Below are 57671 nucleotides of genomic sequence, written 5' to 3'. Positions count from 1 at the left end.
CAACAGCGGGGTTATGTAGAGTAAGAGGGAAAAATCTGATGCATGAATTAGCTATTACGCAAAGTATGATCACCATTGTCAACGAGACCGTTAAGGGTAAAGACGTGATCGTGCGCGAAATTCGCATAGAAATTGGTCAGCATACTTGCATAGAAAAACACACCCTAGAGGGTTGTTTTGAAGTCTGCACAGAAAACACGCCTCTTAAAGGTGTACAGCTGACATTCATTGACGTTCCGGCAAGCTGGAAATGCAGCGAGTGTCACTACACGTTTGAAAAACGCATCGGGGATACATGTCCACGATGTTCAAATATAAATCTCACAATGGTTACCGGCCGAGAATTACAAGTAAAAAGTCTCGAAGTGGAACCTGTTAATAAGGATGATTCTTATGGAAACTAAAGAGTACGCATTAGTTGTTGATGCTGAAAAATGCAAAGGCTGTAAAAAATGTGAAATCGCATGTGTAGAAGCACACACGAACCTCACCCGTAAGGAAATCATTAAGAACAAAGCTACTCACTTAAGCCGCATCAAAGTGTGCAAAATTGAGAAAGCTAAAGTTCCTGTACAGTGCCATCAGTGCCACAATGCACCATGTGCACGTGTTTGTCCTACGGCAGCGCTCGTTCGTGAACCTGGCATGGTTCGAGTTCGCCAGCAGCTCTGCGTTGGTTGTAAAATGTGTGTAATGGTTTGTCCGTTCGGCGCTATTAACGTTGCTCATAACGAACCAATCATCGGTGACGCTGTTCCAACATCCCGCAAGGTTGCTATTAAATGTGACCAGTGCTCCGAATGGCGCGCAAAGAATGGCGAAGAACTCACTGCATGTGCTAGCGCATGTAAGTTTGGCGCAATCAAGTTCGTGGAAATCCACGAATATCAGGCTCAGAAAGCTGAAGAAGCTGCACGCTGCTGCATCGCTGCTACCAGCGGAGAAGCTCAGCCTGTTAACTAGCAACTAGCTAGTACCGTAAATGTAAGAAAAGGGCGTACCCAATTGGGTACGCCCTTTTTTATACACAAATTTTTAATCCTACAGCATACGATTCAGCACTAACTAGCAGCCTTGCAACCATCCCCAAAACCACCTACGAATCGCCCCCTAATCGAGAGCAAGGACTACCAACACGTTCCCCTGTAACAACTTGGCAACTCATAATAAAAGTTTTGGATGGGGGTCTGGGGGAAACTTTTTTCAAAAAGTTTCAGCCCAGCCGTCGGAGACAAAAAAGCGTCGCAGACCTGCCAGAGGCAAACACAAAACCCGCTCAAAACAACCGCATGAACTGCAAGATATTAACTAGCTTTAACAGATCGGAATTCTGGCTGCTTTACGATAATCACTGATGCAGCTTCCTCTTTAAAAGAAGATTCACAGTTATCGCAGTCATCACACTTCATGCCGGCATTCTTGTCAGCGGTTGCGACAAAGGTTCCGTCCATTTTAGCGTGTAAAATTTCTATGGCTTTGCGTGCGACATCTGCTGTGAGGCGTGCGCAGCGTTCTGAACATTCTTTGGATTTAATTGGAAACCCTGATGCATATGCCCAGCGAGCTTTGGATGCAGTACATAATACTGACCCACTGATGCTGCTTGGAATGTCTACATCCAGCTTGCAGTTTGTTTTCGGACGATAGACTGGCAGCGCAGTTGTGTCGTGCCAGTGGAAGAGTTCGCGTACGAGTTCGTTATGCTCTTTCTTCTCGTAAAATAGACCGTAGGCGAACGCTGCACCGACGAGTGCACCGCAGGTAGATTTCCATCCACCTATGCCGGAGCGCCCTGCTTTCATAGCGTGAAACGGGAAGTCTTTGTATGGTGCTCCGTGCTTTTCAGCCATTTGCCCGATGATGCTATAGAACGCAGCGTAACAACAGCCGTATCCCCCGATACAACCATCATATGCCATGCGTTCTGCTTTTTCCGGATCAACAGGGTGCGGCTGCCATGCCGGACTATCTGGAAACGTGGTTTCCAGTGTAATCTTTGCCTTGCGGCCAACAATCGTAACGCCCCCTGTCGGTGCTACGACTTCCTGCATTGTATTCTCTGATGAAAGTGTCATCATCTCTCCTACCTAATTTTCGAGTGCTATCTTTGACACCAATTTGTGCCCGTCAAGAGCAGCCTAAGTCAAGCGCAACCCGTGAACTGTTTTCATTAGGCAAAAAAAAAGTGCCTTTCGGCACTTTTTACTTTCCGCAGCGTCTGCAGCCAGTACAAATGGTTCCACAACCAACTTCAGCGAATGTTGCGTCTACCAAAGCGTTCTCTAATTTTTTCCAAGCACTTTTAATGTATTTCATCTCGTTTCCCTCCGTTGAGAAAGTAACTATGCCTGACCGTCTTCGAAGTAAAATTCAAACTTTTTAGCTTTTCCATGAAAAAAATTCATGAAACCCTTTTTACTCTTGGTATCAAAGGATTAGAGCCAACTCCCCCTTCACGATCATCTTGAAACTTTCTTCAAAAAACCTTTTGCATACACAATTTTTCTCTGTACTTCTCATTTTCTACTTTAGTAGTTCTATACTTGGACACAAAAAAACCTGTAGAAACTGTTCTACAGGTGACAAGTATGCAATGTATGTTTGCAAGATGAGTAAGAGCAGAAAAAATATCAATAGTGAAACTTTTCACGTTCTCCAGATTTGCTGTTCAGACAAAATAAGAAAAGCGCCTCGTGGCGCTTTTTCTACTTTCTGCAACGGTTACAGCCAGTACAAACGGTACAACATCCAACTTCCGCAAAAGTCGCGTCTACCAAAGCATTCTCTAATCGTCTCCAGGCACTCTTAATGTATTTCATTTTCTTTTCCTCCGTTGAACTACAATTATGCCTCGTCAAACGGAAAGTAAAATTCAAAGAATTCATCCATTCCATAACTTTTTTTTATGATATTTTAAAACCCTTGGTATTAAAGGGCTTACAGCCATCAAAAAAAGCCTTTTTAGAAATAGTCATACTTTTTTTGACAAAAGTAATACTCACAATCGTCAACGTCCCCCCTCATGCAACAAAAAAATCCCACAGAATGATCTGTAGGAAACTTCATACGAGGGTACACACTTTGGCCAACTGTCATTGTCGAGTGAAGGAGATGGTTCCTTCTGCGAAAAACTTATACCCCATAAATGCAGAAAAGCGCCTTAAGGCGCTTTTTCTACTTTCTGCAGCGTTTGTTGCAGCAAGTACAATAGGTTCCGCAACCAACTTCAGCGAATGTTGCGTCTACCAAAGCATTTTCTAATTTCTTCCAAGCAGTCATAATGTATTTCATGTCGTTTCCCTCCGTTGATGAATATCTATGCTCGAGGGCTTTCAAAGTAAAATTCAAAGAATTCACCTTTTTCATGAATTTTTTTTATGTTTACCAAATACTGTTCTGTATCAACGAATTAGAGATAAAAATACTCTGAGAACTGGCATAATTTATGTGTATTCTTTTAAAAAAGAATCTTGCAAGAGCAAAACAGCTTCAACGGCACCCAGAAATTCCAAAAAAAAATCCCACAGATTGATCTGTAGGAAACTTCATACGAGGGTACACAATTTGGCCAACTGTCATTGTCGAGTGAAGGAGATGGTTCCTTCTGCGAAAAACTTATACCCCATAAACGCAGAAAAGCGCCTTAAGGCGCTTTTTCTACTTTCTGCAGCGTTTGTTGCAGCAAGTACAATAGGTTCCGCAACCAACTTCAGCGAATGTTGCGTCTACCAAAGCATTTTCTAATTTCTTCCAAGCAGTCATAATGTATTTCATGTCGTTTTCCTCCGTTGATGAATATCTATGCTTGAGGGCTTTCAAAGTAAAATTCAAAGAATTCACCTTTTTCATGAATTTTTTTTATGTTTACCGAATAGTGTTCTGTTTCAACATGTTAGAGACAAAAACATTCAATAAACTGGCATAACCTGTGTGTATTCCTTTAAAAAAGGAATCTTGCAAGAGCAAAACAACTTCAACGGCACCCAGAAATTCCAAAAAAAAAGCCCACAGAATGATCTGTAGGAAACTTCATATGAGGGCACACAATTTGGACAACTGCCGCTGACGAGTGAAGGAGATTGTTTCTTCTACGAAAAAACTTATACCCCATAAACGCAGAAAAGCGCCTTAAGGCGCTTTTTCTACTTTCTGCAGCGTTTGTTGCAGCAAGTACAATAGGTTCCGCAACCAACTTCAGCGAATGTTGCGTCTACCAAAGCATTTTCTAATTTCTTCCAAGCAGTCATAATGTATTTCATGTCGTTTCCCTCCGTTGATGAATATCTATGCTCGAGGGCTTCCGAAGTAAAATTCAAAGAATTCACCTTTTTCATGAAAAATTTTTATAGAATAATTTTATTCAATAAAAACAGCCCTGAGAACCATGAAAACAAACTCACTCTCCATTTTTAATGACAAAAAAAAGCTGCGCACATATTGCACAGCCTTTTAATACATTACATACGGGCTTGCCTAACGGCAATATGAAGCACCCGTCGAACGTCCTACGAAATATTAGCTATTCATCCACAGTACAATATGCTCATGGCTGTGGAGAGTGCTTGCGATAATAGCATTTCCTTCTTCACTTGGATGAATACCATCAGACAAATTATTCAAGTACGGTTCATGCTGTGACAGCTTCGTAAATATATCTACATACGAAATGTCATAATCTGCGCACATATCAAAATACGCAGCAGATAACTCACCAATACGAGCGCAATGCTCCAGATTCACAACAGGAAACGGGCTCACCATAACGATATTCTTTTTACCGTAGGTTTCTACTGCATCAACAAGGATGGTTCGTGCGTTTTCGACAGACTCTTCAATAGAAAGATTTTGCTGACCGGCAGGTGTAGCCATATCAACGACACCAAATGTGAACAAAAGACGAGGCTTACTTTCTGCAATAAGTCTGGCTTCAACTTCAGCCTTCCATCTCTTGGCGATAGCCAAACTGGAATGCTTTCGTGCCCCCATATTGTAAAAGGTAGCAGGAGGCACCGGAACGCCGGATACCAAGCTTAACTGACCAATCCACCCACGCAATGACGGATCGTTCACACCGAGAGTTAGGGAATCGCCAAAAAAGAAAAATGTTTTCATACTCTCTCCTGTTCCAATCCTACTTCGAAAAAATTAAAGTCGTGCTCACGTAACAGCCTATCAGCACGTATTACCATAGGCGTACAGAGAAGCTTTTCCCCTGTAGACTGCTATTATTGGAAAAAGCCAATAGTATGTATGCACCATATCCAGATGGTGGGCACGGCTATAACGCAGTGGGGACTATCCGATAGTGTACTTAACGCTATTCCCGATCAAATGTCTAGGTACTGGATTTCAATATCAATTTTTTTCTATCTTCTGTAGTCGCACTACATTTGTTTTATACAAAACATTGGGATTCACACCTTGATTCAAGAGTAACACAGTGGAACACGCCAGTGCTACTCAAGATGTAAAAAAACATCACCTGCAACTATATCTGTACTTTTTTTTGCATGCTTTCTGCGATGCAAATCCTACTCTATAAGAAGGTATTTAACTTTTAATAAGCATCGCACCTTAGCTTTAAAATAGGATTTAATTTTTTACGGAACATCATCAAATATTCTTGGAATTCAAATGGGTTCCTACATCGCTCCCCCCTTGACAGCGCACCACAAAATACTTACCAAATTCATCGGGATTACATCCCGCCAAATACTTTTTCAGGACACCAAAAATGACCGAACCAACAGAAGAACATATCAAACGTGTACGCAACTATGTTGCAAAATATTGCACAAAAACAGGGCTTACCACCCACTCCATGGCTGAAGTTACCGATGCGGTAGTAACTGGCCTTGCAAGCAACATTGAAACACTGGGTAAACCTCTCTGTCCGTGCCGTTTTTATCCGGACAAAACAGAAGAAATTAAATCCCGCACATGGCTGTGCCCATGTGAAGACATGAAAAAATACAAATACTGCCACTGTATGCTCTTCGTTAACGAAGACGGTATGCCAGTGACAGAACACCTTCCGGAAGGTCACGAAGGTCTTGCTACCTACGGTGTGACCAAAGACCCTGCACCGGAAAAATACAACGCGCCAAAATAAATTTTTCTTTTGTATGATTTCAAAAATCCTCGGTAGCCATTTAGCTGCCGAGGATTTTCATTTTAATCACATAAGTTCTTATCGCACGTGCCTTTTCAAGTTTCGTCCCCATTTTGAAACGAGTACAATATTCTAAAAATATTCATTAATTTTTTAGCGATTCAAATACCAAAAAAAAGAGGCTCCCATCACAACGATGGAAGCCTGCAAACCATATGATTAGCGGCAGACGATGCTGCCGTAAAATCTACGCTCCTTTTGCAACAAGGTTGCCCGCGTTGCAAGGAACTTTTACCTAAAACTTGCCGCATCCATATTAAGACGCGCTAAAATTTTCTGAAGTGCCACTCGGGACAAGCCGGAAACTCGTGCAGCTTCTGAAATATTGCCCGTGGTACTTTTGAGCAGGTCTGACACATACGCTTGTGTAAAATCATCAATAACCTTGTTCTTCGCATCCTTGTACTGTGTAATACCTGCGGCACCACTCTCAGTTGTAACAACAGCAGTCAGTGTTCCGTTATCAACAAGACGCACCACGCTCATATCTACGGAATCACCGGAACAGAAAACTGTCAGGCGGCGCACATAGTTCTGCAACTCACGCACGTTCCCCTGCCACTGCTTGGTAGAAAGATACGTGAGCACTTCCGGCGCGATACTTTTTTCAGGCAATCCCATTTCTTTACAGGACTGACGCAAGAAGTGATGTGTCAGCAACGGAATATCCGTCACACGATCACGCAAAGGCGGGATGGTAATGGTAAGAACGTTCAGGCGGTAATACAAATCTTCTCGAAATGCCTTGTCCTGAATCCGCTTTTCCAATTCCTGATTTGTTGAAGCAACCACGCGAACATTAACCTGCTCGTTAGAATTTGCCCCCACAGGACGCACTTCACCTTCCTGCAAAACACGAAGCAGCTTTGTTTGCACCTGAAAGGATATATCGCCGATTTCATCCAGATGCAGAGTTCCACCATCAGTTGTGGCAAAAAGCCCCTTATGATCCTTATCTGCGCCTGTAAAGGCACCCTTCACGTGACCAAAAAGCTCACTTTCAAGCAACTGCTCCGGAATAGCCGGACAATTCACGCTTAAAAAATTCTTCTCAATACGAGTACTCAACTGATGGATCATCCGTGCAACCATTTCTTTACCGGTGCCGGATTCACCACGAACAAGAACTGTGTAGTCTGAATGCGCTACAGCCTGAATAGAAAGCTTGAGCTGCTGCATGGCCTGCGATTCGCCGATAAGCTCACCGGAGGCGCTGAAAGAACGTACCTGTTCTTTCAACTGTCTGTTCTCATTCATGAGTGTCGCGCGTTCCTGACTTTTTGCCACAACCCTGAATAATTCAGCAGGCTCAACCGGCTTAGTCAAAAAGTCATACGCACCATGCTTCACAGCCTGAACAGCAGTTTCAATAGTTCCATGCGCAGTAAGCATCACCATTGAAAGATCAGGACGCTGCTCCAGTGCGAGCGGAAGCAGCTCCATACCGGTCATTCCCGGCATAAGCATATCTGTGAGCATAATATCTACGTGCGTAGAGTTCAGAGTCTCTAGAGCCGCTTCACCCGTATGAGCAAGCAGCACCTCAAGATCAGGAAATTTGCGTACAATAAGACGCTGTAACCCACGTGCGAAATCCTGCTCGTCATCAACGAGCAAAATGGTCTGTTTTACAATAGCTTGTTCCACGACTATTCCCCAAGGTTGCATGAAGTAGCAACCGGAAGCTGAACAACAAATTGTGCCCCGCCAAGATTTGTGCTTGAAGTAGCTTCAACCTTACCGCCAAGGTCAGTGACCATGCCATACACAATGGCTAGCCCTAATCCTGTACCGGAACCGGGTCCCTTTGTTGTAAAGAATGGATCAAAAATTCTATGCATGTTTTCCGGTGAAATACCTTCACCGTTATCTTCAATACTCATCACAACGACATCATCATTCAAAACGACACTCAAATGAATGTGTCCCTTGTTCTCTTCCACAGCATCAAGTGCGTTCAGCACGAGGTTTGAAAGAACCTGTTCCAACTCCTGCTCACCGATTGCGGCGAAAGCGTTCTCAGTTGAAACTGATGCAGTGAGTTCTACTTTCTTTGCGGCTGCCTGAACAGAAAAAACCTCTGTAATATTCTGTACAACAAACGCTGTATCCGAGGTGCCCTTATGGCTCACTTTCGGACGGGCAAAATCGAGCAAATCACGCAAAATACGCTGGGCATGTCGAGTATGACGAAGAATGATGTCGATATCCTGATTCTGCTGTGCACCATCTGCATCATCTTTCAGCAGCTCTGCGTAGCAAAGAATAACTCCCAGCGGGTTGTTAATCTCATGCGCAAGGCCTGCCGCAAGCTTACCGATAGTCGCCAGCTTTTCATGCTGCTGCATCTGGGCAAGCATACGCTTTTCACGCGTGGTCTCGCGCACATGTACAACAACACGATCAGGACGAGTGTTCCCCTGAATGACAGGGTAAATGCCCATTGCAAACGTACGACTGTCATCCACAACTACTTCATCTACAAACGGAACCTTGCGGGAAAGTGCAAGCTGCATAGAGCAGCCGTCCGTAGCATTGTAATCGGACAACATAGAAAGAATATTACCGCTGACATCACGACCAGCACTAAATTCTGCCGAAAGATTACACGCAGCCTGATTCGCCGTAAGGACGTTACAGGAAGCATCCATTAATACGAGAGGGTCTGTAATACCTTCAACAATAGTTTGCAGAGTCTGCATCTGACGCATCATGTTATCCAGCGCCACAAGGTTTTCCCCTGCTGCACCAAGCTGCCTGCCGAGAGCACGCATCAAGCCATGATCTTGTCGTGACACATATTGAGGATCATCCCAATACAGAATCAACACACCTTCTGCGTTGCCTGCACTGGATTCTACAGAAATAATGATACGGTTATCTTCAAACTTAATGCCGCTTTCAGTAATGACATGCAGCCAGTCTTCAGGAAGCTTTTGTGCTTCCGCACCACTAGGCCATGAGTAGCTATTATTTGAAGCAAAAGTACAAATATAGGTAACAGTTGTTGCGTAGAATCGATTGCCGATTTCCGGCATGGAAAGATTCAGTAACTCACCACGGGAACGACTCTTCTGCATGAGAGACAGCATGGTAATGAACAGCGCAACGTCAGCACGACGCTCCAATGCTTCATGCGTCAGTTCCTGTGTACGCTCATCAACCATTGCACGCAGGTTTTCTGCGTACTCCTTCAACTGAGCACGAGCAGAGAACAAGTGATTGTTTAATTCAAGCAGCCCTGATTCAAGCTCTTCAATCTCATCCTTCTCTGCCATACTGTCGAGTAATTCAGTGCCGCCAGTCTCTTCGAGATTCGTACGGAACACTGAGGAAATTCGTTTAATATTATCCACAACCAGCACTTTAAACAGCACGTTTGTAGTGGAGAAAAACACAATCGCGCCCACAACAAAGAAAGCAAAGTAGCCGATAATTGTCTTTTGCAACTGGCCAAGACTTGCCATGACATTAATGCCCACCAAGTCTACACCGCCGATGGAATCTACTTCTTTATTGAAGCCGCGTTCACCGTACTGCTGAACAACTTCCACTGGGGCGTCATTAATATCGCCATGGCAACGCATACAGCTTTCAACATAGGTCACCGGACGCGCCATCACATAATACCGCTGCCCTGCTATATCCTTATAGCCCTTCCAAAGCGCATCCTTTGGATGCTCACGGAAATATTCCACAAAGCCACGTTCCAGCGTGTTTGCTTCAAACTCCGGATTACGGGAATTAATAGCAACACGGCGGTACAAATAGCCCTCTTCCCCTTTAAAACGCTCCATGACACTACGAGAAATATACGAAGAGCTCATAGCCTCAATAATGAACGTACCGGGGATCATTTCATACATCTTAGGGCGCAGCACTTTTCGCACGTAGTTCTGCACAGCATCCACCTGTGTAAACGTCAGAGTCGCTTTAGCCTCAACTTCATCCTCCAATACTGTTCGCATATGGATATAGAAACCGATGGCAAATATTACCCCGAGAACAAGCGATGCCACAGCAAGTCCACTTAAGAACTGCTTTTGCAAAGAATATGGTTTACGAAAAAGCATACAGATGTGTGTCTCCAGACTATGACGCTGAAATTGAGCAGTACAGCGTCTTTTTATCCCGCATAGCAACGCATACAGGCATGTGCGAATGGGCACCGTAGCGCAGAATGTATAGGGCTACAACTCAATATAACGCCAATTTCTGCCCATTCCGCTAACCTGTTAAAAATACATAAAGACCCCGTAGAGTGTGCACTACGGGGTCTCAGACAAAAAATAAGCCAAGTAAAAAAACTCTATTTTACAACTACAGTCATCGAGCGGGGCATGTGCTCGAATGTTGAACGGGCGCCTAAATCGGCTTCGCCACAAACTTCGATATCTGTGTAGAAAAACTCACCTGTTTCAATGCCGCTATCATCTATGAATTTTGCCATGGTGGTAAAACTCTCAGAGCTTGCGGTAATAGCTGGGCAAATAACATATGTGAATGACCAGAAAATGGCGAGACCGGCAATAAACTTGGTCCATCTGTAAGCTGCGCTTGTCTTATTAATTGTCATGTTCCCATTCCTTATGCGGTGTAATTGCACCGGAGAGGGTGAAAATTTGTTTTGCTTAAAAGCGGGAGAGGCTTATTGCCTCTCCCACCAAGTATGCATTTAGATCTTAGCTGTAATCTCAGGGAATACCACGTAGAACATGAGGTATGCCATTGTGAGTGTCAGCATAAGGTTGAGTGACTGACCGCAAACGTACAGGATAAGTGGTTTGCCGCCTTTAAAGTAGCCTGCAAGTTCGCGGAAGTTGGTAGCAAGACCAATTGCTGCGAAGCTGAGGCAGAAGAACCAACCGCGGAAGATTTTAGAGAAGCCGCGGATTACACCGTGGTCAACCATTGCAAAACCTGCGTCGGAACCAAGGCTGGTGTAGATGGTTGAGAAGATAACTGAAGCGATAACAAAACCGATTACGAATTTAGGGAAGCGGTGCCAGATTTCCATCCAGCTTACTTTCTTGCCTGCTTCGCATTCAACTTTAGTGCACCAGAATACCGCTACACCAAATGCTGTTACACCGATCAGTACGTTCTGAATCATTTTAATTGTAGCAGCAACGAACATAGCTTTCTCAGAAAGGAATGCGCCAGCAGCAGCTACAGCACCAGTTGCGTCAATGGTACCACCCATCCATGCACCACCGAGAACGTGTGGCATTGCAGTAGCTTTAATAACTGCAGGCATCACGATCATCATAATGGAAGTAAACACGAGGGAAAGACCAATTGAAAGTGTAAGTTCTTCTTTTTTCGCACGACAAGCAGCAGCGGTAGCAATCGCAGCGGATGTACCACATACGGACATGTCAGCAGAAATTACCATGTTAAGAGACTTAGACGGCATCTTAATTACTTTCTGACCAAAGATAAATGTAGAGATCAGAACAACAGGGGTAACAACCCAAGCTACGAAGATACCTGGAACACCAATCGCGATAACTTTACTGAAGAGAACTTCAGCACCGAGAAGTACGAGACCGGTTTTAATAAAGTATTCAACCTGAAGAGCAGGTTTAATCCACTTAGGTGTACCGATGGTGTTTGCTATAAGCATACCGATAGCGATAGCCCAAGCAGCGTAACCGATACCGTAATGTTTCATAGTAGACTGATAGCCCATGAGGTACGCAATTACGCCGACAGCGAATACTGCGAAGAAACCTTTGAGGAATCCGCCTGCATCTTTACCCATAACTTTGATACCCGCGGCGAACAATACTGCCATAGCAAGGCAAAGTCCGAGCAGAGACGGGAACAAGTTGTAAGGCTTATGTTTAATTTTCTTTTTAGCTTTTTTGGAAGCCTGACGAGCTTTACGCCATGAAGCAATTTTAGAAATTGCTTCGTCGTTGAAAGAAGCATTTGCAAAGGAAGCCTGTGCAGCAATTTCCTGCGCAGCAAGAGCAGCCATTTTAGTAGCTTTAGTGTTAGCTGCGGCAGCATCGTACTTAGGCTTGTATTTTGCGTTCAAAGCATCAGCACCGGCCTGATCCATGTAGAAAGCGTCAAGCGGGTTGGAAGTCCATTTCTTAGGCTTGCTAGTCCAAGATTTGATGCTTTTACCAACAGAAGAGCTGGTAGCTTTAAGCTTACCTTTGCTGTCCTGAGCATCATAGTAAGCAACGGTCTTAAACGGTGCGTACTCTGCCTGCTCCTGCATTACGGAGTTTGCGGTTGCAATCTTCTTATCAAGACCTTCCGGTGCGTTACCGAAGTAGATAAAGCTACCGATGAGCAGAATAAGAGCACCAAGCCAAATCGCCCAGTAATCTTCTTTAAGCCACAGATCGGAGATACTTGATTTCCCCTCATCAACCACGATATTTTTTTCTTCAGCCATTATGCATTTCCTCCTTTGCAAGTTGGCACGACAGTCATCATAAACACCCCACGAATAAAACCCGTAGGTTTGGTAGACAACTAGCAAAGAGGATGCCATTTTTTTCACAATTAAATTATATCAATATTTCAAACGATTAGAGATCAAGCATGACAAAACACACCATTTAAACCTTAAATATGCATACCTGAGTTTACATGCTTAAAACAAATCTTTTTTACGAAACAGAAAGACAATGCTTAAATTTTAGCTAGTTACGTTATGCTAACAAAACTTTGCACCATAACATGAGTGTTTTTTCCCAAAGTATGCGTAGTTTACACTTGTACTGAAATGCACAAAAACCGACAGTGTTTCACGACAACTGATCCTTATACATAGACAGATGTATATTTTCCCACTATCAGCAAACAAGTAATCACTCACAAATACAACTTTAACCATTCGACTTTATCAGGCGGAATACAATGACTCCTAAACGTAAAATACTTTCTATCGCTCTTGCCGGCATTGTCGCAGTAGCCCTCATCGGCTCATTTATACTCATCAAAAAAAATAAAGAACTTGCAGTTGAAATGCTTGAAGATTTGAACAAACAAGATCTTGAAGTAACTTGCAGCAAAATAGATGCTGGGCTTTTATCCATTAACTATAGTGACCTTGTGATACGTGAAAAAGGTTCAACTAACACAAAACAAACTGTCACTATTAAAGACATCACCCTGTCTAAATCCCCTTCCCTTACTACGCTTCTTTCTATGGATATAAATCAGGGTAAAACGAGCTTTACCTGCACCAGCATGAAGCTCCCGCTCGTTGCTCCTTCAGCCGCAAGATATGGATCTGATTATCTGGAGCTAAACATTGCCGGCAGTTCAACTCTTGAGGGTACAAATGCAGATAGCGTTGCTACCATTCAAGTACCTGAACTTGGCAGCGTGACTTCGAACCTTTCGCTCGAATTCAGCCCAGAGTTCTATCAACTGATGGTTGAAAAGAAAGAAATTGATCAGGGAGCACTTGCACGTGGCATCGGTCTGAAATCAATCAAACTTACATTCAAAAATGATGGCGGTGTTGCCAAATTCTTAGCTGCTAATAATGTGAAAGAAGAAACAATTCCAACTATTGAAAAAGAATTAAAAAAAGTTCCTGCTGTCGATTATCAGGCAGACTTACAGAGCTTTATTTCAGGTTCTAAACAGCTTTCAGCATCATACAGCACACCGGATGGCAAAAGCATGCCGATTCAGGCTCTCTTCATGAGTCTGTTAATGCAGTCTCCATCAAGCGAAAATACAATTAAGATTACGACCTTCTAAAAAAAAGAGCTGCCAATATGGCAGCTCTTTTTTTATTCTTTATGCGTCCTACGAAAGTGAAAGCTAAAAAGATTATTTCATTTTCGGAGGATCTATTGCTTCCGGAGAGAAATTGAATTCAACTTTAGAAGCATTAATATTGTTCTTATGGAACACCTTAATAATTTTTGATCGTATCTCGTGCCCAAGCTCCCATGCAGCAGGTGGATTGTCAGCCCATGCAACTACCCAGCATTTGAAGCTTCGCTCTTCCATACCGATTACCCAAAAACGTGGATCTTCGTAATCTGCAAAATGATTACAGTTCACCACTTCACGCTTAACAAGCCGTTCCACATGATCCAGATTACAGTCATACGAGACAACAAATTCAATGTTTACCCACTGGAACAAATCCGTTTTCGTATAGTTGATCACCTTCTGTGAGAGCATCATACTGTTAGGAAAAATTACCCGCTTCCAGTTCCAAAGCTTTAGCACCGTGTGAATCGTAGTAATATCTTCGATCGTGCCGTAATGCCCGTCCACAATGACTGTGTCATTCACCCGAAAAGGCTGTGAGAAGGAAATGACTATTCCCGCGATGGTATTTTCAATAAGCGGGCGAGCCATAATACCTACAACCACACCGATGGATGCAGCAAAAATAGATATATATGTTGCCGGGATATTTCCAATATACGGAAAAATTAAAGCGATAACCCAAAGAATAATCAAGGAAAACAAAGAAATGCGGCGAATAATGGTGAAACGATTTTCAATCGATTCCAGCGCCTTCTTACGTGCCCGCCTGTTGGGACGGTCTTGAGGTGAGTCTGTGTTTTTTGCTAAAAACTTGTCCTGAGCAGAAATTCGCTGCTGCCGCTGTGACTCAGTATTATCAATTTTCTTTTTTGCCCACAAAAGGGTTAGCACTCCGAAAAGTGCTGTCAACATTGTCGCTAAGGGGAGCCCCTGTAAATATAAGAGTATCTCTTTAACCATAAGATCATATTAGCGTTACAGAACAACATGCGCAACTTCTTTCCTTGTAGTACATAGCCATTGACCTCTTAGCCACTCTCCACTATTTTTCATTACATATGCGACGCAATATTTTAGTAGTAGATAAAGACAACGGCTCCCTTGCAGCTCTTCCAGAAATTCTGAAAGTTGCAGGCTATGACGTGATTCATGTTCATAACCACCATGAAACACGTGCAACTCTTGCAAAAGATCACTTTGCGGTAGTCATTGCCGGATTGGAAGATCACCACGCACAAAAACAAAACTTGCTGAAATCCATCAAAGTAAACACGCCCGAAACAGAAGTCATTCTGGTTTCCCGTTCCGCACGTGTTGATGCAGCAGTGCGTGCAATGCAAATGGGTGCGTTCCACTTTTTATCCCTGCCGGAAAATCCAGCTGACCTTCTAGTTATCATCGAGAAGGCAATGGAAAAAAGCCTCCTGCAATCAGAAGTAAACGAACTTCGTCAGATTCTGAAAAAACAGCAGACAATGCCGACACTCATCGGCAAAAGTGCTCCTATGCAGGAGCTTAAAAAAGAGATTGCCCGCATCGCTCCACTCGACTGTACTGTCCTTATCCAAGGAGAAACCGGTACAGGTAAAGAGATGGTCGCAAAAATGATCCATAAGCTTAGCTCACGCGGTCAAAAGCGCTTTTATGCCATCAACGCCGGTGTGTTTAGTGCAGAACTGCTTGCTAACGAACTTTTCGGGCACGAAAAAGGTGCCTTCACCGGCGCGCAATCTACCAAAGAAGGCATATTCGAAGCTGCAAACAACGGCACGCTTCTTCTTGATGAGATTGGTGAGATGCCTTTTAATATGCAGGTTCAGCTTTTGCGTGTTCTTCAAGAACGCACAATCACCCGAGTTGGTGGAACATCAGACATATCTATTAACGTTCGGGTTATCGCTGCAACGCACCGTGATCTCGAAAAATTGGTGGAAACAGACCGATTCAGACAGGATCTCTTCTACCGCCTGAACGTCTTTACCCTGCGCCTTCCAGCACTGCGCGAACGCCCTGACGATATTCCGCTGTTCTGCAACTTCTTCATGGAAAAATACTGCACAACTTTCGGTAAAGAAGTCACAGGACTTTCAGAAGATGCCATGCTCGCACTCATGCGTCACTCCTATCCAGGAAACGTACGGGAGCTGGAAAACATCATTGAGCGCGCAGTTGTGCTTTGCGACAGCGGAACGATTCATTTAAATCACCTTCCTCAAGAATTTTCTACAGGCAGTAAAAAACGTAGAAAAGCTCACATCGGCAATACCCAGAGAACCCTTGCAGACGTTGAACAAGAGCACATTACACAGGTGCTGAACAGCGTCGAAGGTAACAAGGCAACAGCGGCTAAAATTCTTGGAATTGACCGCGCAACACTCTGGCGTAAATTAAAAAAGTATTCTTTGTAAAATCAATCAATTACTTTCTTATCCTGCCCGTTGCACTTTGCAACACGTTGCATTATGCAACAAACACCCGCATTCCCCTAAATGACAGTGGTTTTCAATTCACTAAATTCAAAGCGTTGCATAGTGCAACGCTTTTATTTTTTAACTATTCTATTATCAAATATTTTAAACACTGTTAATTCAAATGTTTATAGATTTGATTCGTTTTGGCACGGCATTTGGATATAGTAAAGTGAACAGTAACTAGGCTCAGTTGGACCTCCTCCAATTTGTCTATACAGAAACGTAAATCGTCGGCAACCGAGATACGTTGATCCACACATAGTGCTCCTCTCACTAAGTTTCAGTGTCGCACGGAGGACCCACCTCCTCTTCCACCACCATCCATCATTCGGCACTGGAACAGAAAAGGCTTCATGACGTCAGCGCGTCATGGAGCCTTTTTTGATTTCCAAATACGATTTATGCGTATATAACCGTGCCACCACAACACTTTTCCCATTCCCTGTAGAATCTTGTGCCCATAGCGCGCACAAGACAAACTGGAGGCTTCATGTTTTCTGCTGCTACTTATGTTGAGCGACGAAAAACCCTTTGCGCTCGTCTTACAGAGCGTGGTGAAAAAGGCCTGATACTGTTCCCGGGACACTCAGCTTCCCCAATGAACTACACAGACAACGCGTATCCTTTCCGTCAGGATTCTTCTTTCCTCTATTTTTTCGGGCATGATCATGAAGGACTCACCGGTGTCATAGACCTTGATGCCGGAGAATCATGGTACTTTGATCAGGGCTTCTCCATGGACGACATCATATGGTCCGGTGCTCAAGCAACTCCAGAAGAGCTTGCAGCCCGCTGCGGAGCGGAAAAGTTCGGTGCAGAAAATACGCTCAGCCATATGGTTACTGACGCGAAAAAGAAACAACGTACTATTCACATTCTACCAGTATACCGTTCAGATACGCGAATGCGACTTGTTCAGCTCTTTGACTGTGGCGTGATGGAAGTTAATTCTTTCATATCCACCCCGCTTATTGAAGAAGTTGTGGCGCTTCGTTCCATCAAGTCCATTGAAGAAGTAATGGAAATAGAGCAGGCACTGGAAACTTCATACGCAATGTACGCAAATGCACTTTCTGCTGCGCGTCCCGGAGCTTCTGAGCGTCAGATAGCCTCTCTCCTTCACTCCACACTTGCACTTGCAGGCTCTTCAGCGTCCTTCACTCCAATATGCACCGGACGCGGACAAATTCTTCATAACCACGAATACAGTCATATGCTCCATTCCGGTGATCTGTTGCTGATCGATTCTGGTGCCGAGTCTCCAAATCATTATGCATCAGACATCACAAGAACTTTCCCTGTAGCCGGAACATTTACCGAGCAACAGCGCTCAGTATACTCCATAGTGCTTGCAGCACAGGAAGCAGCTATTTCCAAGTGTGCACCTGATGTACCATTCATCGATTGTCACCTCACCGCCGCCACAACAATCGCATCCGGCCTGCGTGATCTAGGAATCCTCAAAGGAAGCGTTGAAGACATTGTAGATGCAGGCGCTCATGCACTCTTCTTCCCGCATGGTCTCGGACACATGCTTGGACTGGACGTACACGACATGGAAGGACTCGGGGAAGACTTTGTCGGCTACGACGAAACCATCACCCGCTCCGAACAATTCGGACTGCGCGGTCTACGTCTTGCGCGTAAACTTCAACGTGGATTTGTTGTGACAGTCGAACCAGGTTGCTACTTTATTCCAGCGCTCATGGATCAATGGGAAGCCGAAGGCACCTGCAAAGGTTTCATCAATTTTGAAACTGCAAGACAATTCAGCGAATTCGGCGGGATTCGTATCGAAGACGATATTTATATCTCCCGTGACGGTCACCGAGTACTCGGACAGCAGATTCCTAAAACAATAGCAGGAATTGAAGGCAGAATGCACGCCTGTTCACAGCGGACATACTAAAGCAGACTTCGACTATCATAGTCGCACACACAAAACATGCGCTAAACTCTTCTCCAAATAACAATAGGATTGCGTCAGCATGCTGACCCGTCGATACCTTTAGGAGAATACTGCATGAGTAAGTCTGACAAAGATGCCCGTCGTCAAAAGGTCATTGAAGTATTGAATAAAGCGCGGAGTATGGAACTGCACGCCATCACCCAATACATGAACCAGCATTACGGGTTGGATGACATGGATTACGGAGAACTGGCAAAACAAGTTAAGCTGATTGCGCTTGATGAAATGCGACATGCAGAAATGTTTGCAGAACGCATAAAAGAACTCGGCGGTGAGCCTACAGCAGAGCTATGCTGCCCAGTAGAACGCAAGCAGGCCGTGGAACGTATCTTCCCGTATGATGCAAATCAGGAAGATGACACCATAGAGCAATACAACCAGTTCCTTATGGTCTGTAGAGAAAACGGCGACAGCGGGAGCCAAAAGATATTTGAGACCATCATCGAAGAAGAACAAATGCATTACAACTACTTCGATTCTATCTCAAGCCACATCCAAAAGCTCGGCGACGTGTTCCTAAGCAAAATTGCCGGTACGCCTGCCTCGACAGGACTGGTTGACCAAGGTTTTGCTGTCGGCGGTGGCGAATAGCTTTTTTAGCCTTCGACGACGCTTAGATTGGGTGCCTTTGGCAAGTCTGCGACGCTTTCTTGTCTACGACGTTTGCCTCCGGCGGCTTAAGAACCTCTTGCAAGAGGTTCTTAAGAATCTCCAGAAACCTTTATTATGCGATGAACGCCCGTTGATAGATTTCTCACGCGGCTTTATCCCACTACCTTTCATACAATAAATAAGGGCTGTTCTACATTACGTAGAACAGCCCTTTTTCATATCATTGTGGAAAGTTAGCGGACATCGCGGCTTCCAACATTATAGAAACGTGGTATGCATCGCGTATAATCGGGGTCAAGGGGCAAGCCCCTTGCGGGTGCAGGGCTGCGCCCTTGCCCGTCGGAGACCCGCCGGAGGCAAATCTTTCGTCGAAGACAACCTGTTACGACATCTCAAAAACTGGCTAGCGACTCTCAATCACAGCATAAGCGCTGTGGTTGTGAATAGACTCAAAGCTTTCAACTTCAACTCTGTACCAGTCAATTTTTTCATGTTCGCTGAGTTGTTTTGCAACAGCACGCACAACGTCTTCCACGAAAGTCGGGTTGGCGAAGGCATCTTCTGTCACAAATTTTTCATCTTCACGCTTGAGCAGTGAATAAACCGGTGAAGAACCTGAGTTATTCGCGATTTCGATAAATTCTTCAATCCACGCAAACCCGTTCATGCTAATCTGGAGACGAATTTCCGCACGCTGACTATGCGCGCCTTCATCTGAGATTGCTTTGGAGCATGGACACACTGTCATAACCGGCACGCATACTTCGAGCATACAGCTCATTTCGTTTTCTTCCAGTGCGCCTGTAAGAGTCACTTCGTAATCCATACGACTCTTACGTTTGGTTGCCGGTGAAGCCAGTGTCATAAAATATGGGAACGTAAAAGAGATAAATGCATTGCGCGCAGTAAGACGTTCCTGAATATGCGCGAGCAAGTCTTTGAGACTATTATAGTCCAGTTTTTCGCCGAAGCCTTCTAATGCTTCTACGAAACGGCTCATGTGTGTGCCTTTGAAAGCTGCTGGTAGATCAACCCCAACTTCCACTTGTGCTACGGTATGCTGTGCCTCGTTTTCACGATCACGCACAGAAAGAGGAATCCGTAAATTTTTCACACCTACACTATCGATAGGAATTGCCACTTCAGATGAGCTCATCTGGATGTCTTGTAGCTGCTTAGGCAATGTCTTGTCCTGTTGTAGTTAAGTTTAATTTACCGTGCTTAACTCCCTTAGTGGAAGTAAGCCGTTGAGCTAATGCACGAATCTTAGCCCCGCTTCCTTTAAGAACAAGAACTTCCAGACAATTGTCATGATCAAGGTGCACATGCATTGAGGTAATAATCATGTCATGCGCATCATGCTGAATTTCTGTAAGACGCTGTGCCAGATCGCTTTTATGATGATCGTACACAAGCGTAAGTGTTCCTGCTAATTCTTTATCGTCCTGTTCCCATTCCTGCTGCACGAGAGTATTACGAATCAAATCGCGAATCGCTTCAGAACGGGTCTGATAACAGCGCTCTTCACATAGATCGTCAAACTTTTCTAACAGTTCAGAATCGAGGGATACGCCGAAGCGGATTGTACGTCCCATATATCCTCCAGATATCCAAAAATTCTAGCGGGACAGTTCCCAAAGATTAACAGTAACTTTCGATGGCTGCTCGTAGATTGCCGACGTCTTTTCAGTAAGCAACTTGCGGGATTTCCATCCCCTTTTATCAAGCTGCGCTTTAAATTCCTTGTACACGTTTCTATTGGGTTCTGCCACCCATGCACGGCCACCCGGCACAAGGCAATGATCCAAAAATTCGAGTACCGGCTCTACAAAACGAGTTTCGTACATAATGTCGCCGCCCCACATTACGTCCACCGACTGCGGACGAACTGCAGGAAAACGCCAGTCCATTAACGTCCACACTGGCTGCGGAACATTATTCAGTGCTGCATTCTTTCTGGCAAAACGCAGTGCTTCAAATTCATAATCCATGGCGATAACCTGTGCACCCAGCCATGATGCAACAATCGCAGTTAAACCAAGGCCGCAGCCGATATCCAGACAACATTTACCTGCAATTTCATCTTTATGTGCAAACAAATGCTCGCCAAGAACCAAACTGGAAGGCCATAGCTCTACCCAGTATGGTAAGCGTTCGTCGTCGTCGAGATCATCTTCCACCATGGATTCCCACAGTGTTTCAAGATCAGCGGCTCTATCCAGCGTCCAAGTTCTTCCGCAGAGCGGAACTTCGAGGCGCGGTGTATATTCAGAAAGTTGAGTCATTAATCGAAACTACCATTGAGTTTTGCAGAAAAACGTTCAATAGCGCACCTTGTTTCATCCGTCTACAAAGACAACTGCTCCAAAATGCGGATATATGCAATTTTAGCCAACCTAGTCACACTTGTGACCTTTTCATATCCCAGCTACTATACGTTTCAGGCCATTATACGATAAAAGACCGCACAACACTCACTGCATGTTTTTACTCATGCAACGAATAGTAGGATATATATGCAACCATCGCCACTTACAGGATTACACAGACAAGTTTGGATTGCGTTACTTGCAGCACTGATAGCTGTAGGGGCACTTATTCAAATTCCAATTGGACCGGTACCGGTAACCTTGCAGACATTTTTTATTGTTCTGGCAGGTTTTATTCTTGGACCAGTCAGCGGCGCAGCAGCTGTGCTGCTCTATATTCTTGCAGGCGCCATCGGGCTTCCAATCTTTGCTGGTGGCAAAGCAGGGTTTGCAATTCTGTTCGGCCCTACCGGCGGCTACCTTCTAGGCTTTGTGGGCACAGCCTACATTGCAGGACTGGGAAAGCATAGCAAAAACAACATCATGCCTCTCGTTTGGGGACTACTCGGACTGGCATGCGTCTATCTTGTTGGTTTCCTGAGATTAAAATTTGCTCTGGATATTTCTTTTGCCAAAGCTGCTGCCATAGGCATCGCACCATTCATATGGGGTGACCTTGTTAAAGTTGCTGCCGCAGTAATCGGACTCCGCTTCTTGCGTAAACAAGGATTACTGCCAGAATGATCACAGCAGAAAACCTTACGTTTACTTACCGCGGAAATCCAGCGCCCGCACTCAACGATCTTTCCTTTACTATCCCTAAAGGAGAGCTTGTTTGTCTGTGCGGCACAAACGGAAGCGGTAAATCGACACTCTTTTCCCTGCTGGCAGGTCTTCAAACTCCGTCTACCGGAGAACTCAGCGTTGGAGCCATCAGCGCAAGAGGAAACGAGCAACAGCTGAGGAAACAAAGTGCACTCGTTTTGCAAGATGCTGATTTGCAGATTATCGGAGCAACAGTCGCAGAAGATATGATGCTGGCGTTTCCCGCAAACGATACTGAAGCAGAAACAACCTGCCGCGCTATGGCTGAACGTTTCTCACTGCTTGATCATTGGGACTCTCCCGTCCATGCGCTTTCTTACGGACAAAAGAGAAAGCTCTGCCTTGCCGTATCCTTGCTTTCAACTCCATCAATTTTACTCTTGGACGAGCCGTTCTCAGGACTGGATTATCCAGCCATGCTTGAAATGCGCTCCATTATGAAAGCCAACAAAGAACTGGGGCTCACCCAGATAGTTTCCGTGCATGACCTTGAACCTGTCATCGACCTTGCAGACTCTATGGTCGTCCTGCATCTCGGAGAACTCAAAGGAACCGGTGCCCCCGAACATCTTTTAGGATCACTGCTGGAATACGGCATCCGTCCTCCATACTCATGGCTTCGCAAACACACTATTTCTCCTTGGGGATAACGGAGCATAGCCTCTGACGATCAAAAGAGGACTCTGATTTTTAACTCTTATTCATAAAGAGCATAAAGCAATCCTGACTTCCTTATCCATTTGAGCTAGTCATAACTACGAGAAATAGCTGAAGACTCTCCCCTCACGTTCTTTTACAGTATCCATTCATTGCCACCACACACAGCACATATTCGGTAGGCGTGAACAGTAAAAGGACAAAGCACGATAATTAGCACAGAGGGAAGGATGCGACACTATGAAAAATCGGAACCAATGCCAAAGTGAAGGCTCCCCAAAGAAGGGATACGGACCTACGAGTTTTTGGATTCAGTCACCCGAAGCGGTATTTGACCACCTGCCTATTCACGAAGGTATGACTTTTCTTGATGCAGGCTGCGGTGCAGGAGAATATTCACTGCATGCAGCACGGCTTTTAGGAGACCAAGGACATGTCATCGCATTAGACTCTGTAAGGCTCTCCGTTGAGACGTTGGCAAACTACCCCCGCGAAAAGGGAATGGCCAACATAACAGGGCACACATGCGACATAACAAAGTCATTACCTCTTGATGCGCAAAGTGTAGACCTTATCCTGCTGAGCACTGTACTTCACATCAAAGCCGTACGGGATAATGCTCAAAATATGTTTAATGAATTTAGAAAAGTGTTGCGACCGGACGGCATGTTGGCAGTGCTTGAATGCAAAAAAGAAGAAGCGAATTTCGGTCCGCCTCTGCATTCACGCTTATCTGCTGATGATGTAGAGGCATTAGCAGCTCCATGCGGCTTCAAAAAAGAATCCGAACTGCTCCTGACGCATACTTACGTGGCGTGCTTTCGACCATTGTAGTTACAGAGAATTATCCTGACAGAACGTTAAAAAAGGGCTGCTGTACATATTGTACAGCAGCCCTTTTTTTAAAACGAATTATGACATCCTAACCAGAAAGAATCTCATCGGAGACGTGCATCCGCACGCTACGAATCTCTCTATCCGCTAAAATGAATCTTCGAAAATTGCGATAACTTCAGCTTCGGAAGTTTCCACAGGGGTGCACGTAAAGAGTACGCCCATAGTTTCCATGGCATTCTTTGCCATCTTCGCACAATCTTCTTTCTTTACTCCGTAATCAGCCAAGGACAGATTGCCCATGCCGATTTTTTTAATAAGCGCATCAAGTGCATCAATAAAAGCATAAGGACGTTTTTCTTCAGGCAATGCGTCAACATCAACATCCATAAAATATGCGAGATCAATCATACGTTCGGGCATATGTGGGGTGAGATGTTTGAAGTACGCTCTAGAAAGCATGAGCAAACCAGCACCATGCGGAACTGCCGGATAGTATGCAGAAAGAGCATGCTCCATAGAATGCAAAGACATGCAAGATGACAGAGACTGACATACGCCTGCAGCGGTAGATGCCCATGAAACCATTGTTCTTGCTTCAATATTCTGCCCTTCTTCCACAATTTCAGGGAGGAAGGTATTAAGAAGCTGTACAGCCTGCTGAGAAAGTAGGTCACTTGTTGGCTGACGCTGTGCGGAAAGATATGTTTCTACTGAATGGAAAAATGCATCCATTCCGGTAAATGCTGTTACTTTTGGTGGAACAGTAAGCGTAAACCAAGGATCAATGATGGACAGGGTCGGGTATGTTGAATCATTACCCCAGCCAATTTTTTCATTAGTTGCGCTGTTGGTGATAACAGTCCAAGGATCAGCTTCTGTACCAGTACCTGCTGTGGTTGGAATAGCTACGATTGGCAACGCAGGATTTGCAGGAGTCTTTTTACCGCCGGTACCAGCCTGCATGTAGTCCCAGTAATTGCCTTCGTTATTTGCCATGAGTGCAATAGATTTTGCAGAGTCAATGGAGCTACCGCCACCAAGACCTATCACGAAATCACATTCATGCTGACGTGCTAATGCTGCACCTTCAGTAACATGGTCAAGAATCGGATTTTCCTGAATCTTGTTGTACACCACGCTCTCAATATCGTTATGGCTCAGCATATTCTGCACAAATGTCAGATAACTGTGGCGAATCATAGACCCACCGGAGCTGATTACAATGAAAGCTTTTTTACCCGGAACATTTGCCGGATCAGAAAGCTCTTTCAATTTACCGCTACCGAAAATCAATTTGGTCGGCATGTGGAACATAAAGTCGATCATATTCTAACTCCTTGCAGTGTTGCGCGTGTTTGCAAATATTTTTCAACGACAATCTTTGTCGCCTATTTTTTTTACTATGCACCACGTGCAACACTCTAGTCTTGCACGTAATACCGATCATCACCTAAATAAATTTCTAGAACCTGCATTCTTACTCATACCTAAACGGGTCAAGGGGGATCCCCCTGGTGGATGCAAGGCAAAGCCTGCCCGCCGGAGGCAGCAAGCTCTGCTCAAAAAGTCACTAAAAATTAAAAAGCGATGGAAACATTTCCCATCGCTTAGTCATATTATTTAGCTTCAAGGAAAGCAGAAAATGCTTTCACGGTCGCATATAAATCAGCTTTACTTGCCAGTTCGAATGGGCTGTGCATTGCCAACAGCCCCGGCCCGAAATCGACAATGTTCATACCGTACATGGCAAGATACATAGCAACGGTACCACCGCCACCATGGTCAACTTTACCAAGTTCAGCCATCTGCCAAGGCACACCGGCTGTGTTCATTACGCCGCGCAACCAGCCAAGATATTCCGGATGCGCATCGTTTGCTTCATACTTACCACGGTGTCCGGTAAACTTGCAGAAACATGGGCCATAGCCCAATGTTGCTGAGTTCAACTTCTCATGCACTTCCTGATAATCAGGGTCTAAGGCGCCGTGTACATCAGAAGAAAGCGCACGGGTCGCAAGCATTACCTGACGAAAACGAACCTTTGGTTCCCATGCTTCAATAAGATCTTCAATGCAGTATTCTAAGAAACGAGACTTGGCACCAGTGGAGCCTTCTGAACCAATTTCTTCTTTATCCCACAGGACAATAACCTGTGTGTAATCAGAAGCTTCTGTTTCAAGCATCGCTTCGATCGCAGTAAAGCAGCAAATACGATCATCCTGACCATAGCCGCCGATGATTGCTTCATCCAGACCCACCATACGTGCAGGGCCAGCCGGAACGGCTTGCAATTCAGAAGAGTACAAATCTTCTTCATTAATACCGTATTTCTCATGCAGGATATTAAGAACACGCTGTTTAATTTTATCTTTCGGCGCATCTTTGCTTTCTTCGTCTTCTACTTCTACAGGACGGTGCGCAAGAATGATGTTCATTTTTTCAGCATCAAAAGCTTCAGCAAGAACCTTCTTGGACTGATCTTGAGCAAGGTGCGGAAGAAGGTCAGCAATGGTGAATACAGGATCAGAGGCATCTTCACCGATATTCACAATAACTTTTTCACCATTTTCTTTCACAACAACACCGTGCAGTGCGAGAGGACGGGAAAGCCACTGGTACTTACGAATGCCACCATAATAGTGAGTTTTTGCCTGAGCTACACCGCAAGTTTCATACAGTGGATGCTGTTTAAAATCGATACGCGGGGTATCTGCATGAGCACCCACAAGGTGCATACCTTCAGCCAAAGATTTGTTACCCCTGCGAGCCACAAACAATGTTTTATCCTGAAGAATTGTGTAGTACTTTCTAGAAAAGACATCAGTTGAAAATCCTGCATCTTCAAGGCGCTTCACAGCATATGCAATGGTTTCACGCTCAGTTTTGCAGGTGGAAAGAAATTCGACATAACGTGCTGCAAGGGAATCCATTGCGGCAATATCGCTGTCACTATTGTAAACTTCCCAGCAGCTTTTTGGCTCGTGGGTTAATTTAGTAGAGCTCATATAAATCTCCAATACACTTAGCAGTGCTTCATTTATTGAGAAACAGCCTGTAGGGCTTGCTGCAACGCTTCGATTACCAAAGCAAATTCTTTATCAGTTAATGTACGCGTGTCTAAACAGAAAGCCTGCTGTTCGATTCTACCAACAAGTGGTGGGTTTGTATCGAGCAAAGCTTTTTTAAATACTGTCTCAGAAACAGCGGACGGCTTAATTGCAACAAGCGCAGTCGGTAAATCACGTTCAGGGAAAGAACCACCGCCAACGCGGGAATTTCCATCCACTACGCTTACGGCAACCTGTTCACCACAGGCTTTTTTGATTCGGTTTGCAAGACGGCGCGCACGCTGTTTCAGCTTTGGCTGCTCTGCAAACATCATAGAAAGAGTCGGAATATCTGCGCGAGCAAGTTCCGGCTCACGGTACAACCGCAAAGTAGCCTCTAAAGCGGCAAGGGTCATTTTATCAATACGCAACGCACGGTTCATCGGGTTACGTTTGATCATGTCGATATATTTCTTTTTACCGACGATGATACCCGCCTGAGGGCCGCCGAGAACCTTGTCACCCGAGAAGGTAACAACGTCCGCACCTGCGCCCACTACCTGCTGCACCGTTGGTTCTTCACCAATGCGCAGGGAGGAAAAATCTGTAAAGCTACCGCTACCAAGATCTTCGATCACTGGCAGTTCGTGTTTTTTGCCAAGGGCAACCATCTCTTCCAGTGTCACTTCTTTATGGAAGCCGACAATACGGTAATTTGATGTATGCACTCGAAGCAACGCGCCTGTTTCTTCAGTAATTGCCTGCTCGTAATCTTTAACATGCGTACGGTTTGTGGCACCAACTTCACGTAAAGTTGCACCACTTTTTTCCATAACTTCCGGAATACGGAAACTGCCGCCAATCTCCACGAGCTGACCACGAGAAACAGGGACTTCTTTGCCCTTACACAATGTATCAAGAACAATAAGCACTGCCGCAGCGTTGTTGTTTACAACAAGACCGGCTTCAGCACCGGACACTTTACAAAGCAATTCTTCCACATGGCTATAGCGGCTTCCGCGTTCACCAGTGGCAAGATCAAATTCAAGATTGGAGTAATGCGCGCAAGCTTCGGTAACGGCTGCCACAGCGGTATCAGCTAAGAGAGAACGCCCGAGGTTTGTATGCACAACAACGCCTGTGCCGTTAAGCACTCGTCTAAAATGAGGACGGGACAGCGCACGGATATGTGCCTGCATACGCGGCAATATTGTATCCAGAGCAAGCTGTTCCGACTCTGTAATAAGCCCTGCGCGAATCTCTTCACGGCATACATCAAGAAAGCCGTTCACATGCTCGCGAACAATCGAGCGAGGAATATGGGAAAACTCGCCCGACACGGTAAGGGCATCGAGGACTTTATCAACAGATGGTAAGGCGCGGAAAAGAATAGACACACACGGCTCCTTAGCGCTGTAAAAGTTCTGGGTGCAGGGCAAAAAATTCTGCAAGTAAATATAATGAACCGCACAACAGTACTGGTTTATCCCCTGCTATTTCTTTACTGCGGCTTAGAGCATCCTCTAGAGAATCGCACACAACTGCCCGCTCATCAAAATGCGTTGCAAGACGAGCTGCCGGTTCTGCTCTTTGCATATCAGTAAACTGAGGCAAAAGAATCGTATCCGCTGTGAGCGCCTGAACTTTAGGTACAAGCGTCTGGATATCTTTATTTTCCATACAGCCAAAAATAACTACTGCGGGCTTTACTCCGGTATCTTCCAAAGCGGCCGAAAGAACATCAAATGCCGGTTCGTTATGAGCACCATCAAGATACATTTCAGGAAGAGTATCCGTTGCTAAAATATGCTGGAAGCGCCCTGCTATCCATGCATCTGCAACACCAAGCTCCTTAACGTCATCCCAATCCATAATATCAGCAGGAGTCCATCCGTATATACCGACAAGCTTGCTGAATGCTGCAAGAGCAAGCAAAGCGTTGTCTTTCTGATGCGCACCGACAAGACCGAATCGCCCTGTTTCCGGTAACGTTACAGAGCCTTCAGCAGTCAAAAAGTTTGCTCCAACCTTCTGTGCTTCATCTTTCAGCACAGCCATAACGTCTTTGGTCTGCACATGGGTAACAGCAGGCATATCCTTACGCATTGCCCCTGCTTTATCACGAGCAATCTCTTCTATGGAAGCGCCTAGTACGTCTACATGGTCAAGTCCGATTGGAGTATACACAACAAGATCGCGTTCAATAGCTGAAGTCGCATCGTGTGTTCCGCCAAGTCCGGCTTCAAAAATAGCAAGATCAACGTCGTAATCAGAAAACATGAATACAGCCATTACGGTAAGGAGCTCAAAATACGTAAGCTCTTTGCCTCCACATTCCATAACATCGTTCGCCACATCGCACCATTCTTCTTCATCCAGCATTTCGCCGTTAATAAGAATTCGCTCACGTGGAGTAACAAAGTGTGGAGACGTGTACAGCCCGACAGTCAGTCCGGTTGCTTGCCCAAATGCAGAAAGAAAAGAACTGGTGCTCCCTTTTCCGTTTGTGCCTACAACTTGAACCGCCGGATAATCAGGCCGTTTCAGTTCCGCTTCTTCTAAAACAGCATCAATCCTGCTGTGCGCCAGATCCATGTGGAACAGGCCAAGCTTCAATAAATGCGCTTCAAAGTCTTCATACGTTGCAAAAAAATTTCGTTCTGTTTCGCTCATGCAGTCGCCCTAGAATATGATTGCTTACAGGTCAATGCTTTTACAGCATCCGCTTACGTTCAAAGTTACAATCTGTGGAAGTACAATTTGTACACCGAGTATTTTGCAGTAACTTTCAATACTCTGCAAAGCAATTTTGCACTGCAATTATCATCCACTAGCAATCATTTTCCGTCTAGGATTTCATATTGCTCCTCAAAACAGCAAATGAGAGTTTATTTGCTCGAAAAAGCAACAAATTATACCTAAGGGCTTGACCTGCCATCCCCGTTCAGATAAACACTCCCCTCAACGAGCGCCAGTAGCTCAGTTGGATAGAGCAACGGCCTTCTAAGCCGTTGGCCGAGAGTTCGAATCTTTCCTGGCGCACCACTTGAATTCAAGGGTTTAACGGTTTTTCCGTTAAACCCTTTTTTCGTCAGTGGTAAGTAACTGGTAAGTAATTTGCACAAAACACAATACTCACCACGAGTTTCGTAGACACCCTTAATTATATATTCGTGACTTCTGAACGAAACGATGAATGACCACCGCTGATCCTGCTACATTTTTTTGATTAACTACCTACCCACTTTTCTGCCGTATGGTCACGTCCCAATAGTAAAAAATCTATAGATTCCCCCTAGACGTATCGAGAAAACCTATTTTTTCCTGCGTTATAACTATGATATAGCCAGTGCTCTTTGTTTTGTTCTCTTAACAGGATGCACTTATGAACACCCCTTCTTTGTCTTCAGCATGTTCCCTGCAGACCTGCGGCGCGCCGAATACGGCGATTTGTGCCCCCCATCCACTGCAACGTGATGAACCTGCTCAACTCCCGTTTCACCCATGCTTTAATGAAAAAGCACATGGTCGGATTGCCCGTATCCATGTGCCTATTGCTCCACGCTGTAATTTGGCGTGCGGTTACTGTGAACGTGTAATTTCTCCCTCTTCAGAACTCACAGGGCCGGGGTCTGCTTCTGAAGTGCTCGATCCTGAACAGGGTATCGAAAGAACAATGAAATTCCTTCAGCAATACGGTGACAACTCAATTGTCGGAATCGCCGGTCCCGGAGATCCGCTTGCAAATCCAGAAACAATCACATTTCTGGAGCAAATGCAGATACAAGCACCGCACATTGCGACCTGCTTATGCACTAACGGATTAGCACTTCCCCAATACGCAGAAAAACTTATCGACCTCAACATCAACACGCTTACTGTCACCGTAAACGGAGTTACACCGTCTGTAATTGCACAAATGCAGCCACGGGTATTTGACTCCGGCAAATGGCTCACAGGCGAAGAAGCCGGTCATCTTCTGATTTCACGCCAGATGGAAGGGCTGCGAAAAGTTGCTGGGAGCATGACTCTTAAGATCAACATGGTCATCGCTCCTGAAATTAACATGAGTGAAGTAGAAGCTGTTATGCAACTTGCCGTGGACCATAACGTGCAGGTCTTTAACCCGATGCCTCTAATTCCACGCCATGCCTTGAGCTCTACACGAAAACCCACACGCGACGAAATCAAACACATTTACTCACTATGTCCCCCTTCGCTTTCACTCTTCACAAAATGCAAACAATGCCGTGCTGATGCAGCAGGAATTCACGGCAAGGAGCACTCCAAATGTCCGACGATCAGCTAAAAGTAAATCGCCGAAAATTTTTAGCCGCTGGCGGCACAGCACTGGCGGCAACCATGGTACCAAGCCTAACAGGCGCCGCTGAAGCAGAAGCAACAACCACTATATATGAAGGACAGTCACTACAGGTCTGGTCATGTGGTGGTCTGGCAGAAGCCTTTATGCCTGCAAATGCCATGTACGAACAGCAAAGCAATGCTGCCATTAGCTACACAGGCGCATTCGCAGGAGCTTTAGGAAAATCGCTTCTTGGCAGTGCCCAAACAGAAGTATTTGCACCACGTGTTCTCGGGCTTGCAAAAAAACTTAAAGCGCAAGGCAAAATGCTCGCCTTCCAACCGCTATGTTTTACCAAGTACGTCCTCATCACGCCTAAAGGAAATCCGGCAGGCATTGAATCAATTCAAGATTTAAAACGGAATGGCATTAAAACGCTCTGCTCGCCAGACTCTTCCCCTCCAGGGGGTAAGGCTGCCATGGGTGTTCTCAAAAAAAGCGGCGTATTGCCGGAAGCAAAATCAAAATCTATCTACATGGGTTCTTGCGTTCAGCATGATGTTGCAGACATAGCCGCTGGCAAAGCAGATGCTGCTGTTGTTGAGCTTCGCATCACCCGCCTTCCACGCTACAAAGATGCATTTGATTTTATTGAAATTCCAGAAAAATTCTTTCCTGCTCCACCTCTCCCATTCACTATCGGGGTTATGAAATGGGCTAAAGATCCTGACTTCGCGCATGATTTTGTATCATTCATTACATCCGAAGCAGGACAAGCACACTTTGCAGCTGCCGGATTCATCCCTGCTCTTTCTGAAGAAGGCGAAAGACTGACGGCAAAATACGGAGTGATCGATGCCTAATTTGCGATTATCAACACTCATCCGTCTATGGCCTCGAAGAGTAATACAAGCCGTATCTTTCTTTATGCTTGCAGAGTTCTCCTACTATGGAATCTTTCGATGTCCTTTTGCAGTACCATACGTAAGCTGTGCAAACTGTCCTGTCGTACAGTGCCCGGGTAAAAAGCTCTGGTACATTGTGCTTGTTGGTATTGCAGTTTCAGCATTATTCTTTGGCAGGGCATTCTGTGGATACGCTTGTCCTGTGGGAACCATTTCCGAACTGTTCAGCTCTGTAGCCATTGCAAAACGGAAAATTTCTCCGGCTATCAAGTCCATTGCTCAAAAGGGGAAATACATTGCCGCAATCGGCGCTGCGTATCTCTTCTTTGCAATGCAGAACCCGCGCTGGGCTGTTCCGATTCGCACTGGTGAATTCATCAACTCAACAATGCTTACATTCGAACATGCAAACTGGCTGTGGCTTTCCCGAACCATCATCGTCGTTGTCGCCATCGCACTCGGTCTTGTTATCCCATACTTCTTTTGCAGATTTGTGTGCCCTACAGGTGGTGTTCTGGAATTTTTCAGCCGCTTCTCGTTATTCAAATATACAATGGCACCTACGTGCTTTGACTGTGACAAGTGCTCCCGCACTTGCAAACAGGATACGCGCCCTGCGGAAGCTAACTGTACAAACTGTGGAGCCTGCAAGGATGTATGTCCTGTCGATGCCATCTCCGTAACTACTCCTTTCACTAAAAAGTAACTGTCTGCCTCATAAAATACATAAAAAGGCTCTTGCGATACTTCGCAAGAGCCTTTTTATGTATTTTCATTAAAGAACTCTTCACCATAAGCAGTTACAGATTTCTTTGCAGATAATCATGAAAACACCATGGAAGATTTTGAGAAATTTACAAACATGAACAAGAGTATCTCTGTCATATTCTTCCGATATGTTATTAAGCAGCCTTTAAATTTCATTTGCACGAGCCAACTAGCGAAGCAAGCATTTAATATTATAAGAAACATTCCAGTTTTTTGGGTTCGCTATAAAGCGTATTGAGTCTTATTGAGGCATCTTTTACTGGACCAGTCTTGATAGTTCTGGCGTTTTGAGGACAGTTTTTAATACATGCACAGCATGTGATGCATTTTACCTGATCAATAATGGCGCTATGTAGTAAATCGATAGCGCCCACAGGACATACGTCTACACAACCACCACACTGTGTGCATGAGTTAGTCACTTCAATAAAATCCACATCCCATAGCTTCGTTACTCCCCCATAAGGATAATTTCCGGGTACAGACACACTAGATATGTGTGAAATTGATGAAATCGATTGTAGCTTTTCATGTATGTTCTGCCCGAAGACTTCAGCACAATTTAAGTCGTCTTCATTGGGCCGCCCCAGTGCTACAGGTGTCTCGGAATTTGAAAACGAGTGTTCGCCAACGAATGCTGCACCAGCAACGGGGATACAGCCACAGTCCTGTAGGATATCCTTTAATTCAAGTAGTGCATTCTCATATTCGCGATTACCATAGACAACAACACAGACCGCGGGAGTTTTATTTGCATTCATCACCCGTAACCATTCAGTTAACAATGCCGGAACCCTCCCCATATACACGGGAACCGCAACTACAAGCAATTCACTTTCTGAAGTCAGTAACGGCTGTATTCTCGCCTCTGGCTTGGTTATATCAATTTGTTCCGTAGAGCTTGAATTAAGACCACGCGCAATGCCATGAACAACCGCCTTAGTTGTTCCAGTAGGTGAAAAATATACTAATTTTACAGATTCGATTTTCATTTCACTTGCTCCATCAATCACCTGTGAATTTCACATGTAATACATCTAATATACAATGTTATTAACAACTGTTTTTGACCAGTGCCTCACACAAATATCTTTTTGCAATTTCGTTACGGTACGTAACGTAATTAAACTTGCCAACAAATGTCAACCATGGCAAAAGATTCTTCTGAGAAGTACCGAGGAGGAAACATAATGAAAGCAAAAATAGGACGCCCCAGAAGCGAGAAGTCGAAGGAAGCTGTAATAAAAGCGACCCATGAGTTGTTACATGAACAAGGTGGAGCCGGATTAACCATCGAAGCTATCGCAAGACGCGCCAACGTCGGCAAACCGACTGTCTATCGCTGGTGGCCCACTTTGGCGGACATAGTGCTGGAAGCCGTCCTCCTTCAAGCTGCTACAAAGATAATGGTTATTCATTTTGAATCGTTGCAAAAAACGCTTAGTCAATTCCTAAAACAATCGATGAAAACCATCACTGATGGAGACGGTGCACATCTTCGCTTCCTTATGGCGCATGCGCAAAAGAATGAAGATTTTCGCAAGAGATTCAGGGAAAATTTTACTGCACAACGACGCACGGTCTTAAACTCTATTTTTCTACAAGCAATGGAGCGTGGACAGATTAGCCCCGAACAGAATCTGGAAATGTTGATTGATATTGTTTTTGGCACAATGTGGTATCGCCTGCTCATAGGTCACGCTCCAATGGACGAGTCCTTTGCAGATGAGTTGACCGAGGTCATCATCAAGTTAGTTCAGGTGAGCCCAGCGTAATCAGATACGACATAGTTGGTTTGATTCACCCAGTTCAAGCATACCATGAACAACAATTGGACCATAAAAGGTACGGGGGTTCATGAACACCCGGAAGATGCTCGACCCCACAATCACTAAATTTGTCAAACCTATTTAACAACCTCGTATTCTTCAAAGGCGTTGACCGAGAATTCAAATTCTTCATTGCGCACCATTGAATGAACAAGGACTGACGAGCAAGCCCGTACCCATCAATATATAATTACAGCAAGTTAGGTTGCAACAAAGCCCTGTCACTATCTGTGACAAGGCTTTGTTGCAACTTTACTGTGTGACCTTATCGATTGACCTTGATTCCAACTTTCAAGATACTACCGATCTCCTGTATATCGTATGCATAATAAGAGTCTACTTCGACTACATTTTACTTACTCGTATTATTGGAGTTACTGACAAATGCGCTGCTACAGCTTTTACTTCCTCACCGCTGCTACTAACAAATTTGAAATTAGTATGTTTTAAGCGGATTTTCCATCTAAGGATATTGTTATGAAACGTATTGTCACTCTTCTTCTTGTTGCAACATTAACGCTCCCACTTATGGGATGCAAAGAAGATGGTCCTGCAGAAAAAGCAGGCAAGAAAATCGATCAGGCTGTTAACGACGCCAAAGAAAAAGCCAATAAGCTTTTTGAGTAAGTTACGGACACGGGCGGGAGTATCCCTCAGCACAACGTTTTTATGGATACAATATTGATCCCGCTCCCGTAGATCGTATTACAATTTTCAAACCCAACTCAATTTCAGCTCAATAAAAAATTCCCTCGCATATTTTTCTACGAGGGAATTTTTTATTTATCTTGATAAGTACAGCCAAGGTAAAGACTCTTATGCCTCATCAATACCGTGCTGCTTCATTTTACGGAACAGCGTACGTCTATCGACCTGCAAAGTTCGAGCGGTATGCGACCGATGCCATTCATTCGCTTTCAAAATATCCATAATATACTGACGTTCAAAACGTGACATTGCGGTATCAAGCGGCTCCTGAAGCACCTGCATTCCAACTCTGTTGCTTCCAGTAATAATACGTTCCCCGCCCAATGAAAGGGTTCCGAGGTTTAAATACTGGTGCAAAGCGTTCTGCATTTCCCTAATATTACCAGGCCAATCATAGGTCATGAATGCATTGAGAACTTCGGTTGTAATCTGCGGTCGACCATCCAATTCCGGCAACACTCTAAGAAAGTGATCGATAAGCAACGGAATATCTTCTTTGCGGTCGCGCAACGGCGGAATGTAGATAGGCACAACATGAATACGGTAATAAAAGTCGCTTCGCATTTGCCCTTGCTGAACCAACTCCATCAGATCTCGGTTTGTTGCCGCTACAATGCGTGGACGAGTATGCACAAGTTCAGTGCCCCCCACTGGGGTAAAACCGCCACCTTCAATAGCACGCAGCAATTTAATTTGTCCGATAAGGCTAATTTCACCCAGTTCATCAAGGAAAAGAGTCCCGTTATCTGCCTGCTCCAAATACCCTTTACGGCTTCCTACCGCACCGGTAAATGCACCCTTTTTATGTCCAAAAAATTCACTTTCAAAAAGTTGTTCAGGGATAGCACCGCAGTTCACAGGAACATAATTACGATTAAATCGGGAACTGTTGTCATGAACAGCACGGGACACAAGCTCTTTACCTGTGCCAGACTCGCCATACACGATCACGTTGTCGTCGGTTGCTCCTGCTTTCAGAATCATTTCATAAATGTTCTGCATCGGTTCAGAGTTACCAACAATGTTGCCAAAGTAATGCGCTTTCATTTTACTTTTAAGCTGACGGTTTTCTTCGCAGATACCAAGTTCCTGCATTTTACTTTCAGTAACGTCAGAAATAAAACCTTCAATGGCAAACGGAGTTCCATCGTCATCATAGAGCCCTACTGCCTGTTCACGAACCCATCGAGCATCTCCCGATTTAGGTTGAATCCGATAAACGTGCTCGAATCGCAAACGGGCAGCCAAAGCAGCCTGCAAACGTTCTGTAAGTTCTATTCTGTCATCTTCTGCGACAACAGAGATAAACGGCTCCATGCCATCTTCTGTGAAATGCGTGTGGGGAAAGCCCGTAATTTCATGAGTGCCAACGCTCATAAATTGCATGGTACGCAACTTATCCACGTCACTCCGGTAGGCAATTCCCGGTAAGTTATCCATAAGAGTATTCAGCTGGCGGCGGTTTTCACTCAACTCCTGCTTTACGAGTACGTTCTTTTCTTCAAGACGTTCCCGCATACCCTTTAGAAGCAAATGTGTATGAACCCTTGCAACCACTTCTGCCTGATGAAACGGCTTGGTTACATAGTCGACACCCCCGACGCTGAACGCGCGGGTTTTATATTCCGGGTCCTGCATACTGGAAATAAATATCACCGGAATGCTGCGCGTCGCTTCCTGCTGTTGTAGTTCCCCACAAACGGCAAAGCCATCCATGTCTGGCAATACAATATCCAACAGAATAAGATCCGGTCGCTGCACAACAGCATGTTCCAGCGCTTTTTCACCGGTTTTAGCCACAACCAGCGCATATTTTTCTTGAAGGTTATCTACAAGAATGCGCAGGTTTACCGGATTGTCATCAACAACAAGAATTAACGGTTTTTTTCTCACAGTGTTTCTCATCCTTCCTATGCATTTCTAAAAGTAGAAACCGACTCACATGCAAGCAAATGGCTTCGTGCTTTTTCATAGTCATACTGGAAAACTAATGATTCCAAAGCAGCAGAATCCGCCTGAGGTAGGAACGCAACAGCTTGCGGCAATAATTCTTCAATTTTAACAGGATCGGCAGCCTTCAGAGCAACCGCAAGACTTTTTGCAATGGCAATATCAGAAGCGGTAAGCGGTTTTCCTGCTGTATCAACAACAGGCACCGGCACAAATACATTTTTAGCAGCCACTTCTTCAAGCAAAGGTGTTAATTCCCGATCAAGTGAAAGAATAAGATCATCCATTCCAAGCGGTGTGCTTTGCCCATTTACAACACGTTCCGCACGCATTTCAATTTGCTTAGCTATCGTGCCGCTCTGTGCTGCCCCAATGTTGGAAGCCGCACCAGAAATGGTATGCGCAATCTTCATTACATGCTCATACTCATGGTTAACACGAGCTATACGCAAGGTCTCAATAGCCTCGGCGTGTTCCTGAGCAAACAGCTTCAGCAGGCGATCAAAAGAATCCTGAGTTACCCCCAAGCGCTTTGCCACCTCTGTACAAATGCCATACGGCACAGACAATGTCTGATTGTCCCCTGAGTAATCTTGCACAGATGCTTCCACTTCGCCCTCCGCGTTCAACGCATTTGCAATAGTTGAGTACAGTGACTCTTTGCCAAACGGTTTAGACAAATAATATTCCATTCCTGCTTCCTCAGCTCGCTGCCTGCTTCCCTTAATCGCATGTGCTGTTAACGCAATCATAGGCGGTGCAGCGGGGCCAAGTTCTTTAGTAATCAGCGTTGCTGCTTCATAGCCGTCCATTTCTGGCATCTGGATATCCATGAGCACAACGTCATATGTGATCTTACGTACCGCTTCTACAGCTTCACGCCCGTTTGTTACAAACGTAAGCAGTCCACCTGTCGGTTCCAGAAGCATTGTGACAATTTCACGGTTTGTCTGAGTATCTTCGGCAATAAGAATTCGCTTCCCTTCAAACCGGTCTTCATCAGGCATTCCAAGTGAACTCATTTCGGCATCAGCAAGCACCGCGTCTTCTGCTCCAAGTATAGTACACAGAGAGCTCAGCAACATACGCATGGTCAGAATATCTGTAACCAAATGTACATGTTCTGGGAGTTTAGAACTTCCGAGCACAAGCTTGCCGTGCTTTGCAGCCATGAGCAGAACAGGAATAGGTTCATCATTATCAGTGAAGTGGAATAACCGTTCCGGACGCTCAGCCAATGGAATATTGTGACCGATACAAATAACGTCCGGCTTCACAACACCTGACTCTAGCTTCAACACGGCATCGTCCACACCATAGGCAATAGAAGACATCATATCGATAGCATTAAAGTGAGAGCGGATAACACTCCCGGACTGTTCCGACTTTGTAACCACTAGAGCAACAATATTTGCCAGCTCTTCTGGTAATTCCCATTTGTCACAGCAAGATGCTTCCAGTTCAAACGGAATAGAGAAAGCGAACAAACTACCAACGCCCTGTTCTGATTCTGCCCAAATTTCGCCGCCCATATGTTCAACCAACTGCTTACAGATACTCAAACCAAGGCCAGTACCGCCGTAACTGCGTAATTCAGGCGCACTTAATTGCTGGAATGGAATAAACAATTGTTCCATGGAACCGGACGGAACACCGATGCCGGAATCCTGCGCAAAGCACTGCAATAAAATATTGTTTTCACTGATCTGGTGATAGCGGAATGACAAAGAAATCGTACCGCCCGGAGGAGTAAACTTCAGCGCGTTACTTGTGAGGTTCAACATCACCTGTTGCAGCTTACCCGAATCACCACACAATTTTGTTGGTACACTGGATGGAAGATCAACAATAAATTCAAGATCTTTTGCCGCAGCTCTGCCCAGAACAAGGTTACATACTCGTTGAATAGTACTGTCGAGATGGAACGGCATATTTTCTACAGCAACGTGACCTGCTTCAATCTTGGAAAAGTCCAGAAGTTCGTTAATAATATCGAGCAACGTAAAAGAGGAATCCAAAATATTTCTCAAATACTTTCGGACAGGCGGTGATGCTTCAAGCATACGAACCTGTTCTGCAAACGAGATAATGCCATGCAAAGGCGTTCTGATTTCATGACTGATACTTGCGAGGAACTGACTTTTTGCCTGTGTCGCCGCATCAGCAGCTTCTTTTGAACGCTGCAATTCCTTGTTCATGTCTCTCAGATCACGAGTACGTTCTTCGACTCGGGATTCAAGTTCAAGGTTGGCTTTGCTCAACATTTTTTCATATTGAACACGGGTTGTTACGTTACGAACAGAACCAACAAACTCCGCGGGATTGCCCTCTGTATCAAAAAGCATTTTGCCGGTGACAGAACAGTGCATTGCGTACTCGCCAGTACCGAAGACAAAAGCAAAGTCTTCTAACTTTCCGCGCTTACGCAGTTCCTTTTTTAGAACCTGAACAACTTCGGGATCTAAAAAGTCGTAAATAGAAGCTTTCTGTGCTTCTTCTGGAGTCCACCCGAAAACCTGCTGAATAGAAGGACTTACTTCACGAATACGTCCGTCAGGAAGTGCCTGAAAGTATACGTCCTGAATGTTTTCGAAAATTCTTCGATAACGCACTTCACTGTTTCGCAACGCAGCCTCAACAGAGTCACGTTTAATCAGCTCAGCATTCAGTTCGCTTGTTTTTTTATCTACGAGTTTTTTAAGAGAAAGGTTCCACAGCACAATAATGCACGTAGCACCTATGAGGAATGTGAAGCACATTAAAATGAGAACAATAGCGCGCGTGGAAACAGGATCAACCTCTTCCATGCGAACCCATTTACCAACAATGGCACTATGTTCTTCTGAAGTAATATTATGCAGCGCCTTGTTCAAAATGCTCTGCAATATTGGCAAGTCCTTGTTGATGCCAATAGACAAGCTTGCGGTTAACCCCACAACGCCGCCTACCTGCAAATCAAGTACGCCACTCTTTTTAATCTGATGTGTGATGCTGAATTGGTAATCTACAAGAGCATCTGACTGTCCGAACGCTACACGCTGCAAGCCCTCTTCACTATTATCCACCACATCAATGATGATATCCTTATAATAGTCCTCAAGGTAATCATGCCATGCATAACGGCGGACAACGGCAACGCGCTTACCGCTTAAGTCATCAAGAGTAAGGTCTTTCCAGTCACCCTTTCGCACAACAATAATGCCGGGCATTTTAATAAATGGTGCACTGAAGTTAAGAAAATCATCACGACTGGGAGTCCGCATCAGCGCTGCGATCATATCAAGCTGACCATCGCGCATGTTCTGCATTACCTGCGTCCATTCGCCCACAGCAGAAATTTCAAACTTCAACCCTGTAAGCTTTTCGAGAATACGCAGGTAATCACTTGTCATACCGACATGCTGGCCTTCGTCTGTCTTGGCTTCAATGGGGAAAAAATTGTTATCGATGCCGACACGAACAGTCCCGTGCTTCGAAAGCCAGTCACGCTCTTCCGGTGAAAAGTTCGCCCACACAAACTCTTTGTTCTCAATCAACCGCTCAACGGTATTGTCACGAGAGTCCAAAGAGAAGAGCACTGTTTTGTATATCGCTCCCATTCCTAGAAGCAACATTCCACACACAAGAAGAGTCAACATTTTTAGGCGCATTCAGCCTACTCCTGGAACCACAACGGATGACTACCGCATAGTTTATCTAATGATAATTACTCAACATATACATCCTGCTGCCACAGGATCCATATTCTTCCTTACTCACCACCCTATCATTATATATAATAGAGCGGTTAGGGCCTGACTGCATTGCGCTGCATTCAAATAAGATCTGTACATGCATGCAAAAAAGGCTCGCAATATGTGCCATTACCTATGCAACATCCGTTCTCAACGGATTGTTATCTAAGGCACAAGCTCTACACACATGCAGATTATAATAACTCGCTCACTCATCATGCTAATTTTGCACTACATTTTGGCTGGTTATAAAAAGTACATACCAATTGATTACAATCGCTAGCTGTGAAATGAGACATAATAGTCCTATTTTCCTCCCCAAGTGAATCATCGTATCTAGGACAGAATCAATTTGGGTCATTTTTGTCTCAAAAAAGGAGGAAACAGACCTTAACACAACCAATCCGTGAGTCAAAACCGTAAAACGGTGTTGCACTTTTGCACTATAAGCTATGGATTGAAGCACTCTATTGATTTTTGGGACTTTTTTGTCACACGTATACCCCCTTGATTCGCGCCTTTTTTCACAAACAACCACTGTGGGACATTTCTGTCGCAATGTTAATCAGTGTATTTTCAGTATGTTATCAAAAAGATGCAAAAAAAGGGACACCTTTGTCCCATTTTATTCAGGCACGCATACCCCCTGTAACCACCCGAAATACCAAATTGTTAACTATTACTTAATGATATCAACAAATATTCTTACAAGTGCAAATTTTGGTCTCTTCTTTGCTCTATACTCAGCATATGGTTTATGCCCTCGGGAAACGACATGACCTGTCCCACCAGTTAAAACATGTCGTTTCCCTCCGGACAAAAATTTCTTCAGCATAAGAAATACTACCCCCAACAACTTTCGGCCAGTTGAAGGGGGGTGAATAACAACCTTATTCCATAACGACAGTTACACGCTCTGTTAGAGGCGTATCTATTGTGGAATACATTCAGGAGGAAGTATGTTTAGGAAAGCTTTAGTGCTCGTTGCACTGGTGGCAATGATGACAGTTTCATCTGTATCATTTGCACAGGATCCAAGTATTTTGCGCATTGGCATGGGCGACCCGATTGATTCCGAAATGGGTGCTATTGCAACCCGCTTTAAGGAAATCGTAGAAGGTCGTACTGACGGTAAAGTAGAAGTACAGATTTTCCCAAGTGGTCAGCTCGGTGATGAAACCGAAATGATCCAGAACGTTCGCCGCGGCAACCTCGACATGGCAGTAGTGGGTATCGCGAACACCGTTCCTTTCGTTAAAAAGCTTGGTCTGCTTACCTTGCCTTACCTTTTCGAGAACATGTACGACGTAGTACGCGGTGCTACTGGTCCTGCTCACGAAATGCTTAACGATTTTGCTATCAACGAAGGTCGCTTCCGCGTTCTTGGTTGGACTTACACTGACTACCGTTACCTTTCTAACTCCAAACGCCCAATCAAAAAACTTGCTGACATTAAAGACATGAAATTCCGTGTTCCTCAGTCTGCAGTTATTCTTGAAACTTACCGCTCTTGGGGCGCAAACCCAGTGCCTATCTCTTGGGCTGAAACTTTCACAGCTCTTCAGCAGGGCGTAGTAGACGGACAGTGCTACGGTTACATCACTTTCCAGGCTGCTAAATTCAACGAAGTACAGAAGTACATCACCGAAGTTCATTACACTTACCAGCTCCAGCCTATGATGATTTCTGAGAAACTCTACCAGAAGCTTTCTCCTGAAATGCAGGAAATCGTAGTTGCAGCTGGCCGTGAAGCTCAGGAATACTGCCTCGCATTCCAGCTCGTAGACGCTGGCCGCGCTAAAGCAGAACTCATCGCTTCCGGTATCCAGATTGATACTCTCGAAGACGAAGCTGAGTGGAAAAAACTCGCAATCGAAAACGTATGGCCTAAAATGACCGACTTTGTTGGCGGACAGGAAGTGCTTGATCGTTACCTCGGTTACATCGGCAAAAAATAGTCTCGCAGATACTACAGAGCCGGTGGTAATCACCGGCTCATTTCATTTTAATTAGGGGACACCTGATGTTCAAAAAAATCCTTTTTAATATTCTCGACCATGTTGAGAGTTACATCTGCCAAGCACTCCTTGCATTCTTTGTTGTGATTCTTTTTCTCCAGATCATTCTGCGTGAAATTGGCACACCTTTGTACTGGAGTGAGGAAGTCGCCCGCTTCTCGTTTGTTTGGTTTGTATTTTTCGGCGCTTCCTATGCGGCAAGACTCGCTGCTCACAACCGTGTAACGCTCCAGTTTAAGCTTTTCCCACCTATGGTCGGGGAAGTATCTATGCTTCTCATGGATGTAGTCTGGATCGTATTTAACAGCGTGATGACTTGGAAAGGTATTGAGATCATCCAGGACCTGACCGAATTTCCGTACGCTACCCCTGCGCTCGATTGGCAGCTCAGCTGGGTGTACATGATCTTCCCAATTAGCTTCTCTCTGATGACTGTGCGTATTTTGCAGGTCAACTACATCAAATGGATTCTGAAGCAGGAAATTGAAGACCCTGACAAAGCTGATATTGAAAAGAGTAAAAATGCTCTGAAGGGTGAGGAGGGTTAGTCATGGGTGTTGCAGAAGTCTTATTTCTCACATTTTTGGTGCTCATGCTTTTGGGTGCACCAATTACAGTAGCACTTGGTATGTCTGCCATGTTCTCATTCATGGTAGTAGGTCAGGATCTGAGCACGCTCATCCAGATCGCATTCACCTCAGTTAACAGCTTCCCTATTATGGCATTGCCTGCTTTTGTTCTTGCCGGTGCCTTAATGGAATGTGCGGGTGTATCGAAACGATTAGTTCTCATTGCTGAGAACCTCGTTGGTCCTGTTCGTGGTGGTCTTGCAATTTCTACAGCTCTTGCTTGTGTATTCTTCGGCGCTATTTCTGGTTCCGGCCCGGCTACTACTGCTGCGGTTGGTATGCTGATGATTCCAGCTATGATTAAACGTGATTATGATCCGGGCTATGCTGCAGCAGCGACTGCTACTGCAGGTGGCGTAGGTATCATTATCCCACCTTCTATTCCTATGGTTATTTACGGCGTAGCAGCACAGGAATCCATCACTAAAATGTTCCTTGGTGGTGTTATTCCAGGCCTCTTAATTGCTGTTGGTCTTATTTGCATGCATTTGTTCAAATGCCGCAACATGCCAGTTCACGAAGAGATGGCTGAATGGTCAGTATCAACTCTTCTGAAGTCCATGAAAGACGGTTTCTGGGCAATGATGGCACCTATCGTTATCTTAGGTGGTATCTACTCAGGCTTCTTTACTCCGACAGAAGCTGCAATTGTAGCAATTTTCTACACATTGTTTGTTGGCTTCTTCATCTACAAAGAACTCAGTCTGAAATCCTTGATGAAGTCTCTTGAGACCACATCATGGCTTACCGGTCGCGTACTCATTATTATGTTTACTGCGTATGCATTCGGTCGCCTACTTGTTCAGTACCGAATTCCAGATCAAATCGTTGAATTGCTTCTTGCATTTACTTCCAACGTAATGATTGTTTGGATCTTTGTAGTAGTTATTCTTCTGTTCCTCGGCATGTTCATGGAAACCCTTGCAATCATCCTTCTCGTTACCCCGGTACTGCTTCCAGTTATGAAAGCATTCGGCGTGGACCCAATCCACTTTGGTATCGTTCTCGTATGTTGCTGTGGCGTAGGCTTCTCTACTCCACCACTAGGGGAAAACATGTTTATTGCCTCGGGTATTGCAGATGTGTCGCTAGAAGAGATATCGGCGAAAGCTATTCCATTCTGCTGTGTCACAATCGGGGTTATCTTCCTGCTCGTGATGTTCCCACAGCTGATCCTCTTCTTGCCTAAACTCCTTATGTAATACCTTCAAGCTTGATGCTTGAACACTTACTCGAAAAATTGCGGAGAGCCCGAAAGGGTTCTCCGCTTTTTTTTATTCTTTTTCTATCCAGTACATGATCTACGTAACAGTTTACAGCTGGCGCAGTGTCGCAACTGGGGACAGACTTGGGGCCTCTGTTACGTTGTCTCCGACGGGTAGGCGGGCTCCGCCCCCTACACCCCCGCAAGGGGGCACTGCCCCCTTAACCCCGTTTAGACGACACTCTCTCCCTGCGGGCGATTATGATACGTATTCCGTAGCAACAATTGTTGAGGAATACGTATCATAAAATTTTTTGTTGTTTTTCTCAGCGTCAGCAGAGATACTTAAAGAAAATAGTTACAGTATATCATCCCAAAAACGAGCAAAAGGAATAACCCATGCCCGCTACCCTTACTGTTGGACTTGCCCAATTTGAGCCCGCTAAAGGGAACACCGTTGAAAACCTAGCACAGCACGTTGAACTTATTGAGTACGCGGCAAACGAACAGGTTAAACTACTTATTTTTCCAGAGCTCTCACTGACAGGATACGAGCCGGAGCTTGCTGCCGAACTGGCGATGGAATACACTTCTGCCCCTCTCCAAGCACTCCGCAAACTTGCTAAACAGCATTCTATGACCATTCTTGCTGGTGCGCCTTTGCGTACAAAAAGCAATAAGCCGGAGCTTGCTCTGGTCATATTATCTCCCGATAAACCAATATGCCATTACAGCAAAATCCATCTTCATGGGATTGAAAACACATATTTCACTTCTGGTAATCAGCACATGACCCTCTCCATAAACTCTTTCTCTATTGGACTGGCAGTTTGTGCAGACACAGCACATCCAGAGCATATTCAGGACACGATAACCGCTGGTGCTGATTGTTACCTTGCCTCTGTGTTATGTTCAGAGCAGGGCTTTTCCTCTGATTCGGAAATGTTATCAAATTATGCACAGCAGCATAACATTGTCATCGGCATGGCAAACTACATTGGCCAATCCGGTCCATATGAATGTGCAGGTAGATCAAGTTTCTGGGGTAAAGATGGGAACATACTCACCCAAGCCACCAGGAACAACACTTCACTGGTAACGACCTCACTTACAAAGTAACGCTTGATTGTCGCCCGTCATTACAACTTCTGTAGATGTGATAAGGGGCGTTAGTGCGAGTATCAGGCAGTGCAGGTCAACTTTCACGAATGGAATGGTGGAAGGGAACGAGTGTCCTAGGAGTGAGCGTTTGCCCGAGACAAAGAACGTCACAACAATTTCAAAGACAAAAAAAACCGGCTGCCCTTACGGACAGCCGGTTTAGTATTTCTAATCGCTCAAACCTAGCGCAATGCTAACGCTGCAATAGATAGCGGTGTTAACATAAGCGGCTGGCTTGGAAGATGTACAGGAAGCTTAAGCTCTTTTTCGAAGACGGTTTCAATTCCCGGCAAGCAGCAAGTACCGCCTGAAAGAAGAATTGAATCAACTTCAAACCCTGTCATATGTGATGCAACAATATCACTCACACGCTGGAGAGTAGGACGTGCAATGGCAAGGATGTTGTATTCCTTTGCTTTGCGCTTATACTCTTCTGCTACTTCGAGTTCAACATCGTAGTGTCCGGCAATGGTAAGCGTAATATGTTTACCACCAGTCGGCTCGTCATCACTGAAAACGATCTCACCGTCTTTAACGATTGCAGTACCAGTAGTACCACCGCCGATATCAACAACTGCTGCTTTATCCAACTCAAGAAGAGATGCAACACAGCTTGGTTCGTCTTCGACATTAGTCACATCGAGACCTGCGGTTTCCAAAATATTTGTGGAAAGACGCGCATCGGTACCCGGAGGAAAAGAGGTGGAGGCTTCAGTGATTTCGATACCAAGGCGTTCTTCCGCCATGGCTACGAATCTGCGAACAACGTCGCAGGCACCAACAAAGTCTACCACAACACCATCACGTACAACTTCAGTCCATTCCAGGAAGACAGCAACAGGCTCGCCTTCACCATCGACAGCCATAAGCACAACATCAGCTGTACCTAAGTCAATGCCGACATGAATTGGGCCTTCAACCGAAACTGGTTCGGTATCATTCATCATTGCTGCGGCGCGATCAAGTCGCTCGCATGCTAACTCCCAAGAAATGGCCATAACTAAACGATCCTAAAGCAATCTACGAGGCAACAACGACGGATACGGGTAAATGTAGCCGCGTTAGTAACGCCTTCACCTGTAGGGGTGGAGATAGTCATTGAAGTCCAACCTTCACCGCCAGCACCAAGGCCAGCAACGTGAGGGCCGTTTTTAACAAAGAGGCTGGTGTTAGTAGCACGAGCCATTGCTTCCATGTTATTAACGTTTGTGGAATGCAAACCAGCTGTGTGGCTGAGACCGCGCTCAAGTTTCAATGCCCATGCAAGAGCTTCTTCGAAGTTGTGTGCACGGAGAACTGGAACAAGCGGCATCATCTGCTCTACTGTTGCAAAAACGTAGTCAGAGTCACGGCCAGCGTCTACGATGAGAAGCTTGCAGGTATCTGGTACGCTGATGCCAGCGATAGCAGCGAGTTTTTTAGCGTCGCGACCAACCCATTTTGGATTAGCACGAGCTTTGTCAGTGCCGTAATCGAGAATAACTGTCTGAGCGATGGTGTTAGCCTGCTCAAGAGTCAACTCGTATGCGCCAACTTTTTTCATCTCAGCTTTAAGCTCATCAGCGATAGAATCAACTGCGATAATTTCTTTTTCGTCAGCGCAGATGAGGTTGTTATCGAAAGATGCGCCTGTGTAGATGGAGATAGCTGCACGAGCAATGTCAGCAGTTTCATCAACAACTACAGGAGGGTTACCAGCACCAGCAGCCATAAGGCGTTTGTTGGTGGTTTTACGAGCAGCTTCAACTACAGCTTCACCGCCGGTTACTACGAGAAGGTTAATACCTTCAAAAGTAAAGAGACGTTTAGCAGCATCGATGGTTGGTTCTTTAACAGCAACCACGAGGTTCGCAATGCCGGTTTCAGCAACAACAGCTTTGTTGATGATCTTGATTGCTTCCTGAGTAATACGCTTAGCAGCTGGGTGCGGAGCGAATACTACAGAGTTACCAGCAGCGATCATGCTAATGCCGTTGTTGATAACAGTAGAGCCAGGGTTGGTGGAAGGAGTTACAGATGCGATAACGCCCCAAGGAGCTTTTTCGATCATGGTAAAACCATTGTCACCAGTGATTGCTTCTGCAGATACTGCTTCAGTACCTGGAGTGCGGTCTGCAACAAGAAGAGTTTTCGCAATCTTGTCTTCAACGTTACCCATGCCAGTTTCTTCAACAGCCATTTCAGAAAGACGACGTGCATTGTTACGTGCAGCGCGACGGATGATATCGATAATCTTGTTACGGATTGCGATAGTACCGATTTTGCTCTGTGCAACTTTAGCAGCTGCTACAGCATCATCTAATTCGTCAAAGATGCCCCAGTCGCCTGCGGTAGGTGCAGGAGCAGCAGCAGAAGTCTGTGCTGCGCCTGTCAGCTGAGTAAGAACTTCAGAAACAATAGACTCTATCTGTTCACGTGCGATAGCCATGTTAGCTCCAAACTATTTTATTTATTGTAAACTGTTTCGCCCTGTGAGGAAATCTGATCAATAATAGCGATTACACTCAGGTCAAGAGGTGGCCGATCGTTCATAGTAAAACGAGCGGAGCTACCGCGAACAAGCAGTATCATCTCACCTTCGCCAGCACCAAGGGTGTCGGCTGCAACCTGTCCAGAACGAACAACTTCACCGTCAGCGGTAATAAGATCCACTAGCAGCAAGGTAACAGGGGGCACGCCGGGATCACGAACAGTAGCAACTACTTGTCCTCGTACTCTTCCTAATTCCATATCGCATCTCCTTATTCATAGCCGCCAAGCAATCTTCCGTTGGCAGTTTACTTAGTCTTAATAGGGAAAACTTCCTCAAGATCAGTATGAGGACGTGGGATAACGTGAGCTGCAACAACTTCACCAACGCGCTGTGCTGCAGCAGCACCAGCATCGATAGCAGCTTTACAAGCAGCAACGTCGCCACGGATAAGGGCAGTAACAAGTCCGCCACCAATGCGCTCGTAACCTACGAGCTCAACACGTGCAGACTTAGTCATTGCATCAGATGCTTCAACAAGAGCAGTCATGCCTTTTACTTCAATAATACCAAGAGCGTCGCCCATGTGTATCTCCTATTTATATGAAACAACCGGAATAAGCCGGTTTATTTTTTCTTTTGAGCCGGCTTTGCAGCTTTTTCTTCAGCTTTTGCAGGCTTTGCCTTTGGTTCGTCAAAGATAGAACCAATTTTGTTAGCAATCATTTCGCCAAGGCCGTCACCAGGACGAGCAATAACGTTAGTACCAACGCATTCGCCAAGACGGGAAGCAGCAGCTTTACCAGCGTCAACAGCAGCAGCTACTGCAGCAAGGTCGCCCTCACAAATAACAGTAAGCATGCCTGAATCAGCATTAGCTACGCTACGTACATGTACGCGAGCTGCTTTGGACATAGCATCTGCAGCTTCAACAGCAGCTACGAGACCTATAACTTCAACTAAACCTAAAGAGTCGTTCATAACGATACGTTCCTTTCGTTCTTCAAACGACGCAACCTAAAGGGAGCGTCTACAAAATATTACGTAAAACTTCCGGAGCTGCGCTAGGAATAATGACTTTGCGAACAAGCATTGCACTTTCAGCAACAACACTAGCTGCTGCTTCTACTGCCATGCTCACTGCTGCAACGTCACCGGTAAGAATACAGAATGCCTTACCACCAAGACCCATTGCGATGCGTACTTCTGCGATGTCAACATCAGCAGTTTTTGCAGCAGTATCAGCTGCAAGAATAGAAGACGCTGCGGAGAAAGTTTCGATAACACCAAGTGCTGAACCGGTAGGTTCCGGAGTAGCACATGCCATTGCGGAAACAACAGCATCATTGATGTTAGGGATTACAAAATGGTCTGCAACAGTACCGTCAGCACCGCTCATACCAGCTTCTACAGCAGACTGAACTGCTGCAACATCACCATGTACCGCAGCAACAAATTTGCCTGGGCAGATGGTTTTAAGCATGAGAGGTTCTACGAGAGCAGCTTTCATCATGCGATCTGCTGCTTCAATACCTGCTGCAATGGAAGTAAATTCAATCATTCCAACAGACTGGAGTTGAGTTATCACACTATGCTCCTTTAATGACGATATTGTTGCCCACTTCTACTACAGTACCTGCAATAGAAGCATGAACGGTTGCACCAAGTGCGCCTTCCGGCACGGCACCGATGAGCTGACCAACTGTTACGGTATCCCCTACTTTCACTTGAGCTACTGAAGGTGCTCCAATGTGCATGCGAAGTGGGAGGCTTACCTGAGCTGGCTTGTAATCGCCTTCAAATTCAGGATGAATATTCATGTAATCAGCAATGCCGATTTTTGATGCAAGACGAGGTACCGGAATCTTACGGTACGGACGCATTGCAGACTGCTCGGGACGAACTTCGCGCGGTCCGGTGTACTGAACACCTTGTTCACGGAACTTACCTTTCAGCGCGCTGTTAATGCGGCGTGGGGAAAGTCCCATTGGACAGCTGAAGAGTTCACAAACACCACATTCACAACACATAGCTGCCTGAGTGGCACCCATTGCTACATCCTGTCCGCCACCAAATGCACGCATAACTTTGTGAGTTTCAAAGCTCTGACCTACGAGGTAACGCGGGCAAAGCTCTGTACACATGCGACACTGGATACAAGCAGTAGCAGCACGGCGCTGCATGGTGTGAAGGTCAACGGTCGCCTGCTGGTGCAGGTAATGCCCACGAGGAAGCACAATAAGACCGCCGCTTGTTTTGGTGATTACTTCATTCTCAAAAGCAGCCTGAGAATCACACATACGTCCCATCATCGGGCCGCCAAGAATGTATACAGGGTCTGCGTTGGTTGCACCACCACAAAACTCGAGACAATCTTTAAGGCTAGTACCAAGCGGTACACGGATAATAGAAGGTTTGGCTACATCACCGGTGACTGTAAGTACCTTATGGGTAAGTGGCTTGCCGTCCATGGCCTGTGCAACAGTGTGCAAAGTACCAACGTTAGCAACTACAGCGCCTACATCTTTAGGCAGACCCAAAGGCGGGATGGTTTTCCCGGTTACTTCATGAACCAGAATCTGCTCATCACCGGCAGGATAAAAGTTATCGAGCTGTGCAAGCTCAAGGCCAGTACCTTCCATACCCTTAGCAAAAATTTCTGCAATTTCAGTATATTTGCGTTTAATGCCAATAACACCACGTGTAGCCCCTGTAGCTGCGACAACAGCTTGCATGGCACGAATGATGTCAGAAGCATGAGACTTCATGATGTACTGATCAGTATGGAGCAATGGTTCACATTCGCAACCATTGGCAATGACCGTATCTACTTGTGCGTCGTATTTGACGTGGGCCGGAAAACCGGCCCCGCCTTCTCCGACAACACCAGCATTCTGGATCGAACGGATAAGTGTTACTTTGTCCATGACATTCTTCTTTGTGCGTTAAGGGCTACAAAGAGCGACTAGCGCTTAAATGGAAAAACGTCTTCCAGGTCGCCGTGAGGACGAGGAATTACGTGAACCGCTACAACTTCACCGATACGCTGTGCTGCTGCAGCACCTGCGTCAGTAGCAGCTTTACAAGCAGCTACGTCACCACGAACGATAGCAGTAACAAGACCAGCACCAATCTGCTTGTAACCAACGAGCTGTACACGTGCAGCTTTTACCATTGCGTCAGAAGCTTCGATAAGAGCGGTAAGACCTTTAGTTTCGATCATTCCTAATGCGTCCATTGTATCCTCCAATTAATTAGTCAGTAACTGACTTATGTTTCACTTTGGTTGCCGTGCTACAGGCACTGGCCTACTACGGCAACTTTATAAATATCATCTGCACTACAACCACGGGAAAGGTCGTGCCAACCAGCAGCAAAGCCCTGCAAAAGCGGGCCTAATGCGGTGTAACCGCCAAGGCGCTGTGCAAGCTTGTATGCAATGTTTCCTGCTTCAAGAGATGGGAATACCAGTACGTTTGCTTCACCTTTAACAGGGCTGTCAGGAGCCTTGGATGCAGAAACGCTTGGTACAATCGCAGCATCAAGCTGCAATTCACCATCAATAAGAAGATCAGATTCACGTTCACGGACATTTACCAAAGCTTCTTGTACAAGAGTTACCCGGTCATGCTTTGCACTACCTTTGGTAGAGAAAGACAACATGGCAACTCTAGGTTCTTCACCAAGAAGTTTTCGGGCTTTATCCGCAGAAGCTATGGCAATATCTGCAAGTGTAGCTGCGTTAGGAGCAGGTACAACGCCACAGTCCGCGAAAATGTAGTCCTTACCGCCTTCAGGCGCAATCATGAAAAAGAAACTAGAAACGGTTTTAAGACCTTTCTGTTTAGGCAAAATATGCAACCCGGCGCGAATAACATCACCTGTAGAGGAAATGTTACCAGCAACACCAAGCTGTGCTTCATCACGGCGAACCATCATGGCAGCACCAGCAAGTGGACAACGCATGGCTTTAACAGCAGCATCCATTGTTATTGCTTTACCTTTCTTTTCGCGCATTGCGAAAAACTCGGTTGCATTTTTTTCAAGCAGTGTAGGACTAGTGTGATCCACAACGGTAAAACCGTTAGTACGGATTTTTGCTTCGCGCATTTTATTGCGCACTGCAAATGGTGACTGAACAAGCACTGGGTTACAAAGACCGTCAGCCTTCAGGCGAGTAACGGCTTCGAGCACACGTTCATCAAGACAATCCGGAAACACAACAGTCTTTGGGTTCTGTTTACATGCTTCTTTACAACGTTCCAGAATGCTCACATCAATCTCCGTGATTACTGGATGTTGTTTACGCAAGCGATGCGTACAGAAGATGGAGTACCGTAGGTAACAGCAACACCTTCAGGGAAGTACATCATGTCGCCAGCTTTACCAATTTTGGTTTCGCCGCCGATTGTAAGATGCAATTCACCCTCAAGGATGACGCCGATCTCAGGAGATTCTACAGTACGGGTAAAGGAAGCGCGTTCCCATTCCATGTAGCCAGCTGCGAGCTTAGCATTATCGCATGCGCCAATGGCGTCTGCGATGAATACCTGTTCGTCGAGAGCTACAGGGCTGGAACCCTGCTTTTGCAAACGCTGACCGTCGATAAAGCAAACGCCGTTGCTACCAGTTGCAGATTCTACAACGGGTGCAGATGCAGGAGCGCTAGTTGCACATGCAGTTTCGCCAAGCTTAGCGGAAACAACACGACGAACAATAGCTTCAAGTACATCAATACTTGTTCCTGCAGGCAGCTTATCTTGGAGGAGCGCGCAAACCTGCAGCACAACGATATCAGCTTCAGAACACTCAGATGCAGGTGCTGGAGCAGCAGATGCAGCTGGTGCTACTACTGGAGCTGATACTGGTGCAGGGGCAGGAGCGACACATGCTTCAGGAGCAGATGCGCTACAAGCCTGTGCAGGCGCAGCATCTTCAAGAGAAGATTCAATGAAAGAGACTCCAAGTTCCAGAGCTTTGTCATGGGCCTGTGGAGTGATAATGCATTCACAAAGAGTAAGCCTTAGGGCTTTGGTTCCGTTATCAACGGCTTTGCGAACATCAGCCTCGGTGACTATCCGTTTTCCCATGCAGTACCTCCAATGTTGGCTGTTCTTGTATGGGGCTTTCAGTCTTTTGCCCAAGTTTTCGGGCTGAGAAAACCTGTGCGTAACATTTATATAACCTGCAAAAAAGAGAGCAGGCACTACGCTCTCTTGCAACAACCGTGCACAAAAGAACGTCACCCTATACTTAATGTTAAAAGACTCACATCAATATGGCTGATTAGAAATAAAGTGTTGTTTTCTGCATGTTGGAAGAGGTTGGGAAAGAAATATGAAGCAGGAAAAGTTGTTGTGATTTTCCACACAAACTCAACGCAAGACAGTTTTATTATGCTCTTGCATGCATAAGATGCAAATGTGCAGCATTGTGTTGTAATCAATATTGATTATTAATAATACAATCTAGTTATATCATTTCAACGAGTTATAATCTTCAGTTTTTCTAACAATCAGTAACAATTTTACTGAAGCTGCGCTTTTGCAACACAGTGTTATTTCTCGCAAAGCATTGCATTCCGTGCAATTAGGTTATTTCCCATTTTTATGGTGCAAGTACGCATCAAATTACCCACCCAAAAAACACGCTCAGACATCCCTAGCTAGGTGTTTTTTCAAGAAAAACTTTGATTAACTAATCAATCTGTTTTGTACAATCTTTGTCATTTCATCAAAGATTCACTTGGTTAATCCCTCGCATTAAAGCCTTTTCACTGCGGAAAATGTACTAAAAAATTCTTTTCACAAGGTTGTGCCGATCAATTCTGGCACTCTACTTGCTGTTACACTGCTGGCAGTAATTTATATTCTACCAATTATTTTAATAACGCCTTGAAGCATACTGTTTACGCCTCAGGCGATTGATGAAAACCCATAGGGGATTTGCAATGAACGTGATTGACTTCCGTTTCCGCCCTAACACTGCGGAAACTTTGAGCGGAATCCAGAACAGCTCTATGTTCAAAGGTCTCTGCCAGCACATCGACTTTTCTAAAATGAAAGCTCAGACCGTAGCTGAGTGTGTTCAGGACCTTACTGCTAACAACGTTGTTCGCGCTGTTATCACCGGTCGTGACTGTGAAACCACCTACGGTGCTAAGACTAACAACCAGAGCGTTATTGATTTTGTTCAGGCTCATCCTGAAAAATTCATCGGCTTCTTCGGTATGGACCCACACAAAGGCATGCAGGGCATCCGCGATCTGAACCACGCAGTTCAGACTCTCGGCCTTCGCGGTGCTGCTGTTGACCCATACCTTGCACAGATCTACCCGAACGACGCAAAGTACTACCCAATTTACTCCAAATGTTGTGAACTCGATATTCCTCTCGTATTCACAACTGGTCCTGCTACTCTCGTTCCTGCTGCAGTAGTTGACCACGTTGCACCTCGCTACATCGACTTTGTTGCTCGTGACTTCCCTGAGCTCAAAATCGTTATCAGCCACGGTGGCTACCCATGGGTTAACGAAGCTATCATCGTTGCTGAACGTAACAAAAACGTTTACCTCGAAATTTCTGAATTCGAACGCTCCCCTATGTCCGAAGCGTACATTCAGGCTGCTAACACAATGATTGCTGACAAGATGATTTACGCATCTGCACACCCATTCATTGACTTCCGTGAAGCTCTTCAGACTTACAACGAACTTCCGTTCGCACCTGAAGTACGTCAGAAAGTAATGCACGACAACGCTGCTAAACTGCTTGGCCTCGAAACTGCTCCTGCAGCTTCCGTTGCTCCAGCATCTGCTGATCTCGTAAAAGACATCGTTTCCGAAGTTCTCGCACGTCTCGGCAAATAGTAGTAGCACCACTACTTAGTTTCTATATTTCTAGTTGGCGCACCTCTGTGTGCGCCAACTAGAAAATACAGCACACAGTGCTAACAAATTTTTAAACCGGATGGTTGACCAGCACCTCCTTTGATCATGCCTCTAAAGCTGTTCTACTGCTCCGGTTACCTAACGGAACACTCCATTCCGAACCCTGCTTGAGGTGACATAAGCGCAGGTACCACGCGCGGCTAGTAAGATTCTCCCCGCTTCTTATAGCTATCTTTGTCCCCTCATCTTTCAAGCCTTGTCTGGGCACGGGAGCACACTCCCACAAATGCCCTGATTTCCCTTGCCAGGAAATCAGGGTATTTTGTTATCCAAAAAATATCTTCCACAGCTTCCAAACCCTATCCAGAAAATCTTTTGTGCTCAGCACGCTATAGACCTAAAAAAAGCGCCTGACAGAATCTGTCAGGCGCTTCACTATTCAATTTAAATCGAGAGACTATAAAATCTTACGGTAGATTGCGATGATGTCTTCTTTGCGCATACCGCGAGGGTTTGTAACTGCACAAGCATCTTTCATTGCACTTTCTGCCATAACTTCAAAATCTTCAGGATTTACGGTTTTACCGTATTTCTTTGCAAGCATTGTAAGGCTGGCTGGAATATTCACGTCCTGCATGAGATCACGAATTGCCTGAATTACATTGCCTGCCGCTTCGCGCTGTGTACGAGCTGCGCCCTGTACACCGAAGAATTCTGCCATTTCTGCAAAGCGATCCATAGCTGCAAGCATGTTGAATTCACATACGTGCGGCAAAAGAATTGCGTTACACTCACCATGAGGCAAGTTAAGGTAGCCGCCAAGCTGGTGTGCCATTGCATGAACATATCCGAGGCCAGCGTTGTTAAACGCCATACCAGCCTGATACTGTGCATAACACATTGCTTCACGAGCTTCGAGGTTACGACCGTTACCAACTGCACGACGCAGGTACTTAGAAATAAGCTTAATTGCTTTTTCTGCGTTTGCGTCAGTCATATGTGTTGCACCAGTAGAAACATATGCTTCCACTGCATGTGTAAGTGCATCAAGACCAGTCGCAGCTGTAAGGCTTGGTGGCATACCAACCATAAGCTCCGGATCATCCAAAGCAATGTTTGGAGTCACACGCCAGTCCACGAGAGCCATTTTAACTTTACGTGCGGTATCGGTAATAATGCAGAAACGAGTCATTTCAGACGCGGTTCCTGCGGTAGTATTTACTGCAAGAAATGGCGGCATCGCCACACGTGCTTTATTTACACCTTCGTACTGATGAATAGTGCCGCCGTTAGTGGCGACAATTCCGATCCCTTTACCGCAGTCATGAGCACTACCACCACCAAGGGTAACAATGCAGTCACAACCATTAGCGGTGTACTGTGCAAGACCATCGCTAACGTTTTTGTCGGTAGGGTTAGGAACAGTTTCATCGTATACTGCGCACTGCATGCCTGCACCCTGCATAAGCTGTACGATAGAAGCGGTAACTCCAAGCTGTGTCATACCCTTATCGGTTACGAGCAAAGGCTTGGTACCTCCCAGAGACGCAAGTCTAGCTGGAATCTCTTTAACTGCGCCAGAACCGATAACTGTAACTGACGGCATATAAAATTCGACAGGCGCTACTGTCTGCTGAAAGCTCATCTCAATTCCTTCCGGTGATGAAAGTTGCTGTTTGCACCAAATAAATTTAGTAACCCAAAAAACCTTTTTTGTTGCTCTGCCAGAACGAGTCACTACCCCAGTGACTCAATACGCTCTTCGAATTCGTTTGTTCCAACAGGCAAAACACAGCAAAAAAGCTGTGTGCCGTAATTCTGTCAAAGCAAGGCGCTTTGTACGAAAATTAACAAGCATTTCTATTTAGCAATAAATGTGCAAACAACCAAGCTTTGATCATCTCATCATAAAATCAATTCAAAATTACTAAAAATATTCTTAAAATTTAATTAGTTATTTAAATAGTTATTTTATGCCTTTTTTTCTTCCTTTCATCTTTGCACTGTGTAACTGCACAATAATGTTATTTACTACCCCACCACTTCTACCTTGAATTCAATGAAACCGGTACCTCCGACTCTTTTATGCAACATGCCACTTTTCTGTTGCAACAATGCATCTCAGATACAGTAAAATGCGCCTAAGCCCCCGTATAGCTTTATCGCTTTTATTTATTCTTTTTTTCACAAACCCCCTCATAAAGAACAGGATTTTTCGTAATTATTGCTCACACACCACCCCTGTTGCATTTTCGAAACATTTCAGCTTCAACGATAAAGAGGGAGCACTACAGCATTTTTCAACCTGAACATTCCCAACACGCAACATACCAAAATCATGATAGTTCGCGCTTGTTAGTAACAAAAAAGTTGACGCAACTACATCTAGCTACTTATAGTTTAAAATTATTTTTCGATACAAAGAAATTCAGCCTCTAATACTTAC

At 45.2% G+C, this 57671-nt stretch carries 48 protein-coding genes and 1 tRNA gene; 21 read left to right on the top strand and 28 right to left on the bottom strand.

Going from position 1 to position 57671, the window contains the following annotated elements; all coding sequences use genetic code 11:
- Positions 1-38: 38 nt before the first annotated feature.
- Together hypA and ACZ5V1_RS00470 are read left to right on the top strand one after the other, a co-directional pair.
- Positions 39-404 (top strand): hydrogenase maturation nickel metallochaperone HypA, encoded by a 366-nt coding sequence (gene hypA, locus ACZ5V1_RS00475; protein WP_464390109.1) that lies wholly within the window; start codon positions 39-41, stop codon positions 402-404.
- Positions 394-963, top strand: a complete 570-nt coding sequence (locus ACZ5V1_RS00470; RefSeq protein ID WP_160715448.1) for a 4Fe-4S dicluster domain-containing protein — start codon at positions 394-396, stop codon at positions 961-963. Before hypA ends, ACZ5V1_RS00470 begins: the two co-directional genes overlap by 11 nt.
- 341 nt (positions 964-1304) lie before the next feature.
- Here the strand turns inward: ACZ5V1_RS00470 and ACZ5V1_RS00465 are convergent, their stop codons facing one another.
- Positions 1305-2075 carry a C-GCAxxG-C-C family protein gene (locus ACZ5V1_RS00465; RefSeq protein ID WP_464390108.1) on the bottom strand — a complete coding sequence of 257 codons (771 nt, stop codon included), beginning with the start codon at positions 2073-2075 and terminating at the stop codon, positions 1305-1307.
- A gap of 2440 nt (positions 2076-4515) precedes the next feature.
- Positions 4516-5112 (bottom strand): GDSL-type esterase/lipase family protein, encoded by a 597-nt coding sequence (locus ACZ5V1_RS00460; protein WP_464390107.1) that lies wholly within the window; start codon positions 5110-5112, stop codon positions 4516-4518.
- 622 nt (positions 5113-5734) lie between these two features.
- Here ACZ5V1_RS00460 and ACZ5V1_RS00455 point away from each other — a divergent pair.
- Entirely contained in the window at positions 5735-6112 is a 378-nt protein-coding gene (locus ACZ5V1_RS00455; protein ID WP_464390106.1) for a ferredoxin-thioredoxin reductase catalytic domain-containing protein, read from the top strand.
- Between the two features lie 291 nt (positions 6113-6403).
- Here ACZ5V1_RS00455 and ACZ5V1_RS00450 read toward each other — a convergent pair whose 3' ends face one another.
- The 4 genes from ACZ5V1_RS00450 to ACZ5V1_RS00435 all read right to left on the bottom strand — a co-directional run bounded on the left by ACZ5V1_RS00450 (position 6404) and on the right by ACZ5V1_RS00435 (position 12584).
- Entirely contained in the window at positions 6404-7819 is a 1416-nt protein-coding gene (locus ACZ5V1_RS00450) for a sigma-54-dependent transcriptional regulator (protein WP_464390105.1), read from the bottom strand.
- 2 nt (positions 7820-7821) lie between these two features.
- Positions 7822-10245, bottom strand: a complete 2424-nt coding sequence (locus tag ACZ5V1_RS00445; protein ID WP_464390104.1) for a c-type heme family protein — start codon at positions 10243-10245, stop codon at positions 7822-7824.
- 236 nt (positions 10246-10481) lie between these two features.
- Positions 10482-10748: a hypothetical protein gene (locus tag ACZ5V1_RS00440; protein WP_464390103.1), complete on the bottom strand. Its 267-nt coding sequence runs from the start codon at positions 10746-10748 to the stop codon at positions 10482-10484.
- Positions 10749-10847: 99 nt separating this feature from the next.
- Positions 10848-12584, bottom strand: a complete 1737-nt coding sequence (locus ACZ5V1_RS00435; RefSeq protein ID WP_464390102.1) for a YeiH family protein — start codon at positions 12582-12584, stop codon at positions 10848-10850.
- Between the two features lie 467 nt (positions 12585-13051).
- Here ACZ5V1_RS00435 and ACZ5V1_RS00430 point away from each other — a divergent pair, with 467 nt between their 5' ends.
- Positions 13052-13906 (top strand): hypothetical protein, encoded by an 855-nt coding sequence (locus ACZ5V1_RS00430; protein WP_464390101.1) that lies wholly within the window; start codon positions 13052-13054, stop codon positions 13904-13906.
- Between the two features lie 72 nt (positions 13907-13978).
- On the opposite strand, the gene ACZ5V1_RS00425 is transcribed toward ACZ5V1_RS00430, so the two are convergent.
- Positions 13979-14842 carry a mechanosensitive ion channel family protein gene (locus tag ACZ5V1_RS00425; protein ID WP_464390100.1) on the bottom strand — a complete coding sequence of 288 codons (864 nt, stop codon included), beginning with the start codon at positions 14840-14842 and terminating at the stop codon, positions 13979-13981.
- A gap of 146 nt (positions 14843-14988) precedes the next feature.
- Here ACZ5V1_RS00425 and ACZ5V1_RS00420 point away from each other — a divergent pair, with 146 nt between their 5' ends.
- The 3 genes from ACZ5V1_RS00420 to ACZ5V1_RS00410 all read left to right on the top strand — a co-directional run bounded on the left by ACZ5V1_RS00420 (position 14989) and on the right by ACZ5V1_RS00410 (position 18961).
- A complete protein-coding gene (locus ACZ5V1_RS00420; protein WP_464390099.1) occupies positions 14989-16338 on the top strand; it encodes a sigma-54-dependent transcriptional regulator in 1350 nt (449 codons plus the stop codon).
- 553 nt (positions 16339-16891) lie between these two features.
- A complete protein-coding gene (locus ACZ5V1_RS00415) occupies positions 16892-18310 on the top strand; it encodes an aminopeptidase P family protein (RefSeq protein WP_464390098.1) in 1419 nt (472 codons plus the stop codon).
- 114 nt (positions 18311-18424) lie between these two features.
- Positions 18425-18961 (top strand): ferritin-like domain-containing protein, encoded by a 537-nt coding sequence (locus ACZ5V1_RS00410; protein WP_464390097.1) that lies wholly within the window; start codon positions 18425-18427, stop codon positions 18959-18961.
- Between the two features lie 424 nt (positions 18962-19385).
- On the opposite strand, the gene folE2 is transcribed toward ACZ5V1_RS00410, so the two are convergent.
- Genes folE2 through ACZ5V1_RS00395 form a run of 3 tightly spaced genes read right to left on the bottom strand, consistent with a single transcriptional unit; the run spans position 19386 to position 21267 of the window.
- Positions 19386-20138: a GTP cyclohydrolase FolE2 gene (gene folE2, locus ACZ5V1_RS00405; RefSeq protein WP_254060466.1), complete on the bottom strand. Its 753-nt coding sequence runs from the start codon at positions 20136-20138 to the stop codon at positions 19386-19388.
- 19 nt (positions 20139-20157) lie between these two features.
- Positions 20158-20577 (bottom strand): nickel-responsive transcriptional regulator NikR, encoded by a 420-nt coding sequence (nikR, locus tag ACZ5V1_RS00400; RefSeq protein WP_160715420.1) that lies wholly within the window; start codon positions 20575-20577, stop codon positions 20158-20160.
- Positions 20578-20601: 24 nt separating this feature from the next.
- The gene (locus tag ACZ5V1_RS00395) at positions 20602-21267 is read right to left on the bottom strand and encodes a class I SAM-dependent methyltransferase (RefSeq protein WP_464390096.1); all 666 of its coding nucleotides are present in this window, start codon (positions 21265-21267) and stop codon (positions 20602-20604) included.
- 231 nt (positions 21268-21498) lie between these two features.
- Here ACZ5V1_RS00395 and ACZ5V1_RS00390 point away from each other — a divergent pair, with 231 nt between their 5' ends.
- From ACZ5V1_RS00390 to ACZ5V1_RS00380, 3 genes are all read left to right on the top strand, one after another.
- Entirely contained in the window at positions 21499-22035 is a 537-nt protein-coding gene (locus ACZ5V1_RS00390) for a biotin transporter BioY (protein ID WP_464390095.1), read from the top strand.
- Positions 22032-22766, top strand: a complete 735-nt coding sequence (locus ACZ5V1_RS00385) for an energy-coupling factor ABC transporter ATP-binding protein (protein ID WP_464390094.1) — start codon at positions 22032-22034, stop codon at positions 22764-22766. The genes ACZ5V1_RS00390 and ACZ5V1_RS00385 overlap by 4 nt, the downstream gene beginning before the upstream one ends.
- Before the next feature lie 247 nt (positions 22767-23013).
- The gene (locus tag ACZ5V1_RS00380; protein WP_464390093.1) at positions 23014-23607 is read left to right on the top strand and encodes a class I SAM-dependent methyltransferase; all 594 of its coding nucleotides are present in this window, start codon (positions 23014-23016) and stop codon (positions 23605-23607) included.
- A gap of 147 nt (positions 23608-23754) precedes the next feature.
- Here the strand turns inward: ACZ5V1_RS00380 and ACZ5V1_RS00375 are convergent, their stop codons facing one another.
- The 4 genes from ACZ5V1_RS00375 to ACZ5V1_RS00360 form a co-directional block, all read right to left on the bottom strand.
- Entirely contained in the window at positions 23755-24936 is a 1182-nt protein-coding gene (locus tag ACZ5V1_RS00375) for an iron-containing alcohol dehydrogenase (protein ID WP_464390092.1), read from the bottom strand.
- Between the two features lie 290 nt (positions 24937-25226).
- On the bottom strand, positions 25227-26615 hold the full coding sequence (locus tag ACZ5V1_RS00370) for an aminopeptidase (protein ID WP_464390091.1): 1389 nt from the start codon (positions 26613-26615) through the stop codon (positions 25227-25229).
- Positions 26616-26647: 32 nt separating this feature from the next.
- Positions 26648-28054, bottom strand: coding sequence for an L-seryl-tRNA(Sec) selenium transferase (selA, locus tag ACZ5V1_RS00365; protein ID WP_464390090.1), 1407 nt, complete (start codon positions 28052-28054; stop codon positions 26648-26650).
- A gap of 10 nt (positions 28055-28064) precedes the next feature.
- Complete coding sequence (locus ACZ5V1_RS00360; RefSeq protein ID WP_464390089.1) at positions 28065-29330, bottom strand: bifunctional folylpolyglutamate synthase/dihydrofolate synthase; 1266 nt, start codon at positions 29328-29330, stop codon at positions 28065-28067.
- Between the two features lie 295 nt (positions 29331-29625).
- Here ACZ5V1_RS00360 and ACZ5V1_RS00355 point away from each other — a divergent pair.
- The 4 genes from ACZ5V1_RS00355 (at position 29626) to ACZ5V1_RS00340 (ending at position 32571) form a co-directional block, all read left to right on the top strand.
- A tRNA-Arg gene (locus tag ACZ5V1_RS00355) sits at positions 29626-29702 on the top strand.
- A gap of 340 nt (positions 29703-30042) precedes the next feature.
- Positions 30043-30966, top strand: a complete 924-nt coding sequence (locus ACZ5V1_RS00350) for a radical SAM protein (RefSeq protein WP_464390088.1) — start codon at positions 30043-30045, stop codon at positions 30964-30966.
- Positions 30948-31823 (top strand): substrate-binding domain-containing protein, encoded by an 876-nt coding sequence (locus tag ACZ5V1_RS00345; RefSeq protein ID WP_464390087.1) that lies wholly within the window; start codon positions 30948-30950, stop codon positions 31821-31823. The genes ACZ5V1_RS00350 and ACZ5V1_RS00345 overlap by 19 nt, the downstream gene beginning before the upstream one ends.
- The gene (locus tag ACZ5V1_RS00340; RefSeq protein ID WP_464390086.1) at positions 31816-32571 is read left to right on the top strand and encodes a 4Fe-4S binding protein; all 756 of its coding nucleotides are present in this window, start codon (positions 31816-31818) and stop codon (positions 32569-32571) included. The genes ACZ5V1_RS00345 and ACZ5V1_RS00340 overlap by 8 nt, the downstream gene beginning before the upstream one ends.
- Positions 32572-32824: 253 nt before the next feature.
- Here the strand turns inward: ACZ5V1_RS00340 and ACZ5V1_RS00335 are convergent, their stop codons facing one another.
- Positions 32825-33625 (bottom strand): EFR1 family ferrodoxin, encoded by an 801-nt coding sequence (locus ACZ5V1_RS00335; protein WP_464390085.1) that lies wholly within the window; start codon positions 33623-33625, stop codon positions 32825-32827.
- A 198-nt stretch (positions 33626-33823) separates the two neighbouring features.
- Here ACZ5V1_RS00335 and ACZ5V1_RS00330 point away from each other — a divergent pair, with 198 nt between their 5' ends.
- A complete protein-coding gene (locus ACZ5V1_RS00330; RefSeq protein ID WP_464390084.1) occupies positions 33824-34408 on the top strand; it encodes a TetR/AcrR family transcriptional regulator in 585 nt (194 codons plus the stop codon).
- A gap of 531 nt (positions 34409-34939) precedes the next feature.
- On the top strand, positions 34940-35089 hold the full coding sequence (locus ACZ5V1_RS00325) for a transport-associated protein (protein ID WP_464390083.1): 150 nt from the start codon (positions 34940-34942) through the stop codon (positions 35087-35089).
- A 189-nt stretch (positions 35090-35278) separates the two neighbouring features.
- Here the strand turns inward: ACZ5V1_RS00325 and ACZ5V1_RS00320 are convergent, their stop codons facing one another.
- Complete coding sequence (locus tag ACZ5V1_RS00320; protein ID WP_464390082.1) at positions 35279-37063, bottom strand: sigma-54 dependent transcriptional regulator; 1785 nt, start codon at positions 37061-37063, stop codon at positions 35279-35281.
- Between the two features lie 17 nt (positions 37064-37080).
- Complete coding sequence (locus tag ACZ5V1_RS00315; RefSeq protein WP_464390081.1) at positions 37081-40770, bottom strand: ATP-binding protein; 3690 nt, start codon at positions 40768-40770, stop codon at positions 37081-37083.
- 1043 nt (positions 40771-41813) lie between these two features.
- Between ACZ5V1_RS00315 and ACZ5V1_RS00310 the strand changes: the two genes are divergently transcribed.
- From ACZ5V1_RS00310 to ACZ5V1_RS00295, 4 genes are all read left to right on the top strand, one after another.
- On the top strand, positions 41814-42812 hold the full coding sequence (locus tag ACZ5V1_RS00310) for a TRAP transporter substrate-binding protein (protein WP_464390080.1): 999 nt from the start codon (positions 41814-41816) through the stop codon (positions 42810-42812).
- A 65-nt stretch (positions 42813-42877) separates the two neighbouring features.
- Positions 42878-43420, top strand: coding sequence for a TRAP transporter small permease (locus ACZ5V1_RS00305; RefSeq protein ID WP_464390079.1), 543 nt, complete (start codon positions 42878-42880; stop codon positions 43418-43420).
- A gap of 2 nt (positions 43421-43422) precedes the next feature.
- Positions 43423-44703, top strand: a complete 1281-nt coding sequence (locus tag ACZ5V1_RS00300) for a TRAP transporter large permease (protein ID WP_464390078.1) — start codon at positions 43423-43425, stop codon at positions 44701-44703.
- Positions 44704-45104: 401 nt separating this feature from the next.
- The gene (locus tag ACZ5V1_RS00295; protein ID WP_464390077.1) at positions 45105-45824 is read left to right on the top strand and encodes a carbon-nitrogen hydrolase family protein; all 720 of its coding nucleotides are present in this window, start codon (positions 45105-45107) and stop codon (positions 45822-45824) included.
- Positions 45825-46048: 224 nt separating this feature from the next.
- On the opposite strand, the gene eutJ is transcribed toward ACZ5V1_RS00295, so the two are convergent.
- From eutJ to ACZ5V1_RS00245, 10 genes are read right to left on the bottom strand one after another with little or no spacing between them, the layout of a single operon-like run.
- Positions 46049-46864 carry an ethanolamine utilization protein EutJ gene (gene eutJ / locus ACZ5V1_RS00290; protein ID WP_464390076.1) on the bottom strand — a complete coding sequence of 272 codons (816 nt, stop codon included), beginning with the start codon at positions 46862-46864 and terminating at the stop codon, positions 46049-46051.
- A gap of 2 nt (positions 46865-46866) precedes the next feature.
- Positions 46867-48294 carry an aldehyde dehydrogenase family protein gene (locus ACZ5V1_RS00285; RefSeq protein ID WP_464390075.1) on the bottom strand — a complete coding sequence of 476 codons (1428 nt, stop codon included), beginning with the start codon at positions 48292-48294 and terminating at the stop codon, positions 46867-46869.
- Positions 48295-48311: 17 nt separating this feature from the next.
- Positions 48312-48596, bottom strand: coding sequence for a EutN/CcmL family microcompartment protein (locus tag ACZ5V1_RS00280; protein WP_160715374.1), 285 nt, complete (start codon positions 48594-48596; stop codon positions 48312-48314).
- Between the two features lie 47 nt (positions 48597-48643).
- Complete coding sequence (gene eutM / locus ACZ5V1_RS00275) at positions 48644-48922, bottom strand: ethanolamine utilization microcompartment protein EutM (RefSeq protein ID WP_160715372.1); 279 nt, start codon at positions 48920-48922, stop codon at positions 48644-48646.
- Between the two features lie 41 nt (positions 48923-48963).
- On the bottom strand, positions 48964-49317 hold the full coding sequence (locus ACZ5V1_RS00270; protein WP_464390074.1) for a BMC domain-containing protein: 354 nt from the start codon (positions 49315-49317) through the stop codon (positions 48964-48966).
- A gap of 49 nt (positions 49318-49366) precedes the next feature.
- Positions 49367-49924: a BMC domain-containing protein gene (locus tag ACZ5V1_RS00265; RefSeq protein WP_464390073.1), complete on the bottom strand. Its 558-nt coding sequence runs from the start codon at positions 49922-49924 to the stop codon at positions 49367-49369.
- Between the two features lies 1 nt (position 49925).
- Positions 49926-51263, bottom strand: a complete 1338-nt coding sequence (locus ACZ5V1_RS00260; protein WP_464390072.1) for a 4Fe-4S dicluster domain-containing protein — start codon at positions 51261-51263, stop codon at positions 49926-49928.
- A 38-nt stretch (positions 51264-51301) separates the two neighbouring features.
- Entirely contained in the window at positions 51302-51574 is a 273-nt protein-coding gene (gene eutM, locus ACZ5V1_RS00255; RefSeq protein WP_020000567.1) for an ethanolamine utilization microcompartment protein EutM, read from the bottom strand.
- Positions 51575-51630: 56 nt separating this feature from the next.
- Positions 51631-52611, bottom strand: a complete 981-nt coding sequence (gene pta / locus ACZ5V1_RS00250; protein ID WP_464390071.1) for a phosphate acetyltransferase — start codon at positions 52609-52611, stop codon at positions 51631-51633.
- Between the two features lie 14 nt (positions 52612-52625).
- A complete protein-coding gene (locus tag ACZ5V1_RS00245; RefSeq protein ID WP_464390070.1) occupies positions 52626-53426 on the bottom strand; it encodes a cupin domain-containing protein in 801 nt (266 codons plus the stop codon).
- 860 nt (positions 53427-54286) lie between these two features.
- Between ACZ5V1_RS00245 and ACZ5V1_RS00240 the strand changes: the two genes are divergently transcribed.
- Positions 54287-55204: an amidohydrolase family protein gene (locus ACZ5V1_RS00240; protein WP_464390069.1), complete on the top strand. Its 918-nt coding sequence runs from the start codon at positions 54287-54289 to the stop codon at positions 55202-55204.
- Positions 55205-55682: 478 nt separating this feature from the next.
- On the opposite strand, the gene ACZ5V1_RS00235 is transcribed toward ACZ5V1_RS00240, so the two are convergent.
- Entirely contained in the window at positions 55683-56870 is a 1188-nt protein-coding gene (locus ACZ5V1_RS00235; protein WP_464390068.1) for an iron-containing alcohol dehydrogenase, read from the bottom strand.
- Between the last annotated feature and the right edge of the window lie 801 nt (positions 56871-57671).

The organism is Halodesulfovibrio oceani subsp. galateae (assembly GCF_055397225.1).
The sequence above is the reverse complement of the archived record's forward strand: the minus strand, read 5'-3'. Positions and strand labels throughout refer to the sequence as shown.

Bases quoted from the DNA above. Each gene is read 5' to 3' on its own strand.
- hypA (WP_464390109.1), top strand. From the start codon at position 39: ATGCATGAATTAGCTATTACGCAAAGTATGATCACCATTGTCAACGAG.
- ACZ5V1_RS00470 (WP_160715448.1), top strand. From the start codon at position 394: ATGGAAACTAAAGAGTACGCATTAGTTGTTGATGCTGAAAAATGCAAA.
- ACZ5V1_RS00465 (WP_464390108.1), bottom strand. From the start codon at position 2,075: ATGACACTTTCATCAGAGAATACAATGCAGGAAGTCGTAGCACCGACA.
- ACZ5V1_RS00460 (WP_464390107.1), bottom strand. From the start codon at position 5,112: ATGAAAACATTTTTCTTTTTTGGCGATTCCCTAACTCTCGGTGTGAAC.
- ACZ5V1_RS00455 (WP_464390106.1), top strand. From the start codon at position 5,735: ATGACCGAACCAACAGAAGAACATATCAAACGTGTACGCAACTATGTT.
- ACZ5V1_RS00445 (WP_464390104.1), bottom strand. From the start codon at position 10,245: ATGCTTTTTCGTAAACCATATTCTTTGCAAAAGCAGTTCTTAAGTGGA.
- ACZ5V1_RS00440 (WP_464390103.1), bottom strand. From the start codon at position 10,748: ATGACAATTAATAAGACAAGCGCAGCTTACAGATGGACCAAGTTTATT.
- ACZ5V1_RS00435 (WP_464390102.1), bottom strand. From the start codon at position 12,584: ATGGCTGAAGAAAAAAATATCGTGGTTGATGAGGGGAAATCAAGTATC.
- ACZ5V1_RS00430 (WP_464390101.1), top strand. From the start codon at position 13,052: ATGACTCCTAAACGTAAAATACTTTCTATCGCTCTTGCCGGCATTGTC.
- ACZ5V1_RS00425 (WP_464390100.1), bottom strand. From the start codon at position 14,842: ATGTTGACAGCACTTTTCGGAGTGCTAACCCTTTTGTGGGCAAAAAAG.
- ACZ5V1_RS00420 (WP_464390099.1), top strand. From the start codon at position 14,989: ATGCGACGCAATATTTTAGTAGTAGATAAAGACAACGGCTCCCTTGCA.
- ACZ5V1_RS00415 (WP_464390098.1), top strand. From the start codon at position 16,892: ATGTTTTCTGCTGCTACTTATGTTGAGCGACGAAAAACCCTTTGCGCT.
- ACZ5V1_RS00410 (WP_464390097.1), top strand. From the start codon at position 18,425: ATGAGTAAGTCTGACAAAGATGCCCGTCGTCAAAAGGTCATTGAAGTA.
- folE2 (WP_254060466.1), bottom strand. From the start codon at position 20,138: ATGAGCTCATCTGAAGTGGCAATTCCTATCGATAGTGTAGGTGTGAAA.
- nikR (WP_160715420.1), bottom strand. From the start codon at position 20,577: ATGGGACGTACAATCCGCTTCGGCGTATCCCTCGATTCTGAACTGTTA.
- ACZ5V1_RS00395 (WP_464390096.1), bottom strand. From the start codon at position 21,267: ATGACTCAACTTTCTGAATATACACCGCGCCTCGAAGTTCCGCTCTGC.
- ACZ5V1_RS00390 (WP_464390095.1), top strand. From the start codon at position 21,499: ATGCAACCATCGCCACTTACAGGATTACACAGACAAGTTTGGATTGCG.
- ACZ5V1_RS00385 (WP_464390094.1), top strand. From the start codon at position 22,032: ATGATCACAGCAGAAAACCTTACGTTTACTTACCGCGGAAATCCAGCG.
- ACZ5V1_RS00380 (WP_464390093.1), top strand. From the start codon at position 23,014: ATGAAAAATCGGAACCAATGCCAAAGTGAAGGCTCCCCAAAGAAGGGA.
- ACZ5V1_RS00375 (WP_464390092.1), bottom strand. From the start codon at position 24,936: ATGATCGACTTTATGTTCCACATGCCGACCAAATTGATTTTCGGTAGC.
- ACZ5V1_RS00370 (WP_464390091.1), bottom strand. From the start codon at position 26,615: ATGAGCTCTACTAAATTAACCCACGAGCCAAAAAGCTGCTGGGAAGTT.
- ACZ5V1_RS00360 (WP_464390089.1), bottom strand. From the start codon at position 29,330: ATGAGCGAAACAGAACGAAATTTTTTTGCAACGTATGAAGACTTTGAA.
- ACZ5V1_RS00350 (WP_464390088.1), top strand. From the start codon at position 30,043: ATGAACACCCCTTCTTTGTCTTCAGCATGTTCCCTGCAGACCTGCGGC.
- ACZ5V1_RS00345 (WP_464390087.1), top strand. From the start codon at position 30,948: ATGTCCGACGATCAGCTAAAAGTAAATCGCCGAAAATTTTTAGCCGCT.
- ACZ5V1_RS00340 (WP_464390086.1), top strand. From the start codon at position 31,816: ATGCCTAATTTGCGATTATCAACACTCATCCGTCTATGGCCTCGAAGA.
- ACZ5V1_RS00335 (WP_464390085.1), bottom strand. From the start codon at position 33,625: ATGAAAATCGAATCTGTAAAATTAGTATATTTTTCACCTACTGGAACA.
- ACZ5V1_RS00330 (WP_464390084.1), top strand. From the start codon at position 33,824: ATGAAAGCAAAAATAGGACGCCCCAGAAGCGAGAAGTCGAAGGAAGCT.
- ACZ5V1_RS00325 (WP_464390083.1), top strand. From the start codon at position 34,940: ATGAAACGTATTGTCACTCTTCTTCTTGTTGCAACATTAACGCTCCCA.
- ACZ5V1_RS00315 (WP_464390081.1), bottom strand. From the start codon at position 40,770: ATGCGCCTAAAAATGTTGACTCTTCTTGTGTGTGGAATGTTGCTTCTA.
- ACZ5V1_RS00310 (WP_464390080.1), top strand. From the start codon at position 41,814: ATGTTTAGGAAAGCTTTAGTGCTCGTTGCACTGGTGGCAATGATGACA.
- ACZ5V1_RS00305 (WP_464390079.1), top strand. From the start codon at position 42,878: ATGTTCAAAAAAATCCTTTTTAATATTCTCGACCATGTTGAGAGTTAC.
- ACZ5V1_RS00300 (WP_464390078.1), top strand. From the start codon at position 43,423: ATGGGTGTTGCAGAAGTCTTATTTCTCACATTTTTGGTGCTCATGCTT.
- ACZ5V1_RS00295 (WP_464390077.1), top strand. From the start codon at position 45,105: ATGCCCGCTACCCTTACTGTTGGACTTGCCCAATTTGAGCCCGCTAAA.
- eutJ (WP_464390076.1), bottom strand. From the start codon at position 46,864: ATGGCCATTTCTTGGGAGTTAGCATGCGAGCGACTTGATCGCGCCGCA.
- ACZ5V1_RS00285 (WP_464390075.1), bottom strand. From the start codon at position 48,294: ATGGCTATCGCACGTGAACAGATAGAGTCTATTGTTTCTGAAGTTCTT.
- ACZ5V1_RS00280 (WP_160715374.1), bottom strand. From the start codon at position 48,596: ATGGAATTAGGAAGAGTACGAGGACAAGTAGTTGCTACTGTTCGTGAT.
- eutM (WP_160715372.1), bottom strand. From the start codon at position 48,922: ATGGGCGACGCTCTTGGTATTATTGAAGTAAAAGGCATGACTGCTCTT.
- ACZ5V1_RS00270 (WP_464390074.1), bottom strand. From the start codon at position 49,317: ATGAACGACTCTTTAGGTTTAGTTGAAGTTATAGGTCTCGTAGCTGCT.
- ACZ5V1_RS00260 (WP_464390072.1), bottom strand. From the start codon at position 51,263: ATGGACAAAGTAACACTTATCCGTTCGATCCAGAATGCTGGTGTTGTC.
- eutM (WP_020000567.1), bottom strand. From the start codon at position 51,574: ATGGACGCATTAGGAATGATCGAAACTAAAGGTCTTACCGCTCTTATC.
- ACZ5V1_RS00245 (WP_464390070.1), bottom strand. From the start codon at position 53,426: ATGGGAAAACGGATAGTCACCGAGGCTGATGTTCGCAAAGCCGTTGAT.
- ACZ5V1_RS00240 (WP_464390069.1), top strand. From the start codon at position 54,287: ATGAACGTGATTGACTTCCGTTTCCGCCCTAACACTGCGGAAACTTTG.
- ACZ5V1_RS00235 (WP_464390068.1), bottom strand. From the start codon at position 56,870: ATGAGCTTTCAGCAGACAGTAGCGCCTGTCGAATTTTATATGCCGTCA.